The organism is Agrilactobacillus composti DSM 18527 = JCM 14202, from assembly GCF_001436375.1.
GTDB classification, from domain to species: Bacteria; Bacillota; Bacilli; order Lactobacillales; family Lactobacillaceae; genus Agrilactobacillus; species Agrilactobacillus composti.
Window position 1 is genome coordinate 57672 of sequence record NZ_AZGA01000005.1, and the last position, 57671, is coordinate 115342.

The window sequence follows — 57671 nt, forward strand, 5'->3', positions numbered from 1 at the left end:
ACCCATTATCGTGGAAGCTGAAGGGGATCAACCCACTAAAGAAGTGAACCCCATCACTTATGTGTTACCAGTTATTCCCGTATTGTTGAGTATTTTCTTCAAATGGGATGCCATTCCAGCACTATTGATTGCCACGATTCTGGCCTTTGCCATGACCGGCAATATGAAATCTTACCGTAACTTTGTGGGCATGATGAACAGCACGGCTAAAACGGCTATTGGTGATATTGCCGGCTTGCTGATCATGTTATTGATCTTGACCATGTTCCAAAGTGCCGCTGTGCACACCATGGGTCAGTTCACCAACTTATTCAAGAGTATTATTCCAAACAGTCATTTGTTCTTGATTATCATGATGATGATCATTGCACCGTTATCTTATTTCCGGGGGCCATTGATGTTATATGGCGCCGGGGCAGCAACAGCCGCTATCTTCACAGCCACCGGCATGTTCCCAGCTTACTTCTTATATGGTTTAATGGTCGTACCAAGTATGATGGCGATTTCTGCAGATATTACGCAATCTTGGAACCTATGGTCAGTGGAATATGCTAAACTAGAAACAAAGACATTCTTGCTCACCGGTTTGCCTTGGGCCTGGATCGCCACGATCCTCAACCTGGGTGCAGTTTACTTCTTACTATAACAATTAGAAACGTCAATCATGACGATGGAGGTTTTAAAAATGGCAGAATTCTTGACAATTGGGGAACCGATTTCCCTATTTGCATCTGAAGACGTGGACGCCTCTTTAAAAGATGCCGTTCATTTCCACAAATTTTTAGCCGGTGCTGAAGTGAATGTGGCCGTGGGAGTTTCCCGCTTAGGCCATTCCGCCGAATATATTACCCGCTTAGGGGCGGATCCTTTCGGGGACTTTATTGCCGATCAATTGGCTAAAAATAATATTGGTACCGACTATATTGATACCACGCCGGATTATTGGACCGCCTTTCAATTAAAGGACCGCGTGTCTAAAGGCGACCCTAGTATCTTCTACTTCCGCAAAGGCTCCGCCGCTGCCCACTTTGACAAGGCTGTGTTGGATAAAATTGATTTTAGTGACGTGAAATTTGCCCACTTATCTGGGATTTTTCCAGCAATTTCCGATCAAGCTCTGGATGCCTTCAAGTATCTCATTCAATTGCTCCATGACCATGAGATCCGCACCACCTTTGACCCTAATCTGCGGCCCCAATTATGGGCCACTAAAGAAAAGATGGTCCAAACCATCAATGCCCTCGCCGCTGAAGCAGAAATTATTTTGCCAGGCATTTCCGAAGGAGAAATTTTGATGGGCAGTCGGGATCCAGAAGCCATTGCCGACTTCTATTTACAACAAAGTGACTTCACCCAAACCGTGGTGGTCAAAGTAGGTCCTGAAGGCGCTTATGTGAAACAAAAGAATGGTGACAGCTACACCGTCCAAGGGTTTAAAGTTGCTAAAGTTGTGGATACCGTCGGCGCAGGGGATGGCTTTGCCTTGGGGTTAGTCACGGCCTTGATCGAAGGCAAATCCTTGCGGGATGCTGTCATTCGCGGCAACGCGGTGGGGGCCTTTGCCGTCCAAGCCCCTGGGGATAACGATGGCTACCCAACGCCAGAACAGTTGGCCGACTTCTTAGCCGCCAACCCAAGATAACAGTCAGAACCTTGAAAAAGGAGGACGCTTATGCAATTACAAGTGGCAATTGACCGCTTAACGTTAGACGATGCCGTAACTGCCGCCAAAAAGTTGGACGGCCACGCCGATATTATTGAGATGGGCACTTCTTTAGTGAAGGATTACGGCTTTGCGGGCATGCAAGCCATGCGCGCAGCCGTGGTGCAATCTCAATTATTGGTGGATTTGAAAACTATTGACGAAGGGGCCTATGAGTTCCAACAAGGTTTTAAAGCCGGGGCCGATATTTTAACGGTGATGGGAGCCAGTTCCTGGGCTACTATTGAAACCGTCGCTAAAACCACGGCGGCAGCTGGGGGAACCATGATGATAGATTTGTTAGAGGTTCCTCAGGTGAAATTAAAGATCATCACCGATGTGAAACGGGCGATTTATGCCTTGCATCACTCTAAAGATCGCCACGATAAGTTGGATCCCACCGCCACCGTGGCAGAATTTCACCACAATTTCCCCCAAGTCCAACATATCGCCATTGCTGGTGGCGTGGACTTAGCCGGGGCCAAGGCTTTAGCCGCTCAGGGCTTAACCGACATTGTCATTGTTGGCGGAACGATTATGAACGCCAGTGACCCAGTAGCGGCCACTGAAGAATTTATGGAGGCCATACGCTAATGCAAGTTTTACCAGATATCATGCAAGAAATTAATGAAGTCATGGGGCTCGTTGACGAAGGTCAATTAGATGCTGCCATGCCACTGATCACTAAGGATAAGCGGATCTTTGTCATTGGGGCCGGCCGCTCCGGCTTTCAGGCCAAGGGCTTTGCCATGCGCTTGATGCACATTGGCTACACTGACTATGTCATGGGCGAAACAATTACGCCATCGATTCAAAAGGGCGATACTTGGGTAGCAATTTCCGGGTCCGGTACTACCAAGGGGATTGTCAGTGACACAGAAGCTGCTAAAAAACTAGGCTTAAATATCATTGCCTTTACCAGTAATGATCAATCGCCTTTGGCCCAATTGGCCGATAAAGTCGTCGTGGTCCCCGGGGCTACTAAAACCGGAGCTGGGGTGAAATCTATTCAGTTGTTGTCCACCTTGTTTGATCAAACGGTGCACATCACTTTAGATGCTTTAACCTTGAAATTAGCCAAACGCGATGACACTAGTAATCAAGATGCCTTGAATGAGCATGTGAATGTGGAATAAAACGCCCTATTTTCAAATTGAAAGCAAATCCTATTTTTAAGCGGTGCAAGACCGGCATAAGCGGTTTTAAGCGCCGCTTTTTGCGTGGCAAAGTCGATGACACCGGGATTTTTAAACTTAACTTGACGCACGGGGGAATAAGCAATATATTTATAAGTGAGCGCTCGTTTTCGTAGCTGCTAATAGGTAATACTAAATACATTATTTTAAGGAGATTTACGCATGCTTGAAGCAATTAATTTAAAACCAGGAATGGCCTTTGTCAAAGACGGCAAGCTGATCAAAGTCGTTGAAAGTAACCACCATAAGCCTGGTAAAGGCAACACGGTAATGCAAATGAAGTTATATGATATTCGCTCTGGTTCCACGGTGCAAACCACCATGCGGCCAAGTGAAAAAGTAGAACAAGCTATTCTTGAAACTAAGGATGCCCAATACTTATACACCCAAGATGACATGGCTTATTTCATGGACTTGGAAACTTACGAACAATATGAAATTCCTGTTGAAAGTATTGAAACTGAATTGAAATATTTGTTGGAAAACACCAATGTTAAGATCGAATTCTACGAATCAGAAGTCATTGGGATCAAGTTACCAACAACTGTTGAATTAACAGTTACTGAAACGCAACCTTCCATCAAGGGTGCCACTGTTACGGGTTCTGGGAAACCAGCTACTTTGGAAACTGGCTTGATCATCAACGTGCCTGACTTCATCAGTGTGGGTGACAAATTAGTTATCAACACGTCTGAAGGCACTTATCAAAAACGGGCTTAATTTTAAAGCAAAAAAACGTCATTCCTTTTTGAGGGAGTGGCGTTTTTTTATGTGGCCAGTTAATTGAGCTCACGAATTTCTAGTTTCATTTTATTGGTTAGTAACATGGCGGGGATGAGGATCACGATGATCAATACCGTGGACCACAAGAAGGCTTGTTGGTAAGCGCTGGTGAGCCCCAGGGTGGTGGTGACGTGGTGGTTGGCGGTATAACTGGCCACAATGGTGGCGAGAAAGGCCGAGCCAAAGCCGCCGCCCACTTGTTGCATCATGCGGGTCCCAATGGAAGCCTGGGCAGTTTGAGACTTTGCCAAGCCAATAAAGGGGTCACTCATCAAGGGTTGGACGATACCAGCGCCGCCGATGCCCCGGATAAAGAGGACGAGAGCAATCAACAGATAAGAACTGTGCTGGTCAAAGTAAATAAAGGGGGCTGTGCCTAAAATAGTGACGAAGATGCTGGCAATTACCACCCAGCGGGCGCCGATTTTATCCACCAGGCGGCCAATGCTGCCCCGGGATATCAACATGCCAATACTTTGGGGAATCAGGGCAATGGCCGCTAGGATGACACTTTGGCCCCGGACATCTTGGAAGAACAGGGGTAGTAAAATCATGGGGCCACTGGTGATGAAGCCAGCCAGTAGCAGTCCTAACATGGATCCGGTGAAATTTTTGTGGCGGAATAAGTTTAAGGGGAGGACGACAGTGGTTTCATGACGGTGGGCATAAGCACTGTAGACCAAGAGCAAAGCCAAACCAATTCCAATATAAATCAGGGCTTGGGGATTGTTAAAACTGCCCTTGGAACTGGCCTGGACCACGCCGTAGATGATGGTGCTGGCGATGGCCGCCAAAAGGGTCACGCCTAAATAGTCCAATTTAGCTTGGGGATTTTTAACACCAGTAAAATAGCTGCGATGATGACTAGTGGGACATTGATAAAGAAAATCCAGCGCCAGGAGCTGTACTGGACGATAAAACCCCCGATGATGGGGCCTAAAATGGGCCCCAGGGTCATAGGCACGCCAACGATGGCCATGATCCGGCCCATCTTAGCTGGTCCCACGGCATCCACTAACAGGGTGGTGAGCAGGGGCAAAATCAACCCGGCGGCAAAGCCTTGCAGTAAACGAAAACCAATGAGTACGTTGATATGCCAGGCTAGGCCGGACAATAAGGACGTGATTCCAAAGGCAATTTCGGCCCAGAGATAAATTTGCTTTCCAGAAAAGCGGTTGATCAACCAGCCGGAAAAGGGGACCGCCGCGCCCATGGCTAGGGCGAAACCCGTGACGGTCCATTGCACCATGGCTAAACTAGTGTTGAAATCAGCTCGCAATTGGTGAATGGCGATATTGACCATGGTGGCGTCTAACATAGGCGCCATAGAACCTAACACTAAGATCCAGGCCATGACTTTTATGGATTTAGGAATTGCGGTTTGTGCTGTATGTTTCATTTGGATACCTCGTATTTCGTAGATTAGATTCATTATGTTCCTAAATAAGATACATAGTGTATCTATTAACGAAACTCAGTTTACACCTGGTTGTGTTAAAATACAAGGTGTATCTTAAAAAAATGCGAGGTCTATTATGTGTGCAGAAAAAAAAGAAACCCGGAAGTCCGGGGATGCCTTGACCCAGGCTATTTACCAGGCTGCCGTAGCTATTTTAAATGAATCCGGTTATGAAAAAGTGACCTTTGCCAGCGTGGCACGGCGGGCTAAAACCGGCCGGACTGTTTTATACCGCCGGTTTGAAAGTCCCTTTGCCCTCTTGTATCAAGCAGTCCAGTACTTTTCCGATGCAAAACACGAATCAGCTATTGAAGACGCCGACTTCAGCCAACATAATCTGCGGGATAACTTATTAGCAGTGTTACAACGATTTCGGGTATCTTCCCAGTTTTTTGGCCGTAATCAACAGTTTCTAAAGGCCTTTTTAATTGAATTGGGGAAAGATAGTCCCCAGGTCAAGGCCATTATGGCCGAGCTACGGCGTCAAGATTTATTTTTAATGGATCGGCTTTTAAGCCAAGCCCAGTTGAAAGGCGAGATTCAACATGCGGTCACAGATTATGTGAAACTACTGCCATTTCAATTAATTTTGTATCAAGCTATGATCGAGGCCAAAGAAATTACTGATGACGTTGCTGCGGAAATCGTTGACACAGTAGTCCTACCCGCCATCATGGCCCAACAGTAAACAACTTTTTTGGCGAAATATTACTATTACACAAGTAAATTGTGTATAATGTAATTGAGGTGAGGTAGTATGGCAAGTATTCAAATTACAAATAGTGTTGTTGCATTACTCAAGGAAAAACAGATTGCTGACAAACCACTATTGCTGATTGCAGACGATGGTGGCGGCGATTATTCCTTATTAGGTGGCGCCTGTTCTTTAGGGGCCAAGTTCTCCATTGTTGAATTAGAACAACCTGATCCTAAGTACGCGATTGAATTAGAAAATAACGTGGGCTTACAACTTTACACGTCTAAATATGATTTGACCTTTATGGGCAAGGGCTTGAAACTGGACTTCAAGAATTATCGCATCAGTTTGAAAGATGATTCTGGCCTCTTAGACGGCGGTGTGCAAATCGCCAAGGGCTCAGACATCAAAGCCGCCTTTGCCAAAGGTATCTTTGCTGGTAGTACTGGCTGTTAAAAACCTAGAAATCCCGGAAAATTATTTCTGGGATTTTTTTTGTGCTTATTTTGCGGAATTTGGAGATATGGTGTTATGAATCAATATGGAAATATCGGTTAATAGCAAAAATTTGTTTGATTGTTTATGAAAAAATACTATGATATTATGTCAATTGGGAACAAAATGTACCCAATTGGAGATGATTACATGTTTACAAGCATTGAATTTGCTAACTATAAATCTTTTAAGCATCTTTTTTTAGATATGCAGCAAAGCGGCCAACCTAAGAATTTAATTGCGATTTATGGCGAGAATGGTGCTGGAAAATCAAATATTGTTTCCGCATTTATGAATTTAGCATTGTCAATACGAACTTACAAAAATCAAATAGAATTAGCTCAATTAGAATCGAAAATGGGCAATGCCAACCAGGACGAAGCGGAAATAGATGCTAATCAAACTTTACTGAAGATGCTACGTAACAAAGTCATTCACAGTAGTAACGACGACAGTGTTCTAAGCGTTTTCAGATCTTACTATATGATTAATTCCAATGATCCTATGCGTATTATTTATAAATTTAGAATTGATGAGCATGATGGAAGCTATGAACTGATTTTTAAAAAAGATAAAGGAAAAATCTATTTAGCATCTGAGACATTGAAATATTTGATAAAAAAAGCAACTGGAACTATTTTTAGTATCAATAAGGCAAACTTCTCAAGTAAACCCACTTTTAAACTTAGTCCCAGTTTATTTAATACTAATGTTATCCCTATTTTTAAAGACCAAATAGAACGATTCTGGGGAAAGCATACATTTCTTGCTTTATTTTACAACTTTCAGAGCGCAAGCAATGAGTCGTATGTGGACGATAATGTATCTAAAAATTTCATAAAAGTTTTCGATGATCTTTCACAGATATCAATCAAAACAGATAGAGCTGCTGCAATGCAGGTTTTTAAAAGTCTATTGCATGGTGATTTATACAGAGGCATTGTTACGAATGATGAAAGAGGTAATGCAAATCTTGACAATACTGAGCTGGCAATTAATAAGTACTTTATTCCCTTGTACAGTGATATTTTAGAGCTTAAATATAAGCGTGATATTATTGATGATAACAGATTGAAATATGATTTATACGAGTCTAAACGAATTGATGGGGAAATAATCAAGGTTCCTTTCGTACTCGAGTCTCATGGCACAAAACAGTTATTAGAATTGTTACCATTGCTGCTCAATGCTAAAGCTGGAGATACGGTGGTGATTGATGAAATAGATTCTGGCATTCATGATCTATTAATCAATCGAATCGTCGAAAATATCAGTGAAGATCTGCAAGGCCAATTGATATTTACCACCCATGATACGCAATTGATGCGGGAAATTGCACCCAGTTCATTATATGTTATCCGCAGTGATGCCAATGGGCGTAAACGGGTAGAACCACTGCCAAGTATTGCTAAGATAAAAGCGAATAATAATGTTCAAAAACTTTATCTAGAAGGCTATTTTGATGGCATTCCTTATACAGACGATGTTGATTTTGATGATATTCTAGACGGAATTGAGGATTAGTTAATGAACAACCAACACACTTGTGCGGTCGTCATCGTGCACGGCCAGTCTGAATACGCATTTGTGCAAAGTATCAAATCAAAGTTAAGGTTAAAAATTGAAATATTTGCCAGAAATAAGGGCAAGAGTAGTATTCAAATTAATAAGCTACCTGATGTTTTTCAGAACAATATTTTTAGAAGTAAAAGTGCACTTCTCAAAGAATATGAAACAATTCAACATCGAAAAAGGGAACTATTGGATTTTAGGATATTTACCATTATGGACGTTGACGATGTAGAAAATAGGGATGTAAGGCGTAACTATATTGATGGATTTATTTCTAATATTGGGGACTATCAGCTCAAACCTTATATTATGCCGATTTACTTTATTGAAAATTTTGAAGACGCCTTAAGAGATATCAACTTTCCATTTGTGCCTAAAAATAATCGGGACAAATCTAAATACTTGAAAGTATTTGATCCAACGATTCAGCAAAATGCTGATGCTGATACCACGACTGAGTTGGCACAGCGCTTTGCTAAATCGAAACGGACGAATGTGGACATGTTTTTAGATTATTGCCTGAATCATCGGACGCAATTTTAAGCGTTAACTGAAGTCTGATTGAGTTTGCCAAATAATGGAGACTTGTTGTAATTTGCTTGGGTCAGCTAATTTATGGGACGAATTTAGCATTAAAATTTTTGTTTGGGGCAAGGTAGCTATCCTATCTATATTTTTGGAGGAAAGAAAAATGAAATTAAAACGAACTATATTGCTGTTGATTGCAGCCACTTTTCTGGTAGTTGCTGGGGTGTTGTCTAACACTGACCAAGTGAGCGCGCATCCCAGTCGAGATCAAAATGTTTATTACGATTACCCGACCACCGCAACCGTGGTTGGGACTTGGGGTGCTAATCTTTTTGAGGGTAATGATCAAAATAAAGTATTTCAACGAGTTTTACCGGTAAATTCGCAATGGCAAGTATATGGCTATACTTGGCGCGATGATGGTTATTATTACTATGCTGGTGGCAACTTATGGATTCAGGGCAATCAAATTAAAACGCCAGTCTATAACTGGTTAGACGCTATCTTAAACGTTGTTTCAAGATATGGTGAAGATTGGAATAGCAATACAAGGTGGCGGACAACAACACCTTTCCTTGGACCAATCGAAGTTGCTTTAGAAGATGATACCAATGGCCAAGCGATAGATACGCGCTTATACCAAGTTTTTGATAATGGCGATATCAATGATGTGACCTGGGCCGTTCAACCTCATTAAATAGATGAATTTAAAAACTTAGAAATAGAATTTTAGCAACTCTGAAGAGATTACACTTATCCCCAAAAAGTCCTCCAATTACAAGGCAAAAGCCAACTAATTGGAGGACTTTTTTAAATGATAGAGACACTCTAAACTATTTTTATTAATCGGTAAAATTCATTTCCAGCCGCCCTAATTGTTGGATTTCACCCACTAAGGTGTCGCCGGGTTTAATAAATTCTTGAGGTTTGCGGCCTACGCCCACACCACCGGGGGTGCCGGTGAAGATTAAATCCCCAGGATATAAAGCTACAATGCCGGATAGATAACTGATCAAAGCCGCACCATCAAAAATTAAGTCCATCAGGTTACCGTTTTGCTTCGCAACCCCATTTAAACTGGTGGTTAATTGTAAAGTATTCACATCAGGCAGACTATCTGGCGTGGTCAGCCAAGGCCCTACTGGTGAAAAATTAGCGTAGGATTTGGCCAAACCAAATTGTGGGTCTGTGTTGGCAAATTGCAGGCGCCGATCCGACAGATCCTCACCCACCATGTAACCGCCAATGTGCTTGGCAGCATCTTCAGGTTGAATATTGCGGCCGCCTTGGCCCACAACCACTACTAATTCAGTTTCCCAGTCGGTTTGTTGACCTTGGACCTGAACCGTGGGATAAGGGCCAGTGATGGAACTTTGATATTTGGTGAAAATATTAGGTTCTTTTGGGGCCTGTGTATGTAGTTCGGCCATGTGGTCAGCGTAATTGAAGCCCACGGCAAAAATTTGTTTCGGGTTTTCAATCGGCGCTGATAAGTCATGGAGATCTGTCAAAATCTGGGGGTCGCCTAAGGTTAAAGGCCGCGGTGCTGATAGGAAATCTCGGATATTATAGATGTTTGTAATAGGTTGGTAAGTGATTTGTGAGGGATTTTCCGTCACAACGATTGGCTTGTTTTGATACATGGCAAGTTTCATTAAAAAACCATCTCCTTTTAGCTATTTTAACATTTTTTAAAGGGGCGCATCGCCAAGACTACAAACTAAATAAAATTCTTATGGAAACATAACTTTTTACATTGAAGGCCATAATTGCTATTATATTAGTGTTACCGCTTACAACTATTTTTGGAAAGCAGATGGTTTAATGCAATTATTAAAGCCCCATATTGCCACGGAAAAAGTACCCCAGGAAAAGGTTGACGAAACCTATAAGAAGCTGCGTTTACAGGTCTTCCTGGGGATTTTTATTGGATATGCCGGTTATTACTTGCTCCGGAACAACTTTTCCTTGGCTATTCCCCAATTAACCCAAGCGGGATTTTCCAAGGGTCAGCTGGGGTTAGCCTTATCAGCGGTTTCTCTAGCCTATGGCATCAGTAAGTTTGTCATGGGGATGGTGTCTGACCACAGCAATGCCCGCGTTTTCTTACCGTTAGGACTGGTCTTGGCGGCGTTGGTGAACTTGGCCTTGGGCTTTATCCCGGTGCTGACTTCCAGTATCACCATCATGTTCATTGCCCTGTTTGTCCTGGGCTGGTTCCAGGGGATGGGCTGGCCGCCATCCGGTCGGGTTTTGGTCCACTGGTATTCCATCAATGAGCGGGGTGGTAAGACCGCCATTTGGAACGTAGCCCATAACGTGGGTGGCGGCTTTATGGCCCCGATTGCCACCGGGGGGATTGCTTTGGTGGGATCTTACTTTGCCCTTGATGGCTTTAAATCCTATCACGGTGCTTTTATCTTGCCAGCCATTATTGGGTTAGTGGTGGCCTTCATTGCCTTTTTATTGATTCGCGACACCCCCGAATCCGTTGGCTTACCACCCATTGAAGCCTATCGCAATGATTATCCCAACAAAGACCACAAGTTATTTGAAACGGAATTGACCACCAGAGAAATTTTATTCAAATATGTCTTAAACAACAAGTGGATCTGGTTGATTGCCGTGGCCAATATTTTTGTTTACTTAGTTCGCTACGGGGTGGAAAATTGGGCCCCCACCTATTTAACGGAGGTCAAACACATTACCTTAGCTAGCTCCAGTTGGAGTTACTTCTGGTACGAGATTGCCGGCATCCCCGGGACGCTGATCGCCGGCTGGGTTTCGGATAAAGTCTTTAAGGGCCGTCGGGGGCCTGCTGGCTTTGTCTTCATGTTAGTGGTGTCGGCCTTTGTGCTGTTATACATGAACGCCACCAATATTGTGGTGATCAATTTTGCGTTGATCATGATCGGCTTTTGGATTTACGGCCCCGTGATGTTAATTGGCCTGCAGGCCCTGGATTTGGTACCTAAAAAAGCTGCCGGGACAGCTGCCGGTCTCACTGGGCTATTCGGTTATTTCTTTGGCTCTTTTTCCGCCAACGCTATCATCGGCTACACCGTGGATTGGTTTGGCTGGCAGGCCGGGTTTGGCCTGATTCTAGGAGCCAGTCTCCTAGCTGCTGCACTCTTCGCCTTAACCTGGCATGTCCGGGGGCAAACTCTGACTGACTAAGGCGACTCAGTATGCTATAATATTATTAAATAAATAAGTTTGTTCGGTTGACTAAGCTCAAGGATTTGTCCACTCAGGGGTGTGAGGGACATATCTTTGGGCTTTTTTTATTTCAGAAAGGAAGATTTTATGGCATTTTTAGGCAGCTTACTGCTCATCTTGATCACCACCACTATCATCGCCCACTTCAGTACCCGCATTGGCATCCCCGGGGTCATCGGCCAACTCCTAGTGGGTATCCTCTTAGGGCCAGCCCTGTTAAATTGGCTTCAGCCCAACAATTTCATCCATATCTTTTCCGAACTAGGCGTGATCATCCTCATGTTCATGGCCGGTCTGGAAAGTAATTTGGCCCTGTTGAAAAAATACTTTGGCCCCAGTGTGTTGGTGGCGATTTTAGGGGTTATTTTCCCCGTGGCGGGCACCATGGCTGTGGGGGAGCTGTTTGGCATTCATGGGCAAGAAAATATTTTCATCGGGGTCATTTTTGCGGCTACCTCGGTTTCTATATCCGTGGCGGTTTTAAAGGAACTGGACTTGCTTAAAGGCCAAGCTGGGTCCACGATTCTAGGCGCAGCAGTGGTAGACGACATCCTGGCAGTGTTGATGCTCAGTGTGATGGTGAGTCTGTTAGGTACCGGGGGCAGTCAGCAAAGCCTGGGGTTGACCTTTGTGTGGCAGGTGTTATATTTTGTCGGAGTTTATCTCTTGGTAAAATTTGTCACCCCTTATCTGGTGGGCATCGCCGACAAGTTGTTTGTTCCCCAAGCCCGAACTTTGATGGCCATCATATTATGCTTCTCGCTGGCTTATGTGGCTGATCTGGCTGGTTTGAGTGCCGTTGTGGGGGCCTTTTTTGCCGGCATCGCCATTGACCAGACCAAGGCCAAAACGGAAGTGGACCACAATATTCAGCCCATTGGTTACGGGATTTTTATCCCCGTGTTCTTTGTGAGTATTGGTTTGAACATGACCCTGGCTGGGTTGCGCGAAGATATTGGTTTGATTATTGTATTGACCGTTGTAGCCACCTTGATGAAACTAATTGGGGCTGCCCTGGGGGCCAAGTTTGCCCATTTTGACAATCGCCAAGCTTATCTGGTGGGGGCCGGGATGGTATCTCGAGGTGAAATGGCTTTGATCATTGCCCAAATTGGTTTTGAAGCAAAATTATTATCAACGGATTATTATTCCGCCATCGTCACCGCCATTATTTTGACCACTTTGATCGCGCCATTTCTAATTAAGTTGGGTGTGTCTAAGCACAATGCTAAATCTTTGAAATAGCAGGCGGCAATCAACTATAATAGTCATATGCAGACCTCACGCCATGCTTGACCATACACAGTCAGTTTATCTAAAGAAAAGAGGCAGGGATAATGGCAAACCTGGAGACTTTATTGGATATTGTTGTCCCGATGTACAATTTAAGCGGTTATTTAGAGAAAAGTTTGGCTAATTTAGCCAAGCAGGATTATGATAATTATCATGTTATTTTGGTGGACGATCACTCCAGCGATGATACTCTGGCTATTGCCCAAGACTTCAGTAAGGCCCATCCCCAATTTGAGCTCATCCAACTGCCAGAACACCAGGGGGCCTCGGCAGCTAGAAATGCTGGGATTGAAGCCGCCACGGGTATTGGCGTCGCTTTTGTGGATGGGGATGACCAGGTGGATCCAGAATATGCCAGCAAGTTAGCCGAGGGCCTCATTAACTATTCGGCTGATATTGCCGCCGTGGGCTATACTTGGTTTGGTCCTGTCAGCTATCACAGCTTTGATCGCCTGCGTTTCACCCGCTGGGATGAAATTAGCAAGCCCAATATGTTAGATTCCGTGACCCGCCATGGCACCGAAGTCGGCGGGTACATTTGGAACAAAGCTTTCCGGCGCACGATGTTAAATGACGCCAAAGTGCGTTTTGATACTCAATTACAAATCGCCGAAGACTACCTGTTCACCACCGAAGCTGCGGCGGCAGGCAACAAGTTCGTCTATTACGCCAAGGCCCTCTACCACAAAGTCAATCGCCCTGGCAGTACCATCCATTCCCGCACCTATAAAATGCGGGTCCAAGAAGAAGAGGTCTTCGCTAAAATGGGGGAGATTGCTCGCGATAGCTTGCGCCACTGAAAATAAACGCTAACTGATACAGCCTGTTCATTTGGATAGGCTGTTTTTTTTCGCCAAAAATTAAGGGTAGTTGTCCCAAAAACAAAATATACAGTATTTTTAATATAAAAGACGATACCGCTTAAAATATTCACCTCAAGCACCATAAAGTGTTTAAAAATTCAATGAACTTCATAAATATGGTTGCTGTATCGGCATGTCAGCAAAAATCACAAGATATTATTTCTTTTGAAGCCGCCTAAAGTGAATTGTTGGCAAATATAGTTGGCTAGCCTAAGAATTTAAAATGTAAGCGTTAGACATTGGCCAGATTGCATGATTATATGTGATGTAAACTAACATATCGGTTTGACAGTAGTCTTTGAATCAATTAAGTTGTTAACAACGCCAGTAAGCCAAAGCTTACGACGTGATAGCCGGTTAAAATACAAAATTGTGAATTGGCTGCATATTTGTCTAAAACTAATTTGGATTGGTGGGGAGAGTACATGTATGAATCAAAGACAGTGAATGTATATGAACAATTGGCCCAACTATCAGAAGCCAAGCGCATTGAATTATTGACGCGTATCTTAGTTCGCATTCCCAGTGTGAATGGCACGGCAGGGGAAGTGGACATTGCGGAGGTCATCGAAGGTATTTTCCGGAGTTTTCCCATATTTCAAGTTCATCCCCAATGGGTGTGGACGCAAAAATTGCCTGGGGACGCCTTGGGGCGGGAGAATGTCTTTGCCTTCTTACCAAAGCCCGGCGCCCACGATACGGTCATTTACCATGCTCACTTTGATACAGTGGGGGTGGCGGATTTCGGCAGTCTCAAGACCGCTGCTTTTACCCCGGACGAACTGGCGACCTATTTTCAAAGTTATACCCAAGATGCCGACATTCAAAAAGATGCCCAATCTAAAGACTGGCTCTTTGGTCGGGGGGCTTTAGATATGAAGAGCGGGGATGCCGTCCATATAAATAACATCCTTTATTTCAGTGAACATCCTAAAGAACAGCAGGGGAATCTATTATTCATGGGCAATTGCGTGGAAGAAAATGATCACAGTGGGGTTATCAACGCCATTGGAGAGCTGATGCGCCTGAAGTTGAAATATCAGCTTAACTATACCGTAGCTATCAACACTGATTTTATTAGTCCTAAATTTGAAAATGATACTCAAAAATATATCTATTACGGCGCCGCCGGCAAAGTACTGACCTGTTTTTACATCAAGGGTGAAGAAACGCATGTAGGTAATACTTACGGGGGGATTGATTCAACGCTGGTGGCCAGTGCCATCAACTTACTGGTCAATAACAATCCCGACTTGGTAGAAGACATCCCCAATGAAGAGATTTTGCCATCTTCTTGTTTGATGCTACGGGATCAGAAAGACTTTTATAATGTGCAGACTGCTAAAACGACTTATATGTATTTTAATACTTTTACTTACCAGCGGCCGGCTTACCAAATCATGGCCCAGATGAAACAAGCAGTCCAAGAACGTTGTGATCAATTGACTGCGGACATGGACACCCTTGAAAAAAATTATCAGCGTGGCTTACAGGTACCCCTGACAAAGCAAACACGACACTTGGCAGTTTATACCTATCAAGAATATATTCAGCATTTAAATCGTCAGGGCGTAGCGACCTCAAAGCTGATCAAGGCTTTTGTTCATGAACATGGCGATATGGCTAAACGTCAAATTGGCTTTGAGTTGATCAATTATCTGGACCAAGCCGCCAATGATACAACACCTAAAGTGGTGCTATTCATCGCCCCACCATTTTGTCCCCATAATTATGTGGCCGAACACACGAAAATCTATCAGGATTTACAGACCATGACGGCACAATGTGCAACGACTGATCAATTTGTGCTGAAGAAATTCTTTCCATTTTTGTCAGACAGCAGTTATTTTGCTATCAGTGAATCTGAGGCCGAAATTCAGAAGTTAGCCTTGAATTTTCCCTTGATGGCCCAGCTTTACCCCTTGCCCTATCCCCAAATCAGAGCCCTAGCGATTCCGGCAGTGGATATTGGGGTTTATGGCAAAGGGGCCCACACCTGGAAGGAACGGGTCTATAAGCCTTACAGTTTTGGGGTATTGCCCAATTTGATTCGTAATTTTACCCAATTAACTTGGACCAAAGGAGTGTGATCGACTATGTTAGTGAAAAATGGCACGGGTATCTTAACCAGAGTATTGACTTGTCCACCCACGGATTTACGTTATGTGGCCCCAATCAATCAAATTTCCAATCAATATGCCAACCTACCGGTGGATCAGGCCAAAGTTATGGCGGAATATCAAGCCCTGTTAGCAGTGTATCAAGCTGAAGGAATCAGGGTTGAGGAATTGACCCCTGGGGATAATATGTCCAATTCAGTTTTTGCCCGGGATTTTGGCGGTTGTGTGAAAGAAGGCTATATCTTGGGGCGCTTTCGCAAACAAATTCGTTTCTCAGAAAGAAAGGCTTATGCCCAGAAAATGGCGGCATTGGGTATGCCTAAGCTCTTTGCCGTGGAAAAAGGTTATTTTGAAGGCGGCGATTTTGCTTTTTTAAATGAGGCTACCATCGCCATAGGAACACTGGATCGCACCGATCATCAAGGCTTTTTGGAAATTAAAGCTGGCTTAGCAGACTATGGCTACCAGGTTTTTGAAGTCCCCGCTAAATCGGCCTACTTGCATTTAGATATGTGTTTCAACTTAGTGGCCGACCACTTGGCGGTGGCCTATCTTCAAGGCTTGCCAAGTTCATTTAAACGCCTGTTACAGCAATTAGACATTGACGTTATCCCTGTGTCCGAAGCCGCTATTTTTAAACACGGCTGTAATTTACAAAGCCTTGGCGCCAAGCGGGTGATTTCTTTGGCCCAAAACACCCAGGTCAACCAAGCCTTGGCAGAACACGGCATGCAGGTGATCCCTGTGGCCATTACGGAATTACTGAAAGCTGGCGGTGGTCCCCACTGTATGACTTTTCCATTGCACCGCATTTAAGTTAATACTTTGTTGGGAAAAATAGGAGGTATTCAAATGACGAGACGTACAAAAGTAATGATTGCAGGTTTACTAGCTATTCTTTCAGCTGTCGTGCTGAGTTTTACTACCAGTACCTATACCAGTTACGCCGCGGATCAAAGCGTCCAAAAGATTAAAGACAGCAAGACCTTGGTGGTGGGGACGTCTGCGGACTATCCGCCTTTTGAATTTCCCATCATGAAAAATGGTAAAAGCCAAGTTGCCGGGTACGACATGTTAATTGCCCAAAAAATCGCTGATGATTTAGGGGTGAAGTTAAAGATTGTGAACACGGAATTTACATCTTTGATCCCGGAATTACAAGACGGCAAAATCGACTTGATTTTAGCGGGGATGGTGCCCACGCCGGAACGGGAAAAGGCTGTGGCTTTCTCTGATTCTTACTATGATGTTCAAAATGTATTGCTGGTGCAAAAAAAAGATATCGCCAAATATAAAACAGCGGCCGATGTGAAGGGCAAACAAATCGGCGTCCAGCAAAGTACCACCCAACAAGCTATCGCTAAGGCCCAATTAAGTGGTGCTCAGCTAGTAACTGAAGGGCGGTTTACCAGTTTGACCACGGAATTAAAACAAGGTGATCTAGCCGGGGTCGTGGCTGAAAATGCCATCGCCGCCAACTATACCAAGCAGTATCCTAAAATTTATGGGGTGGCCAAACTGAAACTGACCACACCTAAGCAAAATCGCACCATTAACATTGCCGGCCGCAAGGGGGATAAGGCCTTGATCAAACAAACCAACAAGACCTTAGCCAAGTTGCAGAAAAATGGCGATTTGAAGACCCTATTTACCCAGGCACAAAATACCCAGTTGAAATACGGCAAGTAACTTTGAAAGAAGGTCAGGACTATGTTTGATTTCTTAGGTCAATATTACCCGGTATTCATTCAAGGGGCCGCCCAGACAGTGGTCATCTCGCTGATCGGGATTTGTATCGGGATCTTATTAGGGTTAGTAGTGGTTGCGATGAATCTCTCCAAATTTAAACCATTTTCCTGGTTGGCGAAAACCTATATTGCCATCGTGCGGGGAACGCCAGCCATGATTCAAGTGATGCTGATTTATTATGTATTGTCCAAGGCCCTGCCCATTCCAGACATTCGTTTTTTGGGCTCATCGCTAGACCGGGTAATTCCTGGCTCTATTGCCCTAGGGGTGAACTCCGGGGCTTATACCGCTGAAATTTTCCGCTCGGGGATTATGTCCATTGCCGTGGGGCAAACAGAAGCCGGTATTTCCCTGGGATTAAGTGAAAACACCACCCTGTTTTCCGTGGTGATGCCCCAAGCTGTTCGCAATATTTTGCCAGCCATGGGCAATGAGTTCATTTCCCTGATCAAGGAATCCTCAGTTTTATTTTATATCGGGGTCCAAGAAGTGACCGCCCAAGCCTTAGGCGTTGGGGGCACGCTGTATAACTTCATTCCGCCTTTACTGGTGGCCGCAGCCATTTACTTCGTCCTCACTTTTGTATTATCGCAACTGTTGCAACTAGCTGAGAATCGCATGGGTCGCAAATATCTGGCTTTAAACTAAGGAGGGATGTCAATGTTGACGAATACTGAAAATATCATTGAAGTTCGGGGCTTGAAAAAAGCTTTTGATCAAAATATGGTGCTCAAGGACATCAATTTCGCCGTCAAGAAAGAAGAAAAAGTCGTCATTATTGGGCCCTCAGGTGGGGGTAAAAGTACGCTACTGCGCTGCCTCAATCACTTAGACGGGAACTACACTGGGGATGTTTTGTTCAAGGGGCAAAATTTAGGACAACTATCAAAAAAAGAATTGCAGTTGTGTCGCCGCAAAATGGGGATGGTCTTTCAACAGTTCAATTTATTTCCCCATAAAAGTGTGCTGGAGAATATCACCTTTGCCCCGGTTAAGCTAAAACTCATGTCTGAAGCTGAGGCCATTGCCAATGCCCATGATCTCTTAAAACAGGTTGGTCTTGATGAGAAGGCCAAGGCTTATCCTCAATCGCTTTCTGGGGGCCAACAACAGCGGGTGGCCATTGTCCGCTCTCTGGCCATGCAACCGGAGGTCATGTTATTTGATGAACCCACTTCTGCCTTAGATCCGGAAATGGTGGGAGAAGTGTTAGGCGTCATGGAACGCTTAGCTAAAACCGGAATGACCATGGTGATTGTCACCCACGAGATGGATTTCGCCCAACAAATCGCGGATAAAGTATTGTTCATGGATAATGGCCATGTGGCTGATATTGGTACCCCAGACTACTTATTTAATCATTCGAAAAATTTTCGCACCCGGACCTTTTTGGCTAAAGTCATGTAGGTTTAACAACAGGAGGCTTGTTAATGACATCATTATATGAACGTTCTTTAAAAGTTTTACCCCCAGTGGCCCAACGTGCCACTAAACTAGGTATTGTCAAGGGCAAGGGTGTGTATTTAACGGATGAATCCGGTGTAGATTACCTGGATTTTGCCGCCGGTGTTGGGGTGGTGAACTGCGGCCATAATCATCCCCAAGTGGTGGCCGCCGTTGAAGCTCAACTCCATGATCTGATCCATGGCGGCCATAACGTGGTGTATTACCCTTCGTATATTCGACTGGCGGAAAAAATAAGCCAACGTTTGGGTGGGGATTATAAGGTTTATTTTTCTAACAGTGGTGCTGAAGCTAATGAGGGCGCAGTCAAGTTAGCCATGCAAGTGACCCATCGTGATGGGGTCATTGCCTTTACCGGTTCCTTCCACGGCCGCACCATGCTGACCACGTCCATGACGGCTTCGGGGGCCATTTATCATGAGAACTACCAGGGGATGTTGCCGCCGGTGTACCACGTGGATTTCCCCGATATTTATAATACGGTCTTAACGGCGGACCAAGAAAGCGAGCGTTGTTTACAGCAGTTGCAGCAGCTTTTTAAAATCACGATTGCGGCTGATCAAGTGGCCTGTATTGTGGTGGAACCGGTACAAGGTGAAGGGGGGTATATCCCGGCACCAAAGATTTTTCTTGAAAAACTCCAAGCTATCTGCCGGGCCAATGGGATTTTATTGATTTTTGATGAGGTTCAAAGCGGCTATGGGCGCACCGGGACTTGGTTTGCCTTTGAACAATATGGGGTTATCCCGGATATCTTGACATCAGCGAAAGGGATTGCCAATGGCCTGCCGCTAAGTGCGGTGATAGCCAAAAGCGACTTGATGGATCAATGGACCCCCGGGACCCATGGGGGAACCTTTGGGGGCAATCCCCTAGCTTGTGCCGCCGGGTGCGCTGTGTTAGACATTATGGATGCCGACTTTTTGGCCCATGTGCGGCAAACGGGGACTTACTTTATGGCCAAGTTGGCAACATTGCAGGACCAACACCCCATGATCAAAGATGTCCGGGGCTTAGGGTTAATGATTGGCCTGCAGTTTAAGGATTATGGCGGACTGTTGGCACCAGAACTAGTGGCTAAAGTCGTTGCCAAAGCCTTGGCTCATCATCTGATTTTATTGACTTGTGGTGTTTCCCACGAAGTGATCCGGTTTATCCCACCGTTAGTAGTCACTGAAGCTGAAATTGATCAAGCCTACGGGATTTTGGCCACCAGCTTGGCTGAGGTTCAGGCAGAAATGGCGGTGGACAATGGCATATCAAGTCGTTAATCCTTATACCGAGAAGATTATCCAGACCTATCCCTTGGCCAGCGCGGCGGAAGTGGCTGACAAATTAGATGTGGCCGCCGACTTTTATAATCGTCAAAAGCAAGTCCCAGTTGAGGAACGGGCGGCCCAATTACAATTGGTTGCCGAGAGTTTGTTGGCCAATAGCGCTGAACTGGCGCAAACCGCGACTTTAAATATGGGCAAGCTGTCAAAAGAAGCCAGGGGTGAGATCAAACTTTGCGCTAAACTAGCCCAGTATTATGCCAGTACCGGCGCCAGTTTATTAGAACCTAAACCCTACATTTATGGCGGCAGCCGGCAAGCCTTGTTACAACAAGATGCCATTGGCATTGTGTTGAGCATTGAGCCTTGGAATTTTCCTTATTCCCAGGTCATGCGGGTGTTCGCCCCTAATTTTTTGGTGGGAAATCCGGTGGTGCTAAAGCATGCCAGTATTGTAGCCGGGTGCGCAGCCCACTTTGAAAAGGTGTTGTTGCAAGCTGGCATTGAACCCGGGGCCTTTCAGAATTTATTTGTAAGTTATGATCAAATCGCAACTATTTTGGCGGATAAGCGGGTCCAAGGTGTGGCGCTAACTGGGTCTGAGGCAGCGGGGCGGCAAATTGCCGCTTTAGCTGGCCAGAATTTGGTGAAATCCACCATGGAACTGGGGGGGAATGATGTTTTTGCGGTGTTAAACGATGCTGATATTGATTTAGCCGTGCAAGACGCCGCCGCTGCCCGGTTACGCAACGCCGGGCAAGTGTGTACGTCGGCCAAACGCTATATTGTCCAACAAGACGTGGCGGCGGACTTTATCGCAGGTATTCAGGCGACCTTCCAAAACCAAGTGTTGGGTGATCCCATGGCGGCCACCACTACATTGGCGCCCTTAGCGTCAAAGGGGGCCAGTGACCAACTGCAACAGCAGCTGGACCAGGCCTTAGCCCATGGCGCCACGGCGTTAGTGGCCGGGGGTCAGGTAGCTGGGATGGGGAACTTCTTTGCCCCCGCCATTTTGACCGATATTACCCCGGATAATCCGGCCTTTTATCAAGAATTCTTTGGTCCCGTGGCTCAGGTTTATGTGGTGCCCGATGACCAGGCCTTGATCAAGTTGGCCAATGATTCTAATTTTGGTTTGGCTGGGGCCGTTTATTCAAAGGACACCACCCATGCTCATGAAGTGGCTTCTCAATTAGAAACAGGGCAGGTCTTCATCAATCAACCATCTGGCGCCTACCCAGAATTGCCCTTTGGCGGGGTTAAGAATTCCGGTTATGGCCGGGAAATGAGCGATTTAGGATTATATGAATTCACCAATCAAAAAATTGTGGTTTTTAAATAAAAAAGGTGGTGCAGCGCATGGCAATCACAGTATATAGTGTTCGAGATGATGAAGTTGCTTACTTTCAGCAATGGCAACAAGCCCATCCCGAAGAACAAGTTCAACTGATTAAAGTTGATTTGACAGTCGAAACGGCCACCTTGGCCGCTGGCAGTCACAGCGTGATTTTATTACAAACCAAGCCCGTGGACGTGACTATCATTCAGGTCTTGGCGCAATTACAAGTGGCTAACCTGATCGTGCGGGCCGTTGGCGTTGACAACATTGACGCTAAGGCAATCACCCAATTTGGCATGCAGTTGGCCAACGTCCCCAGCTATTCCCCCAGATCCGTGGCGGAGTTTACGGTTTTACAGTTGCTGCAATTATTGCGGCAATCCTTCCGGTTCAATATTGCTTTTAAAAAGGGCGATTTTCGCTGGACGCCATTTTTAGGGGAGGAATTGGTTGGTAAAACAGTGGGGGTCATTGGCACCGGGCGCATCGGCGCAGCAGTGATTGCCATTTTAAAGGGGTTTGATGTGCATATTTTAGCCTACAGTCATCACCATAATCTGGCGGCACAAGGTGTGCAGTATGTTGACCAGTTACCTGAATTGTATCGCCGGTGCGATGTGCTCACCTTGCATATTCCTGGTAATGCAGAGAATACCCGGCTGATTGATGGGGCGGCTTTTCAAGCCATGAAACCGGGGATGATTTTATTAAATATGGCCCGGGGTTCCGTGGTGGACACCCAAGCCCTATTAGCTGCCATGGATCAACATATCATCCTGGCTACTTATGACAATGAAGCACCATACTTTGGCCAAGATTACAGCCAGCGCAAAATTGATGATTTATATCTACGAGCCCTGATGCAGCGGGATGATGTCTTGCTGGCGCCCCATATGGCGTTTTATACCAAACCAGCTGTTGAAAATATGGTAAATCAAGCTTTGGATAAGAGTTTAGCGTTTCTCCAAAATACCCCAACACTTGAGGTGCATTAAGTTGCTATTCAAGCTGGGTAAACAAAAAGGCATTCGAAGTCAATCGAATGCTTTTTATGTGGTCTTAATTAGCAACAGGCTTACTCAAAGAATGGTTTGCCACACCAGCACACCACCTAGGCCCACCACGGAAACGATGGTGGTGATAACTGACCAGGTTTTAATGGTTTGACCAATACTTAGGTTGTAATATTCCTTATAAATCCAAAAGCCTGCATCATTTACGTGGGAAAAGGTGATACTGCCCGCCCCAATTGCCAAGACCATTAACTCAGGGCTAATGTGATCCAAAGCAATTAGCGGACCCACGATACCCGCGGCGGTCATGCCGGCAACGGTGGCGGAGCCTAGCGATAGTCTTAGGGCAGCTGCTAATAACCAGGCCAATAGAATTGGGGATAAGTGGGTTTGACTCATTAAATCTGCAATGTATTTATCCACATGACTATCCACAAGTACCTGTTTGAAACCCCCGCCACCCCCGATGATCAGTAAGATCATGGCAATGGAACTGATAGACTGGGCAATTGAATCCATCACAGATTTGATACTTTTACCCCGATTTAGGCTAAAGGTAAAGATGGCTACCAAGACGGAAATCAACAGGGCAATAGCAGGATTCCCGATGAATTTTAACAGGAACATCAAATTAGACTTGGGAAAGACAATTTCAAAGAAGGCATAGATGGACATCAATAACACCGGAATAATGGCTGTAAAGATACTAATGCCGAAGCTGGGCATTTCGTCATCTTTAAAGTGGGTGGGCTTAAATAAGGCTTCAGGAATTTCAGTGTTCAAAGAATCCCTTGGTAATAGGCGGGCATAGTAAATCCCACCAATGACAATCGCCGGGATGGCAATGGTAATGCCAATTAACATGGTGATGCCTAAATTCGCTTGAAAAATATGGGCAATGGCCACTGGTCCGGGATGGGGTGGCACGAGGCCATGCATGGTAATTAAAGCAGCGGTGACTGGAATCCCGATATATAAGATGGGCACACCAGCTTCCAGGGCAATTGAGAAAACTAAGGGAATCAAAATCACAAAACCAGTTTCGTAAAACATGGCTAAGCCCACAATGAAGGCCGTTAAAAGAGCGGCCCACTGGATGTGTTTTTTGCCAAATCCAGCCACTAAGGTTTCAGCGATTCGTTGGGCGGCCCCGGAATCTGCCAGTAATTTTCCCAACATTGCCCCAAAGCCCAAGACCAGGGCCAAGGAACCTAGGGTTGAGCCCAGACCCTTTTCCACGGAGGCAATGGCTTGATCTAAACTCATCCCCTCGGCTACCCCCACGAATAAAGCGGTGATGATCAAGGCCAGGAAGGCGTTGATCTTTAAGACGACCATCAGCAGCAGTAATAAGAGTACGCCGACGATAATGATAAATACGGGCACGACTATTCACTCCTGACTACGAAAGTTGGGCGACAACTTTTTTGAGGGTATCTTTATCACCAACATTGCCTGGGAAGATGACGTAAGCAATGTTTGGAAATTTCGTTTCTGGTCCTGTCAGCCAAACGGGAATCCCTGGCTGGACTTGACCAGCCACTTCGGCCCGCTTGATGCCTAGCCCCTTGGTGGCCACATCACTGGAGGTAATGCCACCTTTGGCGATAATAAAGCTAGGTTTGACCTGGAGCTGTTCAACGATTTGAGTCACGTAATTGGAGATTTTCACGGAGAGCTGTAATTCTTCTTCTTGGCGACCCGGGCCTAAGTCTAAACGTTTACGATTGGTGTAAACCACCACATTGTGGCCGGCTTTCAGATTTTTTTCGGTGAAATCTAAGACCCGCTGGAATTCGGTTTGCATCTTAGCCGGGTCAACCACCAAGTTTGTATCAAATTGAATACTGATTAAATTCGGTAGTTCCTGCAGACTCTTGAGCTGGTCCGTTGTTTTTTGCACATGGGAGCCCACAATAATTAGGCCGCCGTTTGTGACCGTTGTATCGGTGATATCTTGCCGGGTCAGCAGGGGTTTATCGGGAATCCCACCCACCAATTTGGTGAAAGCGGCCGCGGTACGGAACATAAAGTTTTTCCCCTGGTTCATGGCTGTTACAATGGCGGCTACCGCGACTTTGGCATCCCCGTAGCTGGCGGCGTTGACAATGACTTTATTGAAATCCGTCACAGTCATCAGATTAGTCGTAATTTTAGCCACATCTAATTGACGTTCCTCGGGGATGGTAATGCTTTGAACGGCCTTGGCCGGGTAGGCCCCTTTTGTTTTCTCTTCAACCCACTTTTTTAAATTAGAGTTGTGATAGCCAAAGGTCCGGTCCTGGGCAAATTCCGTTTCTCCCGCGGGTATCAATTGATTGCCATCGGCCACATAGTGGATATCATTGATGGTATAACGGCCGCCCTCTAAAAAGAAGGGCATGATAATTTCTCCATCATAGTGTTTGTTAGTATGGGCCTCCAGCTCATTTTTTAAAGTCAAGGTTTCCGTAGGGTAATGGCCCCGGAGCGTAGAATCACTGCGACTGACGATGATGAAGTCGGTGGCTTTTTCCTGGCTCACTTGGGCGATATTTTGGGCAATCGTTTTGTGTAATGCAATCGTATCAGCCGTAGTTAAGCTGCGGGAATTTGTGAGAATATAAAACATTTGTTGGGTTTCGTCAAAGGCCTGGCGCAGGGCGGCCACATCCCAAGTGGTATAAACCGAAATGCCAAAAACAGTCTGGGTGCCGGTGGGATCATCATCTAAGACAATGATTTTCTTGTTGAAATCCTTTAAAGCTGTTTGCAGCAGTTTATCAGCACCGGCCGTATCTGCTTGGGGCAAGCTAGCTAACAAGTCATTTTTAGAAATAGCTACCATTTATTTCGCCCCCGGTTTTCTGCTCACGGTCACATTAGCCAGATTTTCAAAATATTTGACGATGGCGCCGTGATCTTCATTAATATGGCCATTGGCAGATAAGGTGTGAAATATCTCTAACAAGCTACTGGATAGGGGCATGGGGACATCCAGATCGTGGGCGGTTGCCATCACGTTGGTCAAGTCCTTCATGTTGATGCTGATTTTACCCCCGGGTTCAAAATTCCGGTCCAAAATTAACGGTACTTTGGCATCTAAAACATTACTGCCAGCTAAGCCGGAGCGGATGGCTTGGTACATTTTATCGATATCAATGCCCGATTTGGCGGCTAAGACTAGGGCCTCAGACATGGCGGCGATATTTAAATTAACCATAACCTGGTTGGCCAATTTAGCGGTGGTTCCAGCACCGATGCCACCGACTAAGGTTGTGGTACCGCCAATGGCGTCAAAGATGGGTTTGGCCTGGGCAAAGACAGCTTCATCCCCGCCAACCATGATGGCTAACTCGCCAGAAATTGCGCCAGGTTCACCACCGCTTACCGGCGCATCTAGGAAATTGATCTGTTTTTCTTCTAATCTAGCCCCAATATTTCTAGAAGCTACTGGGGTGATGGAGCTTTCATCAATGACTGTACTGCCGGCTGGTAAGCTATGAATTAAGCCGTCATGTCCAAAAATTGCGTCCTCAACGATGCTAGTGTTAGGTAACATGGTGATGACCCACTGGGTGCGCTCCCCAACTTTTTGGGCGGAATCTACAATCGTCACCCCGCTGGCCTTGGCCTTTTCAATGGCATGGACGGAAACATCATAACCAAAAACTTCAAAGCCAGCTTTCACTAGATTCGCCGCCATGGGAGCACCCATAATGCCTAAGCCAATAATACCTACTTGTTTCATGATAAAACCTCCCGTATTTTTTAAATGTCCAAGAATTGTTAAACAGGTCATACTTAAAACTATCAACATTATCGATGTTATACCTAATTTGAAAGCGCTGTCAATTCAATTTAAGAATATTCGAGATTATTAAAATAGCTATAAAAATATTTTGATTATATGTAATTTTAGTATGCTAATATATTAATGAATTGCTTTTGACTATTTTTGAAGGTTATTTGCTGAATTTGAATCCTACGTACCACAAAAAAGCCTCACTATTCTTAAACATAGCTGTCTAAGAATAGTGAGACTTTTGGGAGTGGTCTATTTTAGAAAATAAAACTATCACGGACACCAAGTGAATGGTGCCTTTTAATGCTAGTAATTACTTACTAGGCACACCGGCAACGGTTTTGAACACATCGGCTAAGGACATGCGATAATCGGCAAACTTTTTATTTAAGATCAATTGCCGGAAGTCTTCAATGGACATTTTCCGGGTTTCTTTACTAGGTAGTTCGCCAATGACTTCACCAGCAGTTGCGGTGATCCCGGTGGTCAGGTTGATGATCAAGCCATCTCGGCTATCCAGGCGAACGGTGTAATATTCGTAGTAATACGGGGTATCATAGGCACCGGTCAATTCTTTATGGGTCATAAAGTAGCTGGTTATGAAATCATTAAAAGCCGCTTTTGAGCGTAGGGCCTCAGTCCAACTTGTTTTTTCAGATAACATCAGTGTAACTTCCTTTCTGAAAACAACAGTGACAACAGCTAAAATTGTTCCTTAAGTTATCTTTCAACTCCTAGTCTACATCGATTTTAGTATAAATCAAGTAAAAACAGTGAAATGAAAACGTTTATATAACAGTATTTTTACTTAAACCGGGAAAACTTTGGCGGCCAAGGGTTTGCCGACGGCATATATTTTATTTTCAGAAAGTAGTTCGTATCACGGTCATCAAAAAAGCAGTATTCCTCAAGAATACTGCCAAAGCACTTGCATAAAGTTGAATACCTATTTTTTATTTTTATTGACGCCTTTACCCGGGGCCTCATCGTCAGCTAGGTTGGCGGGGTAAGGATTAAGCTTAAAGGCTTCATCGGCCCGGGGGCTACTGGCGTTCACGGGCCCAAAGGCTTTGTGCAAGGTTACGGTGCCCCAGGCTGGGACGGTGACGTGCTGCCAAGTCAAGGCTTGACCATTGACGGTGACCGCAGCTTCTAGGGGTTGGTCCGTGGGGTTATAGAGATGGGCGGTAATCCCGCCATCCGGGGCTAGGAAGGCCACGGAGCCCAAGCCGCCGGTATAACCATCTTGGGTATAACTGCTGGAGCCGATGACCGTTGAGCCCGGGACCACATCTTGGCCAAAGTTACGCAACATATAATATTCCAGATTCCGTTGGACTTTACCAGTGGTGTGATCAATGGTGACCACGCCCCGACGACCGGTGGAACCCACCATATTCGGTAGGCCCCGTTCGTCCAAGGCCATATTCCACAAGTTGATCATGCTTAAGCCCTGGCGCACCAGCCAATTGCCAATTAATCCAAACATAATATGGGAGGCATCTTCGGGGGTCTCTTCAATCATGCACCGCCGTTCAGTCATGGCCAAATCCCAATGAGGGAAGGAACGACTGCCCTTAAACAAATTGGTATAAGGCCCATCATAGGTGTGAAAGGCAAAGCCATCAAAGGCGCTGGCTTGTTCCGGAGTGACGTATTTACTCAGGGGTTCGGTCAACACGTTTAAGCTGCCATCCCAGAAATAAATTTTTGTATTGGGAAAAGTCTTATCTAAGGCTGGCCGTAAATAGGTGTAGCCAAAGTCGGCTAATTCCGGTAATTTCCAAATCATGGCCGGCCAAGCGGCGGCGTTAGAGGGTTCATTTTGAATGGTAATGGCATAAATTGGAATACCCAGTTTTTTGTAAGCTTCAAGATAGTGGATAAAATATTGGGCATAGACACTTTCAAAGGTATCTTTAAATTGGTCATACCCATTGCCGGTATATTCCCCAAAACGCAGGTGGCCACCCATCTTTAACTCACCGGTATTTTTCATCCAAGCGGGGGCGGACCAAGGGGAAGCCATGATTTTAACCGCAGGGTTGATCTTCAAGATTTCTTGCACCACGGGGACGATGTACTTTAAATCCTTAGTGGCGTCCGGGGCCCCAGGGGTGCCAGTGCCAATTGAAAACTTAGCTAAACTGGCATCATGTTCCCCAAAAGGCACGTCATCATAACTGTAATAAGGCTGGCTGGCGGGTTCACAGGAACCTAAGGGAATACGAATCGTGGCGAAGTTACCTTCCTTGGGGTCGAATAACTCGTGCAAGAGGGCATTCCGTTGTGCTTTACTTTGTTGCCAAATCAACGATGCGGCGGCATCCGTAATGGCCGCTCCAGCCCCGATCCAATTTTGATGTTTATCAGCCGGGTCAATGACGATTTTAGCGGCATCACCCGGTGTGGCTTCTGGGGTGGGTGTGGTTAGATGGGCCCGCTTTTGCGACAGGTCACCTGCAGTGACGGTCCAAAATTCAGTGGGGAATAAACTATTGTCTGTGGTATTTACCACAATGATCATCCTTTCGATATTAATTTAACATCATTTAATTTTGAGGATACGAGTTTGAACGTTTAACGCACCCGCTTGATGGCGGAAATGGCAACCCCACCAACGACTTCCATGGCAATGGCAAAGATAAAGATAGCTTGGTAACCCATGCTGGCAACAATGGCCGAAGCCACCATGGCACCCAGCATTTGACCAAGGGTATTGGACAAGTTGATCAAGCCTAAGTCTTTGCCGGCAGTATCAGCGGATGGTAAAACATCCATATTCAAAGCGCCATCAACAGAGTTATACAAGCCATTCCCAAAGGCAGCTACAAAGGCGTAAGCGAACATTGCCCAAGGTTTTTGGACAAACAGTGGGAATAATGCAGCGGCACCTAAGGCAAAGGTGGCCAAAACAACTGGGCCTTTGACTCGTTTCATTTTATCGGCCAGGGGACCGCCAACTAAGGCAAAGAAGACCCCGATGACTAACATGATCATGGAGAAGATGGAAATGGAAACCCCGGCATCTTTGGTTTTCTGGCCGATGTAATCGGTAAAAATAAAGAGTTGGAAGGTGGTGACAATGGTTGAGCCCACAACCATAAAGAACTTCCCGGATAGGGCTAGATAAAAGTCCCGGGCGTCATGGGTTGGGAAGAAGAAGTATTTTTTAAAGGTACTTTTATCCATGGGGACTTTAGGTTCGTCCAAATTGGACTTTTCTTTAATCAGGGCCTCATGGACAAAGGCTAAGACAACCGTAATGGTCGCCATGGTGTAAATCCCAAATTTAATATTGCCTAAAAATTGTGCGGCCAAGAGGGCAAAACCTTGTTGGGCAATGGTGAAGCCAACGCCGTAAAAGGTTGAAACAGTCCCCCGCCACTTAGGCGCGACCCGATCCGAAATTTGCGGATAAATAGCGGCAGCAATGGCGTTTTCCGCCGCGGCAGCGATGATCCAAACAAAAATCACCGCCACAACAGATTTCAAATTGGCAATGATCACCAAAGAGATAGCGATTACAATTGTGCCTAAAACAATGTAAGGTTTTCTTTTACCAAATCTAGTGCGTGTCACGTCAGACAGGGCCCCAAATAAAAGATTGGAAACCGCCCCAGTGATGGAAGCTACGGTGGCTAAGATCCCCACGGCCCAGACTTTATGTACGGGATCGATTTGGGCGAATAATTGGGGAATTAAGACACTTCGCGTTGACCCAATGGGACCATACCAACATAATGGTGCGATGGACATGGCAAAGGCCACCGCCCAAGGTAATTTAGGTTGTTGTGAATCTTTCACGTTGGCGTTGGTAATATCGCCAACTGCTGTTTTAACAACCTTTTGATCGTGTTTCTTATTGCTATCATCAGACATTTTCAAACCCACTCCTTACTAAAATTGACAGTTACCCAAAGTTAATGCTTTTTAGATAATGTAAATGTTTGTGGTTATGATCCCTCCTCAAAGTAAACAGATCCCTATGGTTATATGGTTTAAAATTCTTGAATAAGAAAAATTAGTAAAAATAAAAAATATATTGAAAATAATAAGCGCTTGCACAACTGATATATCACTATGATAAGGCTGTAATTTAGAAAAATAAATCTATACTTTACTAAAAATGTATAGCCACTACGATAATATGGGCCTTAAATAATAGCTATATTGATTTTGAAATTATCAGAATGTTATTTAATATTTGCTCGTTGGCTGCATCAGCTAAGGTGGACGACAAGCTCAGTTGGTGGTTGGAAATTGGGGCGCAGGAAGTGGCCGATTGGCACTTAAACTGATATATCAGTTGTCCAAGCGAAAGCCTAACCCGTTGAGTTTGTGAAATGCTAGACTACTTTTAACACGCTGTCCGTCAGTTACCGAATAAGTTGATTTTTAAGGCGTTATTTATAAATCTATATAAATATTTTAATTATCATCATTATTTTTAGCTAAATTTATTTGTTAGCAAGGTCAGTGATCGATGAAGTGGCATTTAGCATTAATTGCTTAATATCTAAATTAGTAAAATATGGCCAAACAAAAAATTATAACTTCAAGACTTGATAATGCCGGCAATATGGTTTGGGTGCGTTTGTGTGCCCTGCTGCATCGGACCAGTCAAAACTATCAGGGGATATCTTGCCTGTGATAACTTTGATCTGGGCTTATACTAGAGGGTGAAGAGGTGGCGATTATATGGCTAAACAATTAATCAAAATCAGTAAACGACTATCCTTGGCGTTGCGACATCACCTCGAGCGCTTGGGTCTGCAGCTGGATGCTTATGGCCGGGTGGCCTTAGACCAACTGCTGGCCCATTACAACGCCCATTATCAACAACCTATTGATGAAGCTATTATTCGCCAAATCATGGCCCAAAGTGATAAGCAACGTTTTGCCATTGAGCATGGTCAGATTCGGGCCCTTTATGGCCATAGTGTGCCCGTCCAGTTACTGCAAGCCCCGGCCGTCCCACCGGCTGTGCTTTATCATGGGACATCCCACGCGGCAGCCATTATGATTGCCAGTGAAGGCCTGCGGAAAATGGATCGGGATTTCGTCCATCTTTCTGCCACCGTCCCCATGGCCATCAGTGTGGGCCAGCGTCGGGAAGCCCATCCGGTTATTTACCAGGTGGCGGCTAAACAAGCAGCCGCTGCCGGATTATTGTTTTATCCCACTGAAAGTCATATTTGGCTGGTGGATCACGTCCCCGCTCAATATTTGACGGTTTGGTCCAAAAACACGCAAACGGGCCACTAATGGCAGTGTCCATAAAAAAATAAGCTAAGCTTGGATTTGCTTAAGTAGTCAATCGACTGCCTAGCCAGATCCAGCTTAGCTTATTTTTATGGTGGTACTTGGTTAATACTGATTATTCAAACTGAGCATTATACAACTTCTCGTAAGGCCCATGGGCTTTTAGCAATTCCTCGTGTTTGCCGATTTCCACGACTTTACCGGCATCTAAGACCACGATTTGATCGGCATTATGAATAGTGGACAACCGGTGGGCAATGACTAACGAGGTCCGTTCTTTGAGCAGGTTATTCAGTGCTTTTTGAATCGTTTTTTCCGATTCATTATCTAAACTTGCCGTGGCTTCATCTAAAATCACCACTTGGGCATCTTTTAACAAAGCCCGGGCGATGGCCAAGCGTTGGCGCTGGCCCCCAGATAACTTCAGTCCCCGTTCCCCCACTTGGGTAGCTAAGCCTTCGGGTAAGCTTTGGATGAAATCTTTGATATCCGCTAACTCCGCCATGGCCATGATGGCATCATCATTGGCCTCAGGGGAGCCATATTGGATATTATCCCGGATAGTGCCGTCAATAATAGCGATATCCTGGGAGACAATGGCGATATTTTGCCGCAATTGTTTCAAGTCGATCTCTTTAATAGGAATGCCATCAAAGGTGATATCGCCGGCGTCCACATCGTAAAAACGATCGATTAAGCGGGTCAAGGTGGACTTCCCAGCCCCGGAGTGGCCCACTAAAGCGGTCTGCTGGCCAAAAGGAATATTGAAACTCACGTGGCTGATGGCGGCATGGTCGCTTTTAGCCCGTTTAGGATCACCTTTAAAGGCAAAGCTCACATCTTTTAAGGCGATACCAACCTGTAATTCAGGCATGGGCAAAGGATTGGCACTGTTGACGATAGTGGGGTGTACGTTGGTGACTTCTTTGATACGACCGTAAGAAACTAGGGCTTGTTGAATCTGATTCAACAGCCGGGTGAAGGAGCTAATGGGGCTTTGTAACATCCCCACATAACTCAAGTAAGCCACCAAGCCCCCAACGGTCAAGGACCCCTTCATGACAAACATGGCCCCCAGCAATAAGACGATGGCCACGCCCAAGAAATTCACGCCATCTACCAAAGGGGAGAAAATAGCTTGGTTTTTCGTAGCATCAATCATATTGTCCCGATTTTTCAGAGCATAGTGGTCAAAACGCTGACTTTCATAACCCTCACTGGTATAACTCTTGATCAGGTCAACTTCCGTTAAGGTGTTTTGCATTTGGTTAGACATTTGCGATTGGGATTGGCGCACCCGTTTAAAAGCGTTATGAATGCGATCCCTGAAAACCCGGTAAATCAAAAAGGTCAAGGGGAAGGTCAAACTGACGGCCACGGCCATTTGCCAATTTTTATAAAGAATGAATCCTAAGACCCCCACGAAGGTGAAAATATTGCCAATCATGGACAACATGTTGGCGGAGATTAGACTTTGCATGTTGTTCACGTCGCTGGTGAGGCGCACCATCAAATCCCCGGTCTTGCTGGATTCGAAGAAATGGGTGTCCTGGTCTAAGATGTCATCGTAAAGTTGGGTCCGCAGGTCGGTGATGGCATTTTGGCTCATCACCCCCATGAGATAGGTGGCCAGAAAGTTGAACAGACCCAGGACCACGGCGGCCAATAACAATAGCCCGACGCTGATAAATAACAGCTGGACATGTTTTTGGGGGATCACTTTATCAATGATGAATTGCTCGATTTGGGGTAGGACAAATTGTAAGAGGGTAATCACAGTTAGGGCTAAAATGTTCACCACTAAAATCCAGCGTTTCTTCAACACCCGCTGGAAAACGAAGCGTAACATATCTAAGGTCGAATCTTGTTTGGTATCAGTTGTCAAATCGGTCAACCTCCTTTAGGTTGCGTTGGAAGTCTTGGGCCCACTTTTTAGCCACTTGGGCCTGTTTTAGGCGTAGTCGTTGTTTTTGCAGGACATACCAGTGATCCGTAGACGGACTTTGTTGCAAGCGGTCCATGAATTGTTGGGTATGCAAAATAGTGGTGTCTTGTTCAGTAATGTAGGCTTTTAATAACGCCTGTTGTTGGGTGACGGGCAAATACTGCATGGCAATCAATTTAATTTGATAGAGATCCGCCGTATGGGCGCAATCGGGAATTGGTTCAGCCATCAAGGCTTTAAAACGGGCCACACCGGCGGGGGTAATGGCGGCTAATTTAGTTTTTTTATCATCATCCACCTGGACTAAGGTGATAAAGCCCCCTTGGGCCAAGCGTTCAAACAAGGGATAAATCACCCCGAAACTGATTTTACGGTGATGCCCCAGGGCGGCGGTCATGGACTGGCGCAATTGATAACCGCTTTGGGGTTGGGCCATTAGGGCACTAAGAATAAATAATTCGTTCATCATACCAAAAACTCCCATCTCAGTTACTATATCTTTTAGATACGTAAATTATATATCTAAAAGATATATAAGGCTAGTAAACTGCTCACAGGGAAAACACCGGCAAGACGAACTCAATAAAAATAACCGCTAAGTCGAAGTTAGCGGTCATTCATAGTAGCAATGTGCGGATTGTTGAAGGCTAGGCTGGGGCTAATAGCCCTTGTCCAGGTCCACTTGGTTCATGATCAGTTGTCCATCGGCCAGATAGGCTTGGAGATTCTTGAACAAAATGGCAAAGGCAGCGGCCCCATAATCCTCGAAGCCGCCGGAGATATGGGGGCTTAGCCACAAATTGGGTTGGTCCCACAAGGTTGCGTCAGGGGCTAGGGGTTCGTCTGGCAATACGTCCAGCACCGCCCCGGCTAGTTTATGCTGGTCTAAAGCACCCCGCAACGCCGCCGTGTCCACACTGGGACCCCGGCCCACATTGATAAACAGGGGTTGGCCGGTTAATTGCTCAAAGAATGATTGCTCAAAGAAGCCTGTGGTTTTGGCCGTGAGGGGCAGGGCGTTGACGATGAACTTGGCACTTTGCAAAGCCGAAGGATTTGCCCCGGCAGCAAAAGTGGCATCGAATTCAGGGGCCGAGTGGCCAGCAGTGTTGAAGCCAATGGTGGTCATGGCAAATGAATGACAATAATGGGCGATCCTAGTACCAATGTGGCCGGTGCCAAAAATGGCAATGGTGCTATGAGACAAGTTGAAAACTTGGTCCCGTAACGCATCACTGACCCAGCGGTGTTGTTGCTGGGCTTGGGTACTGGCCAAAATACCCCGGGAAAAGGCCAGCAGATAGCCCAGGACGAATTCGGCAATGGGCTCGGCATGAATGCCACTGGTATTGGTCAACAGGATGCCTTGTTGTTTGATGGCCGCCAGAGGCATATAATCAATGCCCGCAGAAATAGATTGGATCCATTTGAGGTGATTGTGGGGCAGTTGCAGCAGCTGATCCCCAAAGGTGTTCCAACCATAAATGATATCCACATCTAGCCAACTTTTAGGGTCGGTATTAGCAGTCGGCAGGTCGACAATTTCTAAGTCCGGCAAAGCCGCTAATTGTTGATGTTCAGCGGCAGTGATATTGAACAATAGGCCTAATTTCATCTGATTTAGCTTCCTTATCATATCGTTTTTAAAACATCTTTATTTTAACGATTGTAGCTGATAACAGCAATGCCTTGAGGGTTGTCTCTTAACGAGACCAAAAAAATAACCTATCCATTGAAGGATAGGCTACTTTCGGGTGTGTTTATAAGGTATAGATCGTGGCACACAAAGTTAAAATACGTCAACTAGGCGAAGAGGTCCCGCAATTCGGCAATCAGTTCCAAAGGATGTCTAGTTGCCCGGGAGATACTCTTGATGTTTAAGAGGTCCATATCCGTCAAGTTATGGGAAATGGAGTTCTTACCATATGAACCAGTGCCCAAAGTCAAAGATGGGGTCAACTTGTTGAACAAGCCGCCGATACCACCCAGAGAACCTGGGGTATTGATCAAGATCCGGCAAGCAGGCATTTGTTCCCCAAAGGCTTCAATGCAATCATTGTCTTTAGAATGCAAGACAGCGGTATGGCCTAAGCCCCCGTAGTTCAATAGGGCTAAGCACAAGTTGAAGGCATCACGGCGGTCGTTAGCTTCATACATGGTCAAAACTGGGGATAATTTTTCCCCGGATAATGGGAAGTTGGTGCCAATGCCGTTGATTTCAGCAATCAATAACTTGGTATCAGCGGGTACTTTGATCCCGGCCAATTCAGCGATTTTAGTGGCAGCTTGGCCAGCAATAGGGCCCCGAACGGTATGGCGTTTAGGATCAATGACGGCTTCGCTGAGTTTTTCGACGTCTTTTTCAGGGACGAAGTAAGCGCCTTGTTTCTTAAACTCTTTTTTAACAGCGTCATAGTTAGCCCGTTCAACCACTACACTATTTTCAGAGGCACAGATCATGCCGTTGTCAAAGGTCTTAGAAGTCATGATATCGGTCACAGCAGCTTTAGTATCGGCTGATTTTTCGATATAAACAGGGGCATTACCAGGACCAACGCCCAAGGCAGGTTTGCCGGTGGAGTAGGCAGCTGCGACCATGGCTGGGCCACCAGTAGCTAAGACAATGGCGACACCGGGATGATTCATTAATTTATCGGTGGCTTCAATGCTAGGTTGAGGAATCCATTGAATGGCGTTCTTTGGGGCCCCAGCTTGTTCAGCAGCCGTTTGCAACAAGCGACAAGTGGCGGAACCACAAGTTTGGGCTTGAGGATGCAAGCCAAAGATGATGGTGTTCCGGGTCTTTAAGGCCAATAAGATTTTGAAAATCACGGTTGAAGTGGGGTTGGTAACGGGAATAACCCCAGCAACGACACCTAAAGGTTCAGCGACTTTTTGAATACCGTTGGCTTTGTCGTCTTCAATGATGCCAACTGTTTTATCATCTTTGATTTGGTTCCAGATGTATTGGCTGGCGTATAAGTTTTTAATGGCTTTATCATTGGCATTGCCCCGGCCGGTTTCTTTGTAGGCTAAGGTTGCCAGAGATTTAGCGTGCCGACGAGCTGTATCAGCAACAGCGGCACAGATTTTATCTATTTTAGCTTGATCGAATGTTTTTAAAGTTCTAAAGGCTTCTTGTGAACGATCCACCATGATATTAATCATATTTTCAACGGGCAAATTTACGAGTGTTTCTTTTTCTTTAATATTTTGCATATATATTCCAACCCTTTTCAGAAATTTTAATATCTATTTCACAATCTAAAATAGACCTTTTTTGCTCACTTGTAAACTATGGAATCCCGGAGATAAGGCCTTTAATACAGGACATTCACCCCTATATTAATCATAAACACGAACAATTAGTGATTAAATGGCAATCATTATATGTAAAAAGCTACGATGTTGTAAAAATATTTCAAAAACATGCTCAAAACAGACCATTAAAAATTAATACGTTTACATGAAACTTTTTTAATAAAACAAGAAATTAAAACTGTACTAGTTTTTGTATAACAGGCAGGGATAGATGCAAGCCCGGTACGTGTTCTGGTAGGGAATATGCCAAATATATGGTACTATAGTAGCAGTTTGAACCATTGAATTATGAAAAAATCATGTCAAAGCAGAGGTGGCCGACTTGCTCAAAGTTTTATTGAATAATTTACGTTTTCACAGCCATATTGGGGTTTATCCTGAGGAAAAAAAGATTGGGCAGGATTTGGGGATCGATATCAGCATTGAAACCAACATTGACTACCAAACCATTCATGAAGATTTGACCAAGACACTGAGTTACGGGGATGTCTATCGGGCCACTGCCGCGGTGGTGACCAAAAGCCGGGTCGATTTATTAGAAACGCTGGCTTATGATATCATCACCACGCTTAAAACAAAATTTGGTGCTAAAATTGACCACATCCAAGTGACCATTCGCAAATTTAATACACCTATTGATGGGGTGTTGGATAATGTGGCAATCGAGGTGAGGGACTAATGCATACCGCCTATTTGAGCATCGGTGCCAATATGGGCAATAAATTGGCTAATTTACAACAGGCCATTGCAGAATTACAACAAAATGACCAGATCAATATTTTAAAAGTCTCTAAGTATTATCAAACTGCGCCGGTGGGGGGCGTGGTACAGGATGATTTCTTAAATGGGGCCCTAAAGTTAGAGACCAGTTTAACCCCGCAAGCCTTGTTGGCGGTGATTCACAGCATTGAAAAAGCCGGCCACCGGGTGCGCAAAGTGCACTGGGGACCCCGAACGATTGATTTAGATATTATTTTTTTCGATCAACAAACTATTGCTACCCAGTCTTTAACAATCCCGCACCCCGAGGCCTTCAACCGCCGTTTTGTGCTGGTACCATTGCTAGATGTATTGGCTGAAGATGAGCCTTATTATGATCAAGTGACCCAAGCGCTAGCAGCCTTGGGCGAGTCTCAAAGATTAGAAGAATTTAATGGAGTGTGACTGAATTTTGGAGCAAAACAATAAAGATATGATTACCCAGGCGGTTCGCCAAATTTTGACGGCTGTGGGGGAGGATCCAGACCGTCCTGGTTTGGTGGAAACACCAGATCGGGTGGCCCGGATGTATGCGGAAGTCTTCAGTTCCTTAGAAGACCGCGAATTTAAAGATTACAAAATATTTGATTCCGATCATGACCAAGATGAAATCGTCTTGGTCAAAGACATCCCCTTCTATAGTATGTGTGAACATCATTTATTACCGTTTTTCGGCACGGTCAGCGTAGCCTATATTCCCAAGGATGGTAAAATTATCGGTTTGAGTAAGATTCCCCGACTGGTGGATTTCGTCAGCCATAAACCTACCTTACAAGAAAACATCACCGCCGAAATCGCCCAGACACTGGATCATATTTTAAAACCAGCGGGCGTAGCGGTCATTGTTAAGGCGCGGCATATGTGTATGGAAATGCGGGGCGTCAAAAAAACCAATAGCCAAACTAGAACCACTTATTATTCCGGGGCCTTTAAAACACCCCAAACTAGACAGGATTTAATGTTACAACTACAGGCGGTGTAAGCTTATGACGACGGAATTTGACCAGTACCAAGCTAATTTGCAACAAATTCAAACGACGATGCTTTATGGCCAGGCTAATCGTATCCCTTTGTTAAAACGCATTTTGTTGGCCTTAGACCAGCCAGACTTGAAGTATCCCATTATCCATGTGTGCGGCACCAATGGCAAAGGCTCCACCAGTTTAATGATGAGCCAATTGCTCCAGGCCACTGGCTTGAAGGTCGGGGTGTTTGCTAGCCCTGCTTTAAATGACCCTCGGGAAATGATTCAAGTTAATCGTCAATTTATTGATTATCGCTTTTTTAACCAAGCCTTTGATCAGCTAGCTGCTGGCATGGGGCGCCTGGGGATGAATTGGGCGGAAATTTCGGAATTTGAAGCCTGGTTTTTGATTGCGGTGCTGTACTTTGCCCAGGCTAAGGTGGATATGGCCATTTTAGAATGTGGTCTAGGGGGCGAATTAGACGCCACCAATGCCATTGCCACGGCAGCCTATGATGTTTTCGTGCACATTGACTACGACCATATGGCCTTATTGGGAGACAGCATTGAAGCGATTGCCACCACGAAGGCTAAAATCATTCGGGCCCATGCCCAAGTGATCAATTACCCGGATCAATTTCCCGTCGTTAACGCCATTATTGAAACTATTGCCCGGGAACGGGCGGCGCATTACCATAGCGCCAAACTGCAAAATGTGTTATTGACCAAGGGAAATTTGGATGGCAGTGATGTCTTAGCCAAGTTTAACGGCGCCGACTTAAAGTTACATTTGAGTTTGGCCGGGGCCTTTCAGGTGGCCAACTTGCGCACCGTTTTGACCTTTGTGGCAAGCTACAACCGCCAACCCATTCAAGGCCCCATCACGGCTGAAATCTTGCAAAACACGTTAAAAGACCTGCGCTTTGCCGGACGGATGCAGTTGATCAGCCAAGATCCGTTGTTGTATGGCGACGGGGGCCATAATCCTGATGCCTTTGCCAGCATTGTTAAGGCCTTAAAGCCTTACGAAAAAGATTATCAAATAATCATGGTCTTGGGTTTCTTAAAGGACAAAGATGTCCTGGATAATTTAGATTTACTCCAGGATTTAAAGGCCGACTACATCGCCACCACCCCGGACAATCCGCAGCGGGCCCTGGACGCAGATACTCTGCGGGAGTTGATGCAAAAGACCCTACCTGCGGCCAACACTATCACGGCGGTGGCCGACCCCGCCAATGCCTTGGTGTACGCCAAGGTCTTAGCCCAGCATCTGGTGAAACCGTTGATTTTTGTGGCCGGCTCTTTTTATCTGGTGAAAACTGTGGTAAATCCCGGTGAATAAGCTGATCATTGCCTCAAACAACCTGGACAAGAGCCAGGAGTTGACAGCTTATTTTAAAACATTTGCAGTAGCAGCAGTGAACTATCAAGACTTTCATGAAAAAGTCCAATTTCCAGCAGAATTGGCGGACTATCGGGCCAATGCCTTGCAGAAAGCCCGTTTTATCCAAAAGGTTCTAAAAACCAATTTACCGGTTTTAGGGGATGATTCCGGCATTGAACTATTAGCTTTGCCGGGGCATTTTCAAACCAAGACCCACCGGGAGTTCGACCAACATGGGTCTTTGAGTCACAGTGCTTATATTTTGCAACTGTTAAAAGACCACTCCCAAGCTCGGGATATTATTTTGACATCTTATTTAGCCCTGTGCCAAGGGTCGCGCTATATTGTGGGCCAAGGGCAATTACGGGGCCTGGTGGCCTGGCGTGCTAAAGGGACCAATGGGTTTGACTTAGACCAAATTGTGATCCCAAAAGGGGCCAGCCAAACCCTGGCAGAAATGTCCACAGTCCAGCGACAACGCTATGCCCAACGGGAAAAAGCAATTGAAAATCTCATGACGAATTGGAGTGACCAGCAATGGAATTAACTGAGGTATTAATTAGCGACACGCTAGCGGGGCAAACAATTTTTGACCCTTTTAATGTGGATTTAAAATTTACGGAAACTGACAGCGATGAGCTGGCCTGGCTCATACCGCTATGGGCGGATTTGGATGTAACTTTGACCCAGGTGCGAGCTGACTTTAAGGTTCATTTCAATATTTATCAGTTTAAAGCCTTTGTTGCAGAAATTAACCGTCGCCTGCCCAATAGTACCTGCGCTGCCCAATTGGCTCAGATCTGGGCGGCTCACCAACTCTGGTGGCGGGGCCGAGATTTTGAGTTGGATTTAACCACCACACCTATCGTTTATTCGATTCTCAATACCTCACCAGATTCTTTTTATGATGGCGGTGTGTTGCAAAATGTCGACGATGTCATTCGCCGGGCAGAAGTTGACGTGGCCAATGGGGCCAAAGTGTTAGAAGTTGGTGGCCAGACCACCCGTCCTGGCTTCACGGAAGTTACCCCGGAAGTGGAATTACAACGGGTACTACCAGAAATCAAGGCCATTCAAAGCCATTTTCCCGATGTCTTGATCGCCGTAGACACCTATAAAACCCCGGTGATGCAGGCCGTGTTAGACGCTGGTGTGCATATCATTAATGACGTGAATGGTTTTCGGGATGACCCGGCAAAATTAGCGCTGTTAAAGACGTATCAACCTGCTGTATTGACCATGCATGAAAATCGGGGCAAACCTTATAAGGACGATTTAACTTCCAATGTCCAAGGCTTCTTTGAGGAGAATTTGGCTTTATTGGCCAAGGCTGTACCTTATGATCATATTGCCTTAGACCAAGGAATTGGGTATTCTGCCAAGGCGGATAATATTCAAGACTTCGCCTTTATGCGCACCTTAGATAAACTGAATCTCTACAAACGGCCAACTATGGTGGCCGTGTCCAATAAGGGCTTTTATGGCAAGTTATTGGGCTTAGCCAAGGATGACCGCTTATTGCCAACCATCATCAGTGAGACCTTGATGATCCAACAAGGCGGCCGCTTAATTCGGGTCCACGACAGTAAAGCCACCGCCGATATGATCAAATTATTAGACGCGATTAATAATTCGTTTTTAATTGATAAAAGCGACGATGAAATTAAATAATAAGTAATATTTTTAGATGAGAAGTTTCAAGCTTTGACTATTTTGGTCGAAATTTGGGACTTTTTTTAGTGCTTTTAAAGGCGAGTGAGAAGAATCAAATAAGTTTTAGAACACTAGTTATCGGTATTATACATATCACAATTTCGGAAAGTAAGCGTTTTAAAAATAGGATATATTTTATTCAATAGCTATTAAAAAGCTAATGGAAACGCTTTATAAATAATCCGAAATATTGTTGACACGTGAGCAATCAGATGATATATTCATCTTGTTCGTAAATACATTTACTATTCGTATTTACGAACAACACAAATAAAATATAAAGGGGATTGAGATTCATGAAAGAACGTAGCGATAAGATTCTTAAAGGTTTAGAAAATCAGTACTACCGTGCAACATATAAAGCTATGGGGTACACCACTGATGATTTAAAACGCCCTATTATTGGTATCGCTAACTCTTGGAGTGAAGTTGTGCCTGGATCTTTCAATTTACGCTCTGTGGCACAAAGAGTTAGAGACGGTATTTATCGCGCAGGTGGTACCCCGGTAGAATTTGGGGTTATTGGTGCCTGTGATGGTATGGGTCAAGGCCATGATGGCATGCATTATATTTTACCTTCGCGAGAACTTATTGCTAGTTCCATTGAATCCATGGCCCAAATCAACCTATTTGATGGCCTAGTTCTATTGGGCTCTTGTGATAAAATCGTGCCTGGTATGTTAATGGCAGCCGCACGGTTAGATATTCCATGTATTATGCTTCCCGGAGGACCTATGGATGGCGGCGTTTGTTTTGATGGTCGGCAATCTGATCAAACATCAAGTGCTGAAGCATATGGCATGTATACGGCAGGCAAAATTACTAAAGATACATATACGTCATTGGAAAATCTTTCATGTCCGGCTTGTGGGTCATGTTCTTATCTAGGAACTGCTAATACAATGTGTGCACTTTCAGAATCTCTGGGGATGATTTTACCAGATGGTGGGATTATTCCAGCAACTTCTGCAGCTCGGTTAGCCATTGGTGAACACACTGGTATGCAAATTATGGATTTAGTCGAAAAAGATATTACAGCACGACAGGTTCTTACGGCAGGCAGTATTCGCAATGCTATTAAAGTCTGCCTAGCTATTAGTGGTTCGACCAATGCTGTGCTTCATCTAACTGCACTTGCTAAGGAATTGCAATTAGATATGGATGTTCTCAAAGAATTTGATACACTGTCTGATACAACGCCATTATTAGCAAAAATAAATCCTTCTTCGAAATATAATGTAATCGATTTCTATCACGATGGCGGTGTTTATCGTGTCATGAAGGAATTGGGAGATAAAATTGAAAATGAAATGACAGTTACCGGACAAACAATGAATGACAATCTCAAGACACATCGCTATCCTTATCCGATTACAAATCGAGTTATTCACCCTATCGATGATCCATTTGGCGAAACTGGTGGTGTAGCAGTTTTGAAGGGGAATCTTGCGCCGGATACAGGTGTTACAAAACCGGGCGCATATGACAAGAGTCTACGCCACTTTACAGGGACAGCAATTTGCTTTGATCGTGAAGAAGATGCCGAAAAGGCCATCCTTGATGGTAAAATCCATGACGGTCATGTGGTTGTTATTCGCTATGAAGGACCTAAAGGTGGACCGGGAATGCGCGAAATGTTTAAGGCGATGAAATTTATGTATGGCAGAGGTCTCGCAAAAACAACGGCGCTAATTACAGATGGCAGATTTTCTGGTACGAATAATGGCTTGTTTGTTGGCCATATTTCTCCTGAGGCCGCTGAGGGGGGGCCTATTGCTATCATTGAAGATGGGGACAAAATCGAAATTAATGTAGATAAAAAAGAGATTAACTTATTAGTTAGTGATGAAGAGATCGCTAAACGATTAAAAGCTTGGCAACGACCCGAACGTAAATTTACCCGTGGCTGGTTGGGACTTTATTCTAAAATTGCAGCATCTGGTTCTGAAGGTGGCGTTATTGACTACAGCAAATTAGATAAGTTGTAAGAAGGGAACGGTGCATTATGGGAAATACTGTTTCCGCGTATGGCGCGCTGTTAGGCCTACTTTTAACGATTGGATTAATTTTAAAAAAAGTGCAACCAACTTATGCCATGATCATTGGTGCCATTGTCGGTGGTCTAATTGGTGGCGTTAGCTTAGAGCGTTCTATTGGTTTCATGATTACAGGTATTCCAAGTATTGTCCCTGCAGTTATTCGGGTCATCACTGCTGGTGTTTTGGTAGGGACATTGATTGAAAGTGGGGCGGCCGAACGAATAGCACTAACTATTATTGACAAGCTCGGGCATGAACGTTGTTTGGTGGCGCTAATGCTGTCCACATGGGCGTTAACAGCTATTGGTGTTTTCGGAGATGTTGCTTGTTTAGCCGTAGCACCAATTGCGATTCAAGTATCTGAAAGAACTGGATTTAAAAAAATGGGTGTTTTGATGGCTATGATCGGTGGTGTTAAGGCAGGTGGGGCAATTAGTCCTAATCCTAATACGATTGCTGCTGCTGAGACATTTAAAATACCACTGACATCACTCATGTTAACTGGGTTTGCTGCCTCACTAACAGCTTTAGTTGCAACCACTTTTCTTTCAAAATATTTAGCTCATAAAGGCAGCTCTTTTCCGCATATAGATCCTTTAGAAACAAGTAAAGTTTTGCCATCACTTTGGTCTTCTTTATTCGGACCTGGTGTTGCTATTTTACTGTTACTGTTGCGACCAATTGTTGGAATTAACGTTGATCCCTTAGTGGCACTCCCACTGGGTGGCTTTACCGGCATGATTGCCATGGGTAAATTTAAACATGCAACAACGTTTCTTAGTGTTGGCATGCAGAAGATGAGTGGTGTGGCAATGTTGATTTTAGGCACAGGGACATTGGCCGGGATTATCTCGAATTCCAATTTAAAAGATGTAGTTATTTCTGGGATTGAAACCGCCGGATTACCTGCCTTTATGCTGGCACCTATTGCTGGTATGTTCATGGGGGCCGCGACAGCATCAGCAACTGCTGGGGCAACTTTGGGCTCACAGATTTTTGGACATACAATTATCGCAGGCGGCGTATCAAGCTTAGCAGGTGCAACCATGGTCAATGCTGGGTCTCTAGTATTTGATGGTTTACCTCAAGGACCATTCTTCCACGTTAGTGCCAAATCTGTTGATATGGACATTAAAGAACGGTTAAAGGTACTAGGTTTTGAAATCTTGAATGGGTTGGCAATGGTTACCGTAAGTACTTTATTATTTGGTGCGTTGCACTTAGCTGGATAAATTTTTTGAGAGGTGATGAATGAGTTATGGCTAAAATTATTACGGCTGTTATAACTGTTTTTGATAAAAATGAGCAGCCTGATTTAGCAGGCAATAAAGCTGTGATAGATTTTCTGATTGATCATGGTGTAGATGGGATTCTAATTCTAGGCTCTACGGGTGAATTCCCAAATTTTACCCTCAAAGAACGCCTGGAATATATGCAATTCTACGCTGACTATGTGGCAGGTAGAGTTGAATTATACTGTGGTACTGGTTGTATCAGTTATCAAGATACATTGTTATTGACCAAGAAAAGTCACGAATTTGGCTTTACATCATCAATGATTATCGGACCATATTATTTTGCACTGGACCAAGCTCATATTTTTCGATTTTACGATCGATTAGCTAATGATGTTATCAGCGACTTCTATCTCTATAATTTTCCTGCGCGGACAGGTCATTCAATTGCGCCAGAAACAATTGGTAGGTTGGTTCACGATCATTCAAATATTATTGGATTGAAAGATTCCGTTTCAGAAGCAGGACACACAAATATGGTTTTTCGGATGACTGAAACAGAGCCATTTAATATCTTCTCTGGATTCGATGATCAATTCTTACTAAATATTGCCAATCATGGTGCTGGCTGTATTGGAGGATTATCCAACATTGTGCCTGATATCTGGCATGATTTGGTATATGCCACAAATGAACGTAACTTTGACCAAGCTCTAAAGCTGACTAATCTTATTCAAAGATTAATGCCACTTTATGATATGGATGCAACTAGTTCCATATTATTTAAAAAATTAATGGTTCATCGAGGTCTATCGATTGCCGTTAACGACGTGATACCCTTTGATGAGATCGATTTGGATGACTATAAAAGGGCGGAAGCACTGCTAGATAAGGTACTTCAGACATATAATAAAATGTGATTGTGATATAATTTAAGCTATTAGATTAGCTGTCAAATTAACTTATTGTCCACTGACTCGTGATTTTTGGGTGCTGTGGATGAATATGTATAAATAATGAGGTGAATATCTTGGATTTTCATAAGCCCACGCTTCGAGTTCTCAAGATTTTAGAACTAATTGATGAAAATTCTACTGATGGCCTGAGTCTTTCGGAGATTTCTGAACAACTTAGCTTACCTAAAGGTACGATATCTCCAATTTTAAAAACATTAGTTGCAACTAAATATATTCAATTTAATCTAGAGACCAATCGTTACGCTATTAGCTATAAGTCGTTTGAACTGGGCTTGTCTTTTGGTGGTAATACCGATATTCTTTCGACTATTCAAGCCATGATGCGCGAGATCGTTGCGAGTGTTGGCGAAATCTGTCAAATGGGGACGCTTTCAAACTTAAATGTCCTGTATCTTTTAAAAGAAGATCCAGATAATGCCATCTCAATTGTGAGTAATGTCGGCGCAAGACTACCAGCGTACGCTACTGGATTAGGGAAAGCTTTGCTATCTGGTAAAACAGATGAGCAACTCAGGGAGCTCTACAAGGATTATTTTTTCAGGAAGTATGCTAAAAACACCATTACAGACTTGGATACTTTATTGGTACAACTGCGGCAGGTGCGTCAGGACAATTTAGCCTATGAAAATGAAGAATCAAAGGATGAAATTTGTTGTGTTGCTGTACCCTTAGTTATTGATGATGAGATCAAGGCCGCATTAAGCGTGACTGTTCCAAAATTCCGGTACTCTGATGAAAAGCGGCAACTAATTATCCAGGAATTGCAGCAAAAGAAGCAGCTAATTGAAGACACTTGTCGTGTGCAAAACTATCATTTTGACATTTAAAACTGATTTTTCCGAACATTTTTTAAACTATTGAACGAAGAAACCGTTAAACCATTGCTGAAGTTATACTTCACAGTGGCTTAACGGTTTTTACTTGATATAGCTACCAAATAATTCAGCGGTGTATATTAGGCAAAAAAACACTGAATCTTGAGATCGTCTCAGATTCAGTGTTCTATTATAGACATTCAGGTTTATTGAGCCACACGGAGCAAGGTATATTTTTTCTTACCTTTACGAATGATGACAAATTGACCATCAAAGCTGGCACTTGGGTCAACTTTGAAGTCTAAGTCCTGTTGGCGGGCGCCGTTGATGTAAATGGCGCCATTTTTGATGTCTTCTCGAGCTTGGCGGCGGGATGGTTCAATTTTAGTATCATCCACTAATAATTCCACCAATGGCCGGACTTCATTTTGAATGGTCACACTTGGCATATCTTTGAAGCCTTGTTCAATTTCTTCAGCGGTTAAGGTGGTTAATTCCCCGGAGAATAGGGCTTTAGAGATGTGTTCAGCTTGGTCAACGGCTTTTTGGCCATGGACAAAGCGGGTGACTTCTTCAGCTAAACGCCGTTGGGCTTGGCGTTTTTCAGGGGCTGTTTTCACGGCTTCGGCTAATTCGTCGATTTCTTCAGCACTCAAGAAAGTGAAGTACTTCAAGTATTTCACCACGTCCCGGTCATCTTGGTTTAACCAGAATTGGTAGAATTCATAAGGCGTTGTCTTTTCAGGATCCAACCAAACAGCGCCCCCAGCGGTCTTACCAAACTTGGTGCCATCAGCTTTTAACATCAATGGGATAGTTAAGCCGAAGACTTTGGCTTCTTGGCCTTCTTGCCGGTGAATTAAATCGATCCCAGCGGTGATATTGCCCCATTGATCGGCGCCACCAATTTGTAATTGCACATCATGTTCTTTATATAAAGTCAAAAAGTCGATGGATTGCAAAATTTGGTAAGTGAATTCCGTATAAGAAATCCCAACTTCCAAACGGCTGGCAACAATTTCTTTATTTAACATGGTGTTGACGTTGAATAATTTACCGTAATCTCTTAGGAAATCTAATAAACTTAATTTAGATAACCAATCATAGTTATTGACCAGTTTAAAATTGTCCGTGCCAAATAAATGTTTCATTTGTTTGGTGATGGCTACTTCATTATGTTTGACTTGATCCATGGTTTGTAAGACCCGTTCGCTCTTTTTACCAGAAGGATCGCCAATGGAACCGGTGCCACTACCAATCAAAATAACGGGATGATGGCCGGCTTCTTGGAACCGTTTGAGCATCATGAAAGGAATTAAATGGCCAATGTGCAAAGAATCCCCCGTGGGATCGACACCACAATATAAAGAAATGACCTTGTCTTTAACTAATTCTTTTAAGCCGGCTTCGTCGGTCATTTGGTTGACAGCGCCGCGCCATTCTAATTCATCTACGATTTGTCCTTGTTGTACTTTTTCCAAACTAATCCATCCTTTATCATTTTTTTGGTATAAAAAAAGTCCCAAATCTATTTAATAGACCTGGGACGAATCATCAATTTGATCCGCGGTACCACCCGCATTATGCACTGCATCGCTCGTTGTGTTGATTGAAAAAAGGCTTCAATCATAACACTGATTATTTTATTCACTTATGTTGACCCAATCTTAATGCATCACCTTGCGTACTTCAAACCCTAGGATTCATCGGCTTTCAGCGCCCGCCGACTTTCTGAAGAAGTGCCTCAAATTTTACTGCACAAGGAAAGACTGAATAAAACAAGGATAACTGATATAATTTTTAAAAGCAATAGGATTTATGCAAATTCACCCTATCCTTGGGAAAATATTATGGCTAAAATCCGAAATATAAATATAGTGAGGCCAGTTAGATGGATAACGTAACTTTTAGAACAGCACGTATTGAAGATTTGGCAGATATTGTGGCAATTTATAACGAAAGTATTCCCGGCCGCCTGGCCACGGCCGATACGACCCCAATTACGGTGGCGGAACGAGAACCTTGGTTTGCGGCCCATCAAACCCCGGGCAACGGTCTATGGGTGATGAGCCTGGCAGGGAAAACAGTGGGCTGGATCAGTTTATCGGACTTTTATGGGCGGCCGGCTTATGGTCATACCAAAGAAGTATCCATTTATCTCACCAATATGATTCAACACCACCATTTAGGGCAAACCGCGCTGGATTTCATGACCCAGCAAGCTAGGGAATTAGGGGTCACCACGGTCTTGGCCTTTGTTTTCAAACATAATACCCCCAGTGTGAAACTATTTAAACGCAATCATTATGCAACTTGGGGGGATTTGCCCGAAGTGGCCCAGATGGATGGCAAGTTGTACTCCCTACTGATTTTAGGCAAGCAATTGTAATTATACTTAGAAAGTTGGTGTGGCGATGGGTATCTGTAAGCATTGGCTGTGGGGGTTGTTGGTTCTGGGGCTGGTCTGCTTAAACCTGCCTGCAAAACCGGTTCAAGCCGCTGATTCACAAGTTACCACCGCGCAACAAGCCCTGGCCATCAATGCCCAGCAAGGGCAGGACTTGCAACACCAACTGCAGGACCAACAGGACAAGGTGACCCGATTAAATAATGCTGTGGCCAATAAAACACTGGATTTACAGCAGGCCCAAGGAAAGTTAACGGCTAATGAAGCCGAACTGCAGGCCCTGGGACAACGAATCAAGGCCACCAAGGTGGATATTGGGCAATTAAGAGCCGATCTGCGAGGGCAATTGGTACAATTACAGCAACGCAACCAAAAGAGCAGTTTAGGCAATGTTTATGCGGATTACGTCTTAGGGGGGCAGGATATTGCGGAAATAGTAACCCGGGCTTTAGCCGTGCGCAAAATTCAGCAGGTGACCCGATCTGCCTTACAGACATTGCAGCAAGCGCAAACGAAGTTGACGACTTTAAAGTCAACCCAACAAGACCAGCAGGCTGAATTAGTGGCCCAAAAAAGCAAGTTGCAGGCCGATAAAACCCAATTGGACCAGGCCCAAGCGGCTGCTTTAGCGCAGCAAACGCAATTACAGGTCCAATTAGCCGCTAATCAAAGCATGACCCAACCACTGCAAGATCAGTTGCAACAAGCCCAACAGCGGCAGGCAGCTATTGAAGCGGCTGCTATTGCCCAGCGCCAAGCTGAAGACGCAGCTGTTGCTGACGCTGGCAGCGAAGGAACAACTAGTGCGACCTATACGAAAGTTTTAGACGCCAATTTAACTCCCGCCGCGGCTAAAAACGAGATTATTCAAAATGCCCTGCAGTTTTTAGGGGTACCTTATGTTTGGGGCGGCACCACCCCCAGTGGCTTTGATTGCTCTGGCTTGGTGCAATATTGTTACCGCATGGCTGGGCGCAGTATTCCCCGGGTTTCTCAAGACCAAAGTGCCCAGGGGCACAATGTCAGCTTAGGCCAAGTTGAACCGGGGGATTTATTATTCTGGGGTGGGGTAGGTACGGCCCATCATGTGGCGATTTATCTAGGCAATGGGGAATATATTCATGCGCCCCAACCTGGGGAAAACGTGAAGATCGGCACCATGGCTTGGTTTCGCCCCGACTTTGCCCGCCGGATTTAAGGTGTGCTAACAACGACCATAGGTGCTGTTTTTCTGTTGTTTAATTGAAAACACTTACGGCTATCTCTCTTAAAATGCGTTATTATAGAGACAATCACTTTTTATTTTTACCAAGACCTGTTATTATTGGGGTTAAAATAAAATCTATAGGGGAGCTCAGCCATGGCGATCAATGACAAAAAGCTTATAATTATTACTGGCGCAGCAGGGACTGGTAAAACAACGGTTAGCCACTATTTGCATGATCAATATCACGCAACACGGGTGCTGACGCATACCACCCGGGCACCAAGACCAGGTGAAGTCGATGGACAGGATTACTATTTCGAGACACCGGAAAGCTTTTTTAATAATCACTTTGTGGAATACGTGAATTATGCGGGTAATTTATATGGATCTTCAGTTGAGGGGATGCAGCGGGCTTTAGCAAAAAATGATTTAGCCTGTATGGTCTTAGACACGAAGGGTGCCGAAACTTATTTACGCCGCTTCCCAGATTTAGTTTGTGTCATTTATCTGACAGTTAAAGATCCCAACCAATTGCGCGAACGCATGCGCCAGCGGGGCGATAGCCGGGTTGCTTTACAACAACGCTTAAACAGTGAAGAATACATGCGTGATTTACATTTACCTAAGAGTTTACAAAATCACGTCGCCATCATTATGAATGAAGACTGGAATGAAACCAAAGCTAAATTAGATCAAGTCATGGCCAATGCCACCGTGGAACAACAATAAACAAGTCATACCCAAATTCGAACCTGGAACTTGGGTATTTTTTTGGCTATTTTTCTAAGAAATGGCCATATTTTCTAGATATTTTGCGGTTTTTTTGGAAAAACAAGTGTTATAAGATTATTTATTTTTTCTAAAATGCGTTGAAATCTTAACGAAAATTTTACTTTTAAAGCTTGTTAGGCCGGGTTTTAAAGAAGTGAAAGCGCTTTTTAATATGCTCAATATTTCATTTTTGTCACATGGAAGTAAGTTAAGTGTAACCTTTCCTTTGTCTTCCTGTAACACTCCTGCAACATAAAGTGTGTATTATAAACATCGTTGGTTAAGAGAGATGAACCACATCAATACATGAAAAATAATTTTGAACTTAAAAAATAAACATTAAAACAAGAAGACATTTTGGAGGAATATATTTTGAATTTATTTAAGAAGGTTACTTTGTCAATCGCCGCAGCTGGTATGTTGGGCGTTTCAAGTTTAGCATTAAACAACAACACAAACACTGCCCAAGCTGCAACAACTGGTGACGTTGTGACAGTATCTTGGGATGGCGAAGCTGCTTCAGCTTATGCCAAACCAACTGAAGACTCTAACGTTACAAACTATTTAGGCAAAGCTACTTCTTGGAAAGTTGTTGCTGTTCAAAAAGATGGCAATGGCCAAACTTGGTATGAAGTTGGCGCTAACCAATGGTTACCAGCTTCTGTTGTCACTGATGGCTGGTCTGTATCCCAAGCCCCAGTTGCCACTAATGCCACAACTGATGCTCAAAAAGTTATCGATCTTGCTAAACAACAAATCGGCAAACCTTACGTATGGGGTGCCAAAGGTCCTAATTCATTTGATTGCTCTGGTTTGATGCACTATGTTTTCCAACAAGCTTTAGGTAAGGAAATTGGTGGCTGGACTGTCCCTCAAGAATCAGCTGGCACACAAGTATCTGTTGAAAATGCCCAAGCTGGGGACTTATTGTTCTGGGGCGGCCATGGTGCAACTTACCACGTGGCTTTAGCTTTAGGTAATGGCCAATATCTCCATGCACCACAACCTGGCCAAAACGTTACAATTGCTAACATCTCACCTTACTTCTGGCCTTCATTTGCCGTTCACGTTAACTAGTCAGTCAATTCATTTAAATTATGAGTGTCAGTATGGGTTGTCAATCATACATAAGACATTTTGAAATCACATAAATAAGCGCCAGCTTTGGATCCATCCTTACCGGTAACGGCTAACGATGGTTTTAGAGCTGACGCTTTTTTGATCTGCAGCAGGATCATTTTTTAATGTCCTTTAATTTTGGAATGCGCTGTCATCACCTGGCACTTAGCTGTAATATATATTTATATGCTAATATATCTCATATTTATAATCAGGAGGGCATGCTTTAATGACAGCTTATCGTTTTTTAGAACCTTATACTTTTCCTAATAAAGCCATCACCTTGAAAAACCATGTGGTGATTCCACCGATGACGGAACAAATGGCTTTTGAAGATGGGTCCATCACCCAAGATGAATTGAACTATTACGCCAAACATACTGGTGGCGTGGGCCTGTTCATTACCCCAGTGGCCAGTGTGAATGCTTTGGCCAAGGGCTTTGAAGGCCAATTAAGTATCGCCGACGACCGCTTTTTACCAGGCTTGCAGCAATTAGCCCGGACCATGAAAGCCAACGGCACTAAAGCCGTGATCCAAATTTCCAGTTCTGGCCGGCGCAGTAATTCTAAAATATTGCGGGGGCAACAACCTGTTAGCGCCAGTGATGTCCGGGCCCATGAAGCGGGGGCAGAAATTCCTCGGGCCTTGAGCGATGCCGAAGTTCGGGCAACGATCAAAGACTTTGGGGCCGCTACCCGCCGGGCCATTGAAGCAGGTTTTGATGGGGTAGAACTCCACGGGGCCAGTTCCAATCTCATCCAACAATTCTTCTCACCCCATGCCAACCGCCGGACCGATGATTGGGGCGGCAGTTTTGAAAAGCGGATGCGCTTCCCATTGGCGGTGATTCAAGAAGTGAACCAGGTTATTGAACAATATGCCAAAAAGCCATTTATTTTAGGCTATCGCACCTCTGCCGAAGAAGTCAGTGAACCTGGTATCACTCTTGAGGACACTCTAGCCTTTGTGGATGCTTTGAAGCAACAGCCGCTAGATTACTTACATATCTCCGCCGGGGATGCCTGGGGGACTTCTAAGCGGGATAAGACCGATACTCGACCCGTTGCGAAGTTGATCCATGACCGTTTGGCCGGCACTATGCCGTTGATCATCGTGGGCGGTCTGAAAACCCCAGCTGATGTTGAAAAAGTCCTGGATGCTGGGATTGAATTAGCTGGCCTGGGTCATGAAAGCCTGCGGGAACCAAATTGGGTCCAAAAAGTTCAACAGGGGGATGAAAAATCAATTCGTTATGCCATTTCTCCAGCTGACTTAGATGAATTAAGCATCAAGCCACCATTTTTGGATATTATTCTAGCCTCTTCTGGGGGACCAGAAGGTGTACCATTAACCGTATTCTAAACAAAAAAGCTGCAATCTTCCGACTATTTCGGAAGCATTGCAGCTTTTTCAATGGGACTATTTAATATAAGTCGTCACAAAATTATAAGTGTTTTGTGGGCTATATTGTAAGTTCTTGACTTTCTTGTTCACCAAGTGAGCTTCCACATTTTGATATAGTGGCAAGACCCCTTGTTGTTCGGTGATGAGTTTTTGGGCATCCATCAGGTCGTTCCAACGTTTTTGCTTGTTCATCACATCCCCAGATTTACTATTGGCGATGAATTGATCATATTGTTCATTGGACCATTTCCCGAAGTTGTATTGGTTGGTGGTGGTGAACATATCCAAGAAGGAAATAGGATCTGGGAAGTCCGCTTGCCAACTGCTCAAGACCAACTGGAATTGGCCAGCTTCAGAGCGGCTGATCCGGGTCTTCTTTGGCATGTTGGTCAAAGAAACCTTCAAGTTCGGCAAGTTTTGTTGCCAAGTACTTTGCAAGTATTCCCCGATCTTCTTGGCACCATCCGTATCATCAGTCAACAGACTTACGTTAATATCTTTTTTACCAGTTTCGTTCAAGCCCTCTTGGAAGAGTTCCTTGGCCCGTTTCACATCGTAGCTGGTATCCTTGGCATCACTGCTCGTAGCTTCAGCAGCGAAGTCTTTGCCGTTTTTAGGATCGTACATCAAGCCTTGGGCCGTGACGTTGTTAGACACAATGGAGCCATCCCCTAAGACCTTGTTGACCAATTCCTTCCGATTGATGGCCAAAGACAAAGCCTGCCGTAACTTGGCGTTCTTAAATTCAGGCATTGTGGCTTGGTTCATTTCAATGTAAGTGGTCCGGGATTGTTTTCTTGGGGTGAAGGCAGCGTCATTTTTCATTTGTTGCGCGGTTTCACCGGTTAAAATGGCATCGTCTAACTTATTAGATTGATACAGGTTCAAGGCTGTGGAAGGATCTTTCACAACTTGAACGTCAATCTTGCTAAGCTTGACTTTTTTAGCGTTCCAATAGTTTTTGTTCTTAACTTCAGTCCAGTGGTTGTTAGTCCCGGTCCAACCCTTTAAGATGAAAGGCCCGTTACTCAACGTGTATTTAGCTTGAGTCCCATATTTTTTACCCATCTTTTCCACAAATTTTTGATTTTGCGGGTAGAAGAGTTGGAAAGCCATCAAGGAGTTGAAGTAAGGGACGGGATGTTCCAGGCTCACTTGCAAGGTATACTTGTCCACAGCTTTGACCCCTAATGTATCTGGGGCTTTCTTCCCATTGACGATATCATTGCCGTTGACAATATCTTGGAATAAGTAAGCATATTGTGAGGCGGTCTTGGGATCAGCTGTGCGCCGCCAACTATAGACGAAATCATTGGCGGTCACGGGGTCGCCGTTAGACCATTTGGCATCTTTACGCAGTTTGAAGGTATAAGTTTTGCCATCGCTGCTAGGAGTCGCAATCTTCGTGGCAATCGCCGGTTCGATTTTCTTCCCATTATACCGGTACAAGCCATCCATGGTATCCAAAGACGCTTGACTACTGATGGCGTCTACCATCAAGGATTGGTCTTGGGTTTGGATGGAATCTTGTTCCATGCGGTGCAAGACTTGTTGACTGGCACTGCTGCTAGAACTAGAGCTCGAACTACCGCAAGCCGTTAATGTTAACGCAGCCGCAGCGGCTACTAACCCCAAAGTTAGAACTTTCTTCATTTTCATATGTATTTCACTCCCTAATATAATATCATTTTCTATACTACATTAGAATTTGATTAAAGTAAACATAATTTAAAAATTATCTATCTAAAAAGCGACATACCAAGCGTGTATTTTCGAAATAAATCGATTTCACTTAGATGATAAGGTTTTATGATGATACTATAATTAGAATGATACTCATTTAGAACACTTTTAAACCCGTCAATTAACCAATTAAAAATACCGACCTAACATCAGATTTTAATCCGTTGTTAGGTCGGTATTGCTAGTCATTTAAAAGAAATCGATGAGCTTACGGGTGGCGCCTAAAATCGTTTTGGTGATATTTTCCAAGACACCGATTTTAGGGGTAGCTTTCGGTTTTTGTTGGCTGCTGGCTTTAGCCTGTTGGGGTGTGGTGCCAGCATCACTAGGTTTAAAGTTAGCACCATGGGCTAGGCTCACGGTGATTTTATCGCCCTTGACGATAACTAATTGGTCGTTCACCGCGGTGTCCGTTTGGGCATCACTTTGATCCGTATCCTCGTCCGTGTGGAAATTCAGGGTTTTAACAATGGCCCCAGTTTTATCTACCACTTGGATACTGCCTTGATCACTGCCATCCACCGGGGCGACTTGATAAACACCGCTACGGGCTTTGAAATCTTTTCCAAAGGCAAAGGTGCCCGTCTTTAAGGTCATACTGATTACATTACCATCTTTAGGGGCTTTGGTTATTTTTCCAGTCACATCATGATAAATTACATTACTAGGCATATAAACAAAGACCACACCCTGGGTATCCGTTCCAAAAATACCAGCAGTTTTACCTTGAGTTTTGGCAGAGATTAATTTATAACCAGCAATAGTTGGCGCTTTAATTTTAAAGTGGGTGCCAATTTTACCAACCCGCACAGTTTGCGGTTGTAATTCATTGCCGGCCATATCTTCATATTTAATTGCGAAGCTGGCTTGATCACTATTGGTTGTATCTGGGCCAGGAAAGATGACATCCCCGGATTCAGGCGGATAAGGTGTCGTTGGACTGGTGTTGCTACTGGATGAAGAACTAGAACTTGAGCTAGAACTACTTGAGTTGCCATTATCAGAACTGGAACTAGAATTATTAGATGAACCATTGCCAGAATTAGATGAACTGCTACTAGAATTATCAGAAGAACTAGAGCCGTTACCTGAAGAACTAGAACTGGAATTATCAGATGAGCTGGAACTGGAAGAGCCAGATCCAGAATTATCAGAAGAACTGGAGCTAGAACCTGAGTCCGAACTGGAAGAACTGGATCCAGAGTCATCTGAAGAACTGCTTGAATTTGAACCAGAATCTGAAGTATCACTGCTGCCATTACCCGCTTGGTTTGCGTCACTAGACCCATTGGCATCAGCAGCACTGTTGTTATTGCCAGTATTGTTATCCGCATTAGGTTTGGTGGTAGCACCGGTATTGTTTGAATTGGCGTTACTATCTTCAGAATTATCCGTACTGGTGGCGGCAGAACTATCCGAACCAGTCCCAGCGCTGGGATTACCATTGGTATTGGTTGACTCATCGGTACTGGGATCTGGTGTTGTCGGTGTGTTGTCAGTCGTGCCATTATTATCAGTTGCTGCACCAGTATTCGCGGTTGAACCATTGGTGCTGTCACTCGTATCCGCGTTGTGGTTAGTGGTGTTGTCACCAGCCGTTGTGCCAGTGTTACTAGTGGTTGAGTCACTGTTGGTGGTTGCACCAGAAGTATTGTTGCTTGTCCCGGCGTTATTATTGGTGGGATTGCCACCAGCGGTCGGTTGTTGATTAGTCGTATCTGTATTGCCTGGCTGGGTTGAATCTGGATTTGAGGTCGTAGTTGATGCCGGGGTGATTGGTTTTAAACCATTACCCTGATCTGCTTTTGGTAAGGTAGCTTCAATCGCATTATTGGTGGTTGCAGTCGCGGCACTAGCAGTGGTCTGAGCCTTCGAATCTTGGTTACTGGCAGCCTGGGTTTGGGAAAGTTGGCCATAGTTCAATCCACCGGCAACTAAAGCCAGTGCTAGGGAGATTGATACAGTTGTCCTAACTTTTCGAGTCATATTTTTTGAACCTGCTTCCTGGGTAAAACAAGAGAATTAACAAAACTGATCTGAACGTGA

At 44.6% G+C, this 57671-nt stretch carries 53 protein-coding genes (1 of these 53 only partly in view); 37 read left to right on the forward strand and 16 right to left on the reverse strand.

Annotation, left to right across the window (positions count from 1 at the left end):
- The 5 genes from FC83_RS02215 to efp form a co-directional block, all read left to right on the forward strand.
- On the forward strand, window positions 1-646 hold the 3' portion of the coding sequence (locus FC83_RS02215) for a hypothetical protein (RefSeq protein WP_057002333.1). The gene continues 626 nt to the left of window position 1, outside the view; only the last 646 of its 1272 coding nucleotides appear in the window; the start codon falls outside the window, past its left edge; its stop codon occupies window positions 644-646.
- Window positions 647-685: 39 nt separating this feature from the next.
- Window positions 686-1642 (forward strand): sugar kinase, encoded by a 957-nt coding sequence (locus FC83_RS02220; protein ID WP_035452899.1) that lies wholly within the window; start codon window positions 686-688, stop codon window positions 1640-1642.
- A gap of 30 nt (window positions 1643-1672) precedes the next feature.
- On the forward strand, window positions 1673-2296 hold the full coding sequence (locus tag FC83_RS02225) for an orotidine 5'-phosphate decarboxylase / HUMPS family protein (protein ID WP_057002334.1): 624 nt from the start codon (window positions 1673-1675) through the stop codon (window positions 2294-2296).
- Window positions 2296-2838, forward strand: coding sequence for a 6-phospho-3-hexuloisomerase (gene hxlB, locus FC83_RS02230; RefSeq protein WP_035452901.1), 543 nt, complete (start codon window positions 2296-2298; stop codon window positions 2836-2838). Before FC83_RS02225 ends, hxlB begins: the two co-directional genes overlap by 1 nt.
- Before the next feature lie 222 nt (window positions 2839-3060).
- Complete coding sequence (efp, locus tag FC83_RS02235) at window positions 3061-3618, forward strand: elongation factor P (protein ID WP_035452903.1); 558 nt, start codon at window positions 3061-3063, stop codon at window positions 3616-3618.
- Between the two features lie 59 nt (window positions 3619-3677).
- Here efp and FC83_RS17585 read toward each other — a convergent pair whose 3' ends face one another.
- Window positions 3678-4484, reverse strand: coding sequence for an MFS transporter (locus FC83_RS17585; protein ID WP_338028687.1), 807 nt, complete (start codon window positions 4482-4484; stop codon window positions 3678-3680).
- A gap of 2 nt (window positions 4485-4486) precedes the next feature.
- Window positions 4487-5080, reverse strand: coding sequence for an MFS transporter (locus tag FC83_RS17590; RefSeq protein WP_338028688.1), 594 nt, complete (start codon window positions 5078-5080; stop codon window positions 4487-4489).
- Between the two features lie 136 nt (window positions 5081-5216).
- On the opposite strand from FC83_RS17590, the gene FC83_RS02245 reads away from it, so the two are divergent.
- From FC83_RS02245 to FC83_RS02265, 5 genes are all read left to right on the forward strand, one after another.
- Entirely contained in the window at window positions 5217-5828 is a 612-nt protein-coding gene (locus FC83_RS02245; RefSeq protein WP_035452905.1) for a TetR/AcrR family transcriptional regulator, read from the forward strand.
- Window positions 5829-5897: 69 nt separating this feature from the next.
- Window positions 5898-6293 (forward strand): iron-sulfur cluster biosynthesis family protein, encoded by a 396-nt coding sequence (locus FC83_RS02250; RefSeq protein ID WP_035452907.1) that lies wholly within the window; start codon window positions 5898-5900, stop codon window positions 6291-6293.
- Window positions 6294-6482: 189 nt separating this feature from the next.
- Entirely contained in the window at window positions 6483-7856 is a 1374-nt protein-coding gene (locus FC83_RS02255) for an AAA family ATPase (protein ID WP_035452909.1), read from the forward strand.
- A gap of 3 nt (window positions 7857-7859) precedes the next feature.
- On the forward strand, window positions 7860-8447 hold the full coding sequence (locus FC83_RS02260; RefSeq protein WP_035452911.1) for a hypothetical protein: 588 nt from the start codon (window positions 7860-7862) through the stop codon (window positions 8445-8447).
- A 148-nt stretch (window positions 8448-8595) separates the two neighbouring features.
- A complete protein-coding gene (locus tag FC83_RS02265; RefSeq protein ID WP_035452913.1) occupies window positions 8596-9129 on the forward strand; it encodes a hypothetical protein in 534 nt (177 codons plus the stop codon).
- A 145-nt stretch (window positions 9130-9274) separates the two neighbouring features.
- Here the strand turns inward: FC83_RS02265 and FC83_RS02270 are convergent, their stop codons facing one another.
- Window positions 9275-10087, reverse strand: a complete 813-nt coding sequence (locus FC83_RS02270; RefSeq protein WP_035452915.1) for a fumarylacetoacetate hydrolase family protein — start codon at window positions 10085-10087, stop codon at window positions 9275-9277.
- A gap of 169 nt (window positions 10088-10256) precedes the next feature.
- Between FC83_RS02270 and pgtP the strand changes: the two genes are divergently transcribed.
- From pgtP to FC83_RS02325, 11 genes are all read left to right on the forward strand, one after another.
- On the forward strand, window positions 10257-11609 hold the full coding sequence (gene pgtP, locus FC83_RS02275; protein ID WP_057002335.1) for a phosphoglycerate transporter protein PgtP: 1353 nt from the start codon (window positions 10257-10259) through the stop codon (window positions 11607-11609).
- Window positions 11610-11738: 129 nt separating this feature from the next.
- Window positions 11739-12896, forward strand: a complete 1158-nt coding sequence (locus tag FC83_RS02280; RefSeq protein WP_035452938.1) for a cation:proton antiporter — start codon at window positions 11739-11741, stop codon at window positions 12894-12896.
- Between the two features lie 92 nt (window positions 12897-12988).
- A complete protein-coding gene (locus tag FC83_RS02285) occupies window positions 12989-13744 on the forward strand; it encodes a glycosyltransferase family 2 protein (protein ID WP_035452917.1) in 756 nt (251 codons plus the stop codon).
- A gap of 488 nt (window positions 13745-14232) precedes the next feature.
- Complete coding sequence (locus tag FC83_RS02290) at window positions 14233-15897, forward strand: zinc-binding metallopeptidase family protein (protein WP_057002336.1); 1665 nt, start codon at window positions 14233-14235, stop codon at window positions 15895-15897.
- A gap of 6 nt (window positions 15898-15903) precedes the next feature.
- A complete protein-coding gene (locus FC83_RS02295; RefSeq protein WP_057002337.1) occupies window positions 15904-16743 on the forward strand; it encodes a dimethylarginine dimethylaminohydrolase family protein in 840 nt (279 codons plus the stop codon).
- A 36-nt stretch (window positions 16744-16779) separates the two neighbouring features.
- Window positions 16780-17616 (forward strand): transporter substrate-binding domain-containing protein, encoded by an 837-nt coding sequence (locus FC83_RS02300; RefSeq protein ID WP_035452919.1) that lies wholly within the window; start codon window positions 16780-16782, stop codon window positions 17614-17616.
- A gap of 21 nt (window positions 17617-17637) precedes the next feature.
- The gene (locus FC83_RS02305; RefSeq protein WP_057002338.1) at window positions 17638-18324 is read left to right on the forward strand and encodes an amino acid ABC transporter permease; all 687 of its coding nucleotides are present in this window, start codon (window positions 17638-17640) and stop codon (window positions 18322-18324) included.
- Window positions 18325-18336: 12 nt separating this feature from the next.
- Entirely contained in the window at window positions 18337-19083 is a 747-nt protein-coding gene (locus FC83_RS02310; protein ID WP_035452920.1) for an amino acid ABC transporter ATP-binding protein, read from the forward strand.
- Between the two features lie 23 nt (window positions 19084-19106).
- The gene (locus FC83_RS02315; protein ID WP_035452922.1) at window positions 19107-20411 is read left to right on the forward strand and encodes an aspartate aminotransferase family protein; all 1305 of its coding nucleotides are present in this window, start codon (window positions 19107-19109) and stop codon (window positions 20409-20411) included.
- A complete protein-coding gene (locus tag FC83_RS02320) occupies window positions 20392-21759 on the forward strand; it encodes an aldehyde dehydrogenase family protein (RefSeq protein WP_057002339.1) in 1368 nt (455 codons plus the stop codon). The genes FC83_RS02315 and FC83_RS02320 overlap by 20 nt, the downstream gene beginning before the upstream one ends.
- A gap of 17 nt (window positions 21760-21776) precedes the next feature.
- Window positions 21777-22751 carry an NAD(P)-dependent oxidoreductase gene (locus FC83_RS02325; protein ID WP_057002340.1) on the forward strand — a complete coding sequence of 325 codons (975 nt, stop codon included), beginning with the start codon at window positions 21777-21779 and terminating at the stop codon, window positions 22749-22751.
- A gap of 84 nt (window positions 22752-22835) precedes the next feature.
- Here the strand turns inward: FC83_RS02325 and FC83_RS02330 are convergent, their stop codons facing one another.
- From FC83_RS02330 to FC83_RS02355, 6 genes are all read right to left on the reverse strand, one after another.
- Window positions 22836-24155, reverse strand: a complete 1320-nt coding sequence (locus FC83_RS02330; RefSeq protein ID WP_057002341.1) for a gluconate:H+ symporter — start codon at window positions 24153-24155, stop codon at window positions 22836-22838.
- 16 nt (window positions 24156-24171) lie between these two features.
- Window positions 24172-25596, reverse strand: a complete 1425-nt coding sequence (locus FC83_RS02335) for a four-carbon acid sugar kinase family protein (RefSeq protein ID WP_057002342.1) — start codon at window positions 25594-25596, stop codon at window positions 24172-24174.
- Entirely contained in the window at window positions 25597-26499 is a 903-nt protein-coding gene (gene garR, locus FC83_RS02340; protein ID WP_200868857.1) for a 2-hydroxy-3-oxopropionate reductase, read from the reverse strand.
- Window positions 26500-26866: 367 nt separating this feature from the next.
- Window positions 26867-27217, reverse strand: coding sequence for a hypothetical protein (locus FC83_RS02345; protein WP_035452924.1), 351 nt, complete (start codon window positions 27215-27217; stop codon window positions 26867-26869).
- 282 nt (window positions 27218-27499) lie between these two features.
- A complete protein-coding gene (locus FC83_RS02350; RefSeq protein WP_420805615.1) occupies window positions 27500-29071 on the reverse strand; it encodes a glycoside hydrolase family 30 protein in 1572 nt (523 codons plus the stop codon).
- 62 nt (window positions 29072-29133) lie between these two features.
- Window positions 29134-30435, reverse strand: coding sequence for an MFS transporter (locus FC83_RS02355; protein WP_057002344.1), 1302 nt, complete (start codon window positions 30433-30435; stop codon window positions 29134-29136).
- 819 nt (window positions 30436-31254) lie between these two features.
- Between FC83_RS02355 and FC83_RS02360 the strand changes: the two genes are divergently transcribed.
- Complete coding sequence (locus tag FC83_RS02360; RefSeq protein WP_035455309.1) at window positions 31255-31821, forward strand: RNA 2'-phosphotransferase; 567 nt, start codon at window positions 31255-31257, stop codon at window positions 31819-31821.
- A gap of 112 nt (window positions 31822-31933) precedes the next feature.
- On the opposite strand, the gene FC83_RS02365 is transcribed toward FC83_RS02360, so the two are convergent.
- The 4 genes from FC83_RS02365 to FC83_RS02380 all read right to left on the reverse strand — a co-directional run bounded on the left by FC83_RS02365 (window position 31934) and on the right by FC83_RS02380 (window position 36982).
- Window positions 31934-33667: an ABC transporter ATP-binding protein gene (locus tag FC83_RS02365; protein WP_052004968.1), complete on the reverse strand. Its 1734-nt coding sequence runs from the start codon at window positions 33665-33667 to the stop codon at window positions 31934-31936.
- A gap of 25 nt (window positions 33668-33692) precedes the next feature.
- On the reverse strand, window positions 33693-34232 hold the full coding sequence (locus tag FC83_RS02370) for a PadR family transcriptional regulator (RefSeq protein WP_035455311.1): 540 nt from the start codon (window positions 34230-34232) through the stop codon (window positions 33693-33695).
- 189 nt (window positions 34233-34421) lie between these two features.
- A complete protein-coding gene (locus tag FC83_RS02375) occupies window positions 34422-35378 on the reverse strand; it encodes an NAD(P)-dependent oxidoreductase (protein WP_082622547.1) in 957 nt (318 codons plus the stop codon).
- A 188-nt stretch (window positions 35379-35566) separates the two neighbouring features.
- Complete coding sequence (locus tag FC83_RS02380; RefSeq protein ID WP_057002345.1) at window positions 35567-36982, reverse strand: aldehyde dehydrogenase family protein; 1416 nt, start codon at window positions 36980-36982, stop codon at window positions 35567-35569.
- A 424-nt stretch (window positions 36983-37406) separates the two neighbouring features.
- Between FC83_RS02380 and folB the strand changes: the two genes are divergently transcribed.
- From folB to FC83_RS02430, 10 genes are all read left to right on the forward strand, one after another.
- Window positions 37407-37763: a dihydroneopterin aldolase gene (gene folB / locus FC83_RS02385; RefSeq protein ID WP_035455313.1), complete on the forward strand. Its 357-nt coding sequence runs from the start codon at window positions 37407-37409 to the stop codon at window positions 37761-37763.
- On the forward strand, window positions 37763-38248 hold the full coding sequence (gene folK, locus FC83_RS17155) for a 2-amino-4-hydroxy-6-hydroxymethyldihydropteridine diphosphokinase (protein ID WP_035455315.1): 486 nt from the start codon (window positions 37763-37765) through the stop codon (window positions 38246-38248). Before folB ends, folK begins: the two co-directional genes overlap by 1 nt.
- A 4-nt stretch (window positions 38249-38252) precedes the next feature.
- Window positions 38253-38825, forward strand: coding sequence for a GTP cyclohydrolase I FolE (gene folE, locus FC83_RS17160; RefSeq protein WP_200868873.1), 573 nt, complete (start codon window positions 38253-38255; stop codon window positions 38823-38825).
- 4 nt (window positions 38826-38829) lie between these two features.
- On the forward strand, window positions 38830-40152 hold the full coding sequence (locus FC83_RS02400) for a bifunctional folylpolyglutamate synthase/dihydrofolate synthase (RefSeq protein WP_057002346.1): 1323 nt from the start codon (window positions 38830-38832) through the stop codon (window positions 40150-40152).
- Window positions 40145-40741, forward strand: coding sequence for a non-canonical purine NTP pyrophosphatase (locus FC83_RS02405; RefSeq protein ID WP_035455320.1), 597 nt, complete (start codon window positions 40145-40147; stop codon window positions 40739-40741). The genes FC83_RS02400 and FC83_RS02405 overlap by 8 nt, the downstream gene beginning before the upstream one ends.
- Window positions 40732-41865 carry a dihydropteroate synthase gene (gene folP, locus FC83_RS02410; RefSeq protein ID WP_052004965.1) on the forward strand — a complete coding sequence of 378 codons (1134 nt, stop codon included), beginning with the start codon at window positions 40732-40734 and terminating at the stop codon, window positions 41863-41865. Before FC83_RS02405 ends, folP begins: the two co-directional genes overlap by 10 nt.
- A gap of 338 nt (window positions 41866-42203) precedes the next feature.
- Window positions 42204-43895 (forward strand): dihydroxy-acid dehydratase, encoded by a 1692-nt coding sequence (gene ilvD, locus FC83_RS02415; protein ID WP_035455326.1) that lies wholly within the window; start codon window positions 42204-42206, stop codon window positions 43893-43895.
- A 17-nt stretch (window positions 43896-43912) separates the two neighbouring features.
- The gene (locus FC83_RS02420; RefSeq protein WP_057002347.1) at window positions 43913-45178 is read left to right on the forward strand and encodes a GntP family permease; all 1266 of its coding nucleotides are present in this window, start codon (window positions 43913-43915) and stop codon (window positions 45176-45178) included.
- A 26-nt stretch (window positions 45179-45204) separates the two neighbouring features.
- Window positions 45205-46101 (forward strand): dihydrodipicolinate synthase family protein, encoded by an 897-nt coding sequence (locus FC83_RS02425; RefSeq protein WP_035455328.1) that lies wholly within the window; start codon window positions 45205-45207, stop codon window positions 46099-46101.
- Window positions 46102-46211: 110 nt separating this feature from the next.
- Window positions 46212-46985, forward strand: coding sequence for an IclR family transcriptional regulator (locus FC83_RS02430; RefSeq protein WP_035455330.1), 774 nt, complete (start codon window positions 46212-46214; stop codon window positions 46983-46985).
- Window positions 46986-47179: 194 nt separating this feature from the next.
- Here the strand turns inward: FC83_RS02430 and tyrS are convergent, their stop codons facing one another.
- Window positions 47180-48430: a tyrosine--tRNA ligase gene (tyrS, locus tag FC83_RS02435; RefSeq protein WP_035455359.1), complete on the reverse strand. Its 1251-nt coding sequence runs from the start codon at window positions 48428-48430 to the stop codon at window positions 47180-47182.
- A 434-nt stretch (window positions 48431-48864) separates the two neighbouring features.
- Here tyrS and FC83_RS02440 point away from each other — a divergent pair, with 434 nt between their 5' ends.
- The 5 genes from FC83_RS02440 to FC83_RS02460 all read left to right on the forward strand — a co-directional run bounded on the left by FC83_RS02440 (window position 48865) and on the right by FC83_RS02460 (window position 53840).
- Complete coding sequence (locus tag FC83_RS02440; RefSeq protein WP_035455332.1) at window positions 48865-49362, forward strand: GNAT family N-acetyltransferase; 498 nt, start codon at window positions 48865-48867, stop codon at window positions 49360-49362.
- A 25-nt stretch (window positions 49363-49387) separates the two neighbouring features.
- Entirely contained in the window at window positions 49388-50578 is a 1191-nt protein-coding gene (locus tag FC83_RS02445) for a C40 family peptidase (protein ID WP_035455334.1), read from the forward strand.
- Between the two features lie 162 nt (window positions 50579-50740).
- Window positions 50741-51316 (forward strand): guanylate kinase, encoded by a 576-nt coding sequence (locus tag FC83_RS02450; protein WP_035455336.1) that lies wholly within the window; start codon window positions 50741-50743, stop codon window positions 51314-51316.
- A 414-nt stretch (window positions 51317-51730) separates the two neighbouring features.
- On the forward strand, window positions 51731-52435 hold the full coding sequence (locus FC83_RS17575) for a C40 family peptidase (RefSeq protein ID WP_057002348.1): 705 nt from the start codon (window positions 51731-51733) through the stop codon (window positions 52433-52435).
- A gap of 271 nt (window positions 52436-52706) precedes the next feature.
- Window positions 52707-53840 carry an NADH-dependent flavin oxidoreductase gene (locus FC83_RS02460; protein WP_035455337.1) on the forward strand — a complete coding sequence of 378 codons (1134 nt, stop codon included), beginning with the start codon at window positions 52707-52709 and terminating at the stop codon, window positions 53838-53840.
- A 57-nt stretch (window positions 53841-53897) separates the two neighbouring features.
- On the opposite strand, the gene FC83_RS02465 is transcribed toward FC83_RS02460, so the two are convergent.
- Together FC83_RS02465 and FC83_RS02470 are read right to left on the reverse strand one after the other, a co-directional pair.
- The gene (locus FC83_RS02465) at window positions 53898-55541 is read right to left on the reverse strand and encodes a peptide ABC transporter substrate-binding protein (RefSeq protein ID WP_057002349.1); all 1644 of its coding nucleotides are present in this window, start codon (window positions 55539-55541) and stop codon (window positions 53898-53900) included.
- A 273-nt stretch (window positions 55542-55814) separates the two neighbouring features.
- A complete protein-coding gene (locus FC83_RS02470) occupies window positions 55815-57611 on the reverse strand; it encodes a MucBP domain-containing protein (RefSeq protein ID WP_057002350.1) in 1797 nt (598 codons plus the stop codon).
- Window positions 57612-57671 lie beyond the last annotated feature (60 nt).

What these genes read in the sequence shown, in the direction of transcription:
- FC83_RS02375 (WP_082622547.1), bottom strand. Translation starts at nt 35,378, where the DNA reads ATGAAATTAGGCCTATTGTTCAATATCACTGCCGCTGAACATCAACAA.
- FC83_RS02305 (WP_057002338.1), top strand. Translation starts at nt 17,638, where the DNA reads ATGTTTGATTTCTTAGGTCAATATTACCCGGTATTCATTCAAGGGGCC.
- FC83_RS02245 (WP_035452905.1), top strand. Translation starts at nt 5,217, where the DNA reads ATGTGTGCAGAAAAAAAAGAAACCCGGAAGTCCGGGGATGCCTTGACC.
- efp (WP_035452903.1), top strand. Translation starts at nt 3,061, where the DNA reads ATGCTTGAAGCAATTAATTTAAAACCAGGAATGGCCTTTGTCAAAGAC.
- FC83_RS02300 (WP_035452919.1), top strand. Translation starts at nt 16,780, where the DNA reads ATGACGAGACGTACAAAAGTAATGATTGCAGGTTTACTAGCTATTCTT.
- pgtP (WP_057002335.1), top strand. Translation starts at nt 10,257, where the DNA reads ATGCAATTATTAAAGCCCCATATTGCCACGGAAAAAGTACCCCAGGAA.
- FC83_RS02295 (WP_057002337.1), top strand. Translation starts at nt 15,904, where the DNA reads ATGTTAGTGAAAAATGGCACGGGTATCTTAACCAGAGTATTGACTTGT.
- FC83_RS02270 (WP_035452915.1), bottom strand. Translation starts at nt 10,087, where the DNA reads ATGAAACTTGCCATGTATCAAAACAAGCCAATCGTTGTGACGGAAAAT.
- FC83_RS02460 (WP_035455337.1), top strand. Translation starts at nt 52,707, where the DNA reads ATGACAGCTTATCGTTTTTTAGAACCTTATACTTTTCCTAATAAAGCC.
- FC83_RS02320 (WP_057002339.1), top strand. Translation starts at nt 20,392, where the DNA reads ATGGCATATCAAGTCGTTAATCCTTATACCGAGAAGATTATCCAGACC.
- FC83_RS02365 (WP_052004968.1), bottom strand. Translation starts at nt 33,667, where the DNA reads ATGTTACGCTTCGTTTTCCAGCGGGTGTTGAAGAAACGCTGGATTTTA.
- FC83_RS02470 (WP_057002350.1), bottom strand. Translation starts at nt 57,611, where the DNA reads ATGACTCGAAAAGTTAGGACAACTGTATCAATCTCCCTAGCACTGGCT.
- FC83_RS02280 (WP_035452938.1), top strand. Translation starts at nt 11,739, where the DNA reads ATGGCATTTTTAGGCAGCTTACTGCTCATCTTGATCACCACCACTATC.
- folP (WP_052004965.1), top strand. Translation starts at nt 40,732, where the DNA reads ATGGAATTAACTGAGGTATTAATTAGCGACACGCTAGCGGGGCAAACA.
- ilvD (WP_035455326.1), top strand. Translation starts at nt 42,204, where the DNA reads ATGAAAGAACGTAGCGATAAGATTCTTAAAGGTTTAGAAAATCAGTAC.
- FC83_RS02450 (WP_035455336.1), top strand. Translation starts at nt 50,741, where the DNA reads ATGGCGATCAATGACAAAAAGCTTATAATTATTACTGGCGCAGCAGGG.
- hxlB (WP_035452901.1), top strand. Translation starts at nt 2,296, where the DNA reads ATGCAAGTTTTACCAGATATCATGCAAGAAATTAATGAAGTCATGGGG.
- FC83_RS02360 (WP_035455309.1), top strand. Translation starts at nt 31,255, where the DNA reads ATGGCTAAACAATTAATCAAAATCAGTAAACGACTATCCTTGGCGTTG.
- FC83_RS02315 (WP_035452922.1), top strand. Translation starts at nt 19,107, where the DNA reads ATGACATCATTATATGAACGTTCTTTAAAAGTTTTACCCCCAGTGGCC.
- FC83_RS02225 (WP_057002334.1), top strand. Translation starts at nt 1,673, where the DNA reads ATGCAATTACAAGTGGCAATTGACCGCTTAACGTTAGACGATGCCGTA.
- FC83_RS02310 (WP_035452920.1), top strand. Translation starts at nt 18,337, where the DNA reads ATGTTGACGAATACTGAAAATATCATTGAAGTTCGGGGCTTGAAAAAA.
- FC83_RS02250 (WP_035452907.1), top strand. Translation starts at nt 5,898, where the DNA reads ATGGCAAGTATTCAAATTACAAATAGTGTTGTTGCATTACTCAAGGAA.
- folK (WP_035455315.1), top strand. Translation starts at nt 37,763, where the DNA reads ATGCATACCGCCTATTTGAGCATCGGTGCCAATATGGGCAATAAATTG.
- FC83_RS02425 (WP_035455328.1), top strand. Translation starts at nt 45,205, where the DNA reads ATGGCTAAAATTATTACGGCTGTTATAACTGTTTTTGATAAAAATGAG.
- FC83_RS02420 (WP_057002347.1), top strand. Translation starts at nt 43,913, where the DNA reads ATGGGAAATACTGTTTCCGCGTATGGCGCGCTGTTAGGCCTACTTTTA.
- FC83_RS17590 (WP_338028688.1), bottom strand. Translation starts at nt 5,080, where the DNA reads ATGAAACATACAGCACAAACCGCAATTCCTAAATCCATAAAAGTCATG.
- FC83_RS02465 (WP_057002349.1), bottom strand. Translation starts at nt 55,541, where the DNA reads ATGAAAATGAAGAAAGTTCTAACTTTGGGGTTAGTAGCCGCTGCGGCT.
- FC83_RS02335 (WP_057002342.1), bottom strand. Translation starts at nt 25,596, where the DNA reads ATGGTAGCTATTTCTAAAAATGACTTGTTAGCTAGCTTGCCCCAAGCA.
- FC83_RS02290 (WP_057002336.1), top strand. Translation starts at nt 14,233, where the DNA reads ATGTATGAATCAAAGACAGTGAATGTATATGAACAATTGGCCCAACTA.
- FC83_RS02285 (WP_035452917.1), top strand. Translation starts at nt 12,989, where the DNA reads ATGGCAAACCTGGAGACTTTATTGGATATTGTTGTCCCGATGTACAAT.
- FC83_RS02380 (WP_057002345.1), bottom strand. Translation starts at nt 36,982, where the DNA reads ATGCAAAATATTAAAGAAAAAGAAACACTCGTAAATTTGCCCGTTGAA.
- FC83_RS02255 (WP_035452909.1), top strand. Translation starts at nt 6,483, where the DNA reads ATGTTTACAAGCATTGAATTTGCTAACTATAAATCTTTTAAGCATCTT.
- FC83_RS02220 (WP_035452899.1), top strand. Translation starts at nt 686, where the DNA reads ATGGCAGAATTCTTGACAATTGGGGAACCGATTTCCCTATTTGCATCT.
- FC83_RS02440 (WP_035455332.1), top strand. Translation starts at nt 48,865, where the DNA reads ATGGATAACGTAACTTTTAGAACAGCACGTATTGAAGATTTGGCAGAT.
- FC83_RS02325 (WP_057002340.1), top strand. Translation starts at nt 21,777, where the DNA reads ATGGCAATCACAGTATATAGTGTTCGAGATGATGAAGTTGCTTACTTT.
- FC83_RS02400 (WP_057002346.1), top strand. Translation starts at nt 38,830, where the DNA reads ATGACGACGGAATTTGACCAGTACCAAGCTAATTTGCAACAAATTCAA.
- FC83_RS02445 (WP_035455334.1), top strand. Translation starts at nt 49,388, where the DNA reads ATGGGTATCTGTAAGCATTGGCTGTGGGGGTTGTTGGTTCTGGGGCTG.
- FC83_RS02370 (WP_035455311.1), bottom strand. Translation starts at nt 34,232, where the DNA reads ATGATGAACGAATTATTTATTCTTAGTGCCCTAATGGCCCAACCCCAA.
- FC83_RS02260 (WP_035452911.1), top strand. Translation starts at nt 7,860, where the DNA reads ATGAACAACCAACACACTTGTGCGGTCGTCATCGTGCACGGCCAGTCT.
- FC83_RS02355 (WP_057002344.1), bottom strand. Translation starts at nt 30,435, where the DNA reads ATGTCTGATGATAGCAATAAGAAACACGATCAAAAGGTTGTTAAAACA.
- garR (WP_200868857.1), bottom strand. Translation starts at nt 26,499, where the DNA reads ATGAAACAAGTAGGTATTATTGGCTTAGGCATTATGGGTGCTCCCATG.
- FC83_RS02345 (WP_035452924.1), bottom strand. Translation starts at nt 27,217, where the DNA reads ATGTTATCTGAAAAAACAAGTTGGACTGAGGCCCTACGCTCAAAAGCG.
- FC83_RS02265 (WP_035452913.1), top strand. Translation starts at nt 8,596, where the DNA reads ATGAAATTAAAACGAACTATATTGCTGTTGATTGCAGCCACTTTTCTG.